Source organism: Endozoicomonas sp. Mp262, assembly GCF_025643335.1.
Classification (GTDB): domain Bacteria; phylum Pseudomonadota; class Gammaproteobacteria; order Pseudomonadales; family Endozoicomonadaceae; genus Endonucleibacter.
Window position 1 is genome coordinate 1,990,568 of record NZ_CP092489.1, and the last position, 57,671, is coordinate 2,048,238.

General features: G+C 47.0%; 53 protein-coding genes (1 of these 53 cut by a window edge). 26 read left to right on the forward strand and 27 right to left on the reverse strand.

Going from position 1 to position 57,671, the window contains the following annotated elements:
* Positions 1-219 precede the first annotated feature (219 nt).
* The 3 genes from tatA to tatC are packed head-to-tail and all read left to right on the forward strand — an operon-like array spanning position 220 to position 1,627.
* Positions 220-444, forward strand: a complete 225-nt coding sequence (tatA, locus tag MJ595_RS08710; RefSeq protein ID WP_263082067.1) for a twin-arginine translocase TatA/TatE family subunit — start codon at positions 220-222, stop codon at positions 442-444.
* 16 nt (positions 445-460) lie between these two features.
* Entirely contained in the window at positions 461-862 is a 402-nt protein-coding gene (tatB, locus tag MJ595_RS08715; RefSeq protein WP_263082068.1) for a Sec-independent protein translocase protein TatB, read from the forward strand.
* 6 nt (positions 863-868) lie between these two features.
* Positions 869-1,627, forward strand: a complete 759-nt coding sequence (tatC, locus tag MJ595_RS08720) for a twin-arginine translocase subunit TatC (protein ID WP_263082069.1) — start codon at positions 869-871, stop codon at positions 1,625-1,627.
* Between the two features lie 25 nt (positions 1,628-1,652).
* Here the strand turns inward: tatC and MJ595_RS08725 are convergent, their stop codons facing one another.
* Complete coding sequence (locus MJ595_RS08725) at positions 1,653-1,787, reverse strand: hypothetical protein (protein WP_263082070.1); 135 nt, start codon at positions 1,785-1,787, stop codon at positions 1,653-1,655.
* 141 nt (positions 1,788-1,928) lie between these two features.
* On the opposite strand from MJ595_RS08725, the gene MJ595_RS08730 reads away from it, so the two are divergent.
* Positions 1,929-2,210 carry a hypothetical protein gene (locus MJ595_RS08730; RefSeq protein ID WP_263082071.1) on the forward strand — a complete coding sequence of 94 codons (282 nt, stop codon included), beginning with the start codon at positions 1,929-1,931 and terminating at the stop codon, positions 2,208-2,210.
* Here MJ595_RS08730 and MJ595_RS08735 read toward each other — a convergent pair.
* A complete protein-coding gene (locus MJ595_RS08735) occupies positions 2,207-3,796 on the reverse strand; it encodes a hypothetical protein (protein WP_263082072.1) in 1,590 nt (529 codons plus the stop codon). The two genes, MJ595_RS08730 and MJ595_RS08735, sit on opposite strands and share 4 nt — an antisense overlap.
* A gap of 306 nt (positions 3,797-4,102) precedes the next feature.
* Positions 4,103-5,578: a hypothetical protein gene (locus MJ595_RS08740; protein WP_263078329.1), complete on the reverse strand. Its 1,476-nt coding sequence runs from the start codon at positions 5,576-5,578 to the stop codon at positions 4,103-4,105.
* Between the two features lie 564 nt (positions 5,579-6,142).
* Between MJ595_RS08740 and MJ595_RS08745 the strand changes: the two genes are divergently transcribed.
* Entirely contained in the window at positions 6,143-6,853 is a 711-nt protein-coding gene (locus tag MJ595_RS08745) for a 16S rRNA (uracil(1498)-N(3))-methyltransferase (RefSeq protein ID WP_263082074.1), read from the forward strand.
* A gap of 80 nt (positions 6,854-6,933) precedes the next feature.
* Positions 6,934-7,698, forward strand: coding sequence for a DUF2059 domain-containing protein (locus MJ595_RS08750; RefSeq protein ID WP_263082076.1), 765 nt, complete (start codon positions 6,934-6,936; stop codon positions 7,696-7,698).
* 4 nt (positions 7,699-7,702) lie between these two features.
* Here the strand turns inward: MJ595_RS08750 and MJ595_RS08755 are convergent, their stop codons facing one another.
* Positions 7,703-9,967 carry a primosomal protein N' gene (locus tag MJ595_RS08755; protein ID WP_263082077.1) on the reverse strand — a complete coding sequence of 755 codons (2,265 nt, stop codon included), beginning with the start codon at positions 9,965-9,967 and terminating at the stop codon, positions 7,703-7,705.
* A gap of 316 nt (positions 9,968-10,283) precedes the next feature.
* On the opposite strand from MJ595_RS08755, the gene rpmE reads away from it, so the two are divergent.
* Together rpmE and MJ595_RS08765 are read left to right on the forward strand one after the other, a co-directional pair.
* Positions 10,284-10,499: a 50S ribosomal protein L31 gene (gene rpmE / locus MJ595_RS08760; RefSeq protein ID WP_263082078.1), complete on the forward strand. Its 216-nt coding sequence runs from the start codon at positions 10,284-10,286 to the stop codon at positions 10,497-10,499.
* Positions 10,500-10,812: 313 nt separating this feature from the next.
* Entirely contained in the window at positions 10,813-12,075 is a 1,263-nt protein-coding gene (locus MJ595_RS08765) for a malate dehydrogenase (protein WP_263322478.1), read from the forward strand.
* 248 nt (positions 12,076-12,323) lie between these two features.
* Here the strand turns inward: MJ595_RS08765 and MJ595_RS08770 are convergent, their stop codons facing one another.
* From MJ595_RS08770 to MJ595_RS08790, 5 genes are all read right to left on the reverse strand, one after another.
* Positions 12,324-12,698 carry a hypothetical protein gene (locus MJ595_RS08770; RefSeq protein ID WP_263082080.1) on the reverse strand — a complete coding sequence of 125 codons (375 nt, stop codon included), beginning with the start codon at positions 12,696-12,698 and terminating at the stop codon, positions 12,324-12,326.
* Positions 12,699-12,894: 196 nt separating this feature from the next.
* Positions 12,895-13,296: a type II toxin-antitoxin system VapC family toxin gene (locus tag MJ595_RS08775; RefSeq protein ID WP_263322479.1), complete on the reverse strand. Its 402-nt coding sequence runs from the start codon at positions 13,294-13,296 to the stop codon at positions 12,895-12,897.
* Positions 13,297-13,340: 44 nt separating this feature from the next.
* A complete protein-coding gene (locus MJ595_RS08780; protein ID WP_263082081.1) occupies positions 13,341-13,760 on the reverse strand; it encodes a hypothetical protein in 420 nt (139 codons plus the stop codon).
* A gap of 402 nt (positions 13,761-14,162) precedes the next feature.
* Complete coding sequence (locus MJ595_RS08785) at positions 14,163-15,530, reverse strand: transposase (RefSeq protein ID WP_263082082.1); 1,368 nt, start codon at positions 15,528-15,530, stop codon at positions 14,163-14,165.
* 259 nt (positions 15,531-15,789) lie between these two features.
* Entirely contained in the window at positions 15,790-17,157 is a 1,368-nt protein-coding gene (locus MJ595_RS08790) for a transposase (RefSeq protein WP_263078002.1), read from the reverse strand.
* Positions 17,158-17,299: 142 nt separating this feature from the next.
* Here MJ595_RS08790 and MJ595_RS08795 point away from each other — a divergent pair, with 142 nt between their 5' ends.
* Positions 17,300-17,545 carry a HopJ type III effector protein gene (locus MJ595_RS08795; protein ID WP_263322480.1) on the forward strand — a complete coding sequence of 82 codons (246 nt, stop codon included), beginning with the start codon at positions 17,300-17,302 and terminating at the stop codon, positions 17,543-17,545.
* Positions 17,546-17,637: 92 nt separating this feature from the next.
* Here MJ595_RS08795 and MJ595_RS08800 read toward each other — a convergent pair whose 3' ends face one another.
* Positions 17,638-18,816: an MFS transporter gene (locus MJ595_RS08800; protein ID WP_263082084.1), complete on the reverse strand. Its 1,179-nt coding sequence runs from the start codon at positions 18,814-18,816 to the stop codon at positions 17,638-17,640.
* A gap of 410 nt (positions 18,817-19,226) precedes the next feature.
* Between MJ595_RS08800 and MJ595_RS08805 the strand changes: the two genes are divergently transcribed.
* The 3 genes from MJ595_RS08805 (at position 19,227) to MJ595_RS08815 (ending at position 24,309) form a co-directional block, all read left to right on the forward strand.
* The gene (locus MJ595_RS08805) at positions 19,227-20,900 is read left to right on the forward strand and encodes a transposase (RefSeq protein WP_263078486.1); all 1,674 of its coding nucleotides are present in this window, start codon (positions 19,227-19,229) and stop codon (positions 20,898-20,900) included.
* Positions 20,901-21,168: 268 nt separating this feature from the next.
* Positions 21,169-22,842 carry a transposase gene (locus MJ595_RS08810; protein ID WP_263078486.1) on the forward strand — a complete coding sequence of 558 codons (1,674 nt, stop codon included), beginning with the start codon at positions 21,169-21,171 and terminating at the stop codon, positions 22,840-22,842.
* 18 nt (positions 22,843-22,860) lie between these two features.
* The gene (locus tag MJ595_RS08815) at positions 22,861-24,309 is read left to right on the forward strand and encodes a YfcC family protein (protein WP_263322481.1); all 1,449 of its coding nucleotides are present in this window, start codon (positions 22,861-22,863) and stop codon (positions 24,307-24,309) included.
* Between the two features lie 98 nt (positions 24,310-24,407).
* Here MJ595_RS08815 and MJ595_RS08820 read toward each other — a convergent pair whose 3' ends face one another.
* Complete coding sequence (locus MJ595_RS08820; protein WP_263082085.1) at positions 24,408-26,870, reverse strand: penicillin-binding protein 1A; 2,463 nt, start codon at positions 26,868-26,870, stop codon at positions 24,408-24,410.
* A 443-nt stretch (positions 26,871-27,313) separates the two neighbouring features.
* Here MJ595_RS08820 and MJ595_RS08825 point away from each other — a divergent pair, with 443 nt between their 5' ends.
* The 12 genes from MJ595_RS08825 (at position 27,314) to MJ595_RS08880 (ending at position 42,216) form a co-directional block, all read left to right on the forward strand.
* A complete protein-coding gene (locus tag MJ595_RS08825; protein WP_263082086.1) occupies positions 27,314-28,378 on the forward strand; it encodes a pilus assembly protein PilM in 1,065 nt (354 codons plus the stop codon).
* Entirely contained in the window at positions 28,378-28,938 is a 561-nt protein-coding gene (locus MJ595_RS08830; RefSeq protein ID WP_263082087.1) for a PilN domain-containing protein, read from the forward strand. Before MJ595_RS08825 ends, MJ595_RS08830 begins: the two co-directional genes overlap by 1 nt.
* A complete protein-coding gene (gene pilO, locus MJ595_RS08835) occupies positions 28,935-29,552 on the forward strand; it encodes a type 4a pilus biogenesis protein PilO (protein WP_263082088.1) in 618 nt (205 codons plus the stop codon). The genes MJ595_RS08830 and pilO overlap by 4 nt, the downstream gene beginning before the upstream one ends.
* Positions 29,549-30,079: a pilus assembly protein PilP gene (locus MJ595_RS08840; protein ID WP_263082089.1), complete on the forward strand. Its 531-nt coding sequence runs from the start codon at positions 29,549-29,551 to the stop codon at positions 30,077-30,079. Before pilO ends, MJ595_RS08840 begins: the two co-directional genes overlap by 4 nt.
* Before the next feature lie 214 nt (positions 30,080-30,293).
* Positions 30,294-32,390 (forward strand): type IV pilus secretin PilQ family protein, encoded by a 2,097-nt coding sequence (locus tag MJ595_RS08845; protein WP_263082090.1) that lies wholly within the window; start codon positions 30,294-30,296, stop codon positions 32,388-32,390.
* A 205-nt stretch (positions 32,391-32,595) separates the two neighbouring features.
* Positions 32,596-33,126, forward strand: coding sequence for a shikimate kinase AroK (gene aroK, locus MJ595_RS08850; RefSeq protein ID WP_263082091.1), 531 nt, complete (start codon positions 32,596-32,598; stop codon positions 33,124-33,126).
* A complete protein-coding gene (gene aroB / locus MJ595_RS08855; RefSeq protein WP_263082092.1) occupies positions 33,119-34,213 on the forward strand; it encodes a 3-dehydroquinate synthase in 1,095 nt (364 codons plus the stop codon). Before aroK ends, aroB begins: the two co-directional genes overlap by 8 nt.
* 148 nt (positions 34,214-34,361) lie before the next feature.
* Positions 34,362-38,822, forward strand: coding sequence for a glutamate synthase large subunit (gene gltB, locus MJ595_RS08860; RefSeq protein WP_263082094.1), 4,461 nt, complete (start codon positions 34,362-34,364; stop codon positions 38,820-38,822).
* Positions 38,823-38,962: 140 nt separating this feature from the next.
* A complete protein-coding gene (locus tag MJ595_RS08865) occupies positions 38,963-40,405 on the forward strand; it encodes an FAD-dependent oxidoreductase (RefSeq protein WP_263082095.1) in 1,443 nt (480 codons plus the stop codon).
* A 20-nt stretch (positions 40,406-40,425) separates the two neighbouring features.
* Positions 40,426-41,109: an ATP-binding cassette domain-containing protein gene (locus MJ595_RS08870; RefSeq protein ID WP_263082096.1), complete on the forward strand. Its 684-nt coding sequence runs from the start codon at positions 40,426-40,428 to the stop codon at positions 41,107-41,109.
* 2 nt (positions 41,110-41,111) lie between these two features.
* A complete protein-coding gene (locus tag MJ595_RS08875; protein ID WP_263082097.1) occupies positions 41,112-41,906 on the forward strand; it encodes an ABC transporter permease in 795 nt (264 codons plus the stop codon).
* A 130-nt stretch (positions 41,907-42,036) separates the two neighbouring features.
* Positions 42,037-42,216 carry a hypothetical protein gene (locus MJ595_RS08880; protein ID WP_263082098.1) on the forward strand — a complete coding sequence of 60 codons (180 nt, stop codon included), beginning with the start codon at positions 42,037-42,039 and terminating at the stop codon, positions 42,214-42,216.
* Between the two features lie 6 nt (positions 42,217-42,222).
* Here MJ595_RS08880 and MJ595_RS08885 read toward each other — a convergent pair whose 3' ends face one another.
* A complete protein-coding gene (locus MJ595_RS08885; protein ID WP_263078329.1) occupies positions 42,223-43,698 on the reverse strand; it encodes a hypothetical protein in 1,476 nt (491 codons plus the stop codon).
* Between the two features lie 138 nt (positions 43,699-43,836).
* Here MJ595_RS08885 and MJ595_RS08890 point away from each other — a divergent pair, with 138 nt between their 5' ends.
* A complete protein-coding gene (locus MJ595_RS08890) occupies positions 43,837-44,217 on the forward strand; it encodes an HNH endonuclease (protein WP_263082099.1) in 381 nt (126 codons plus the stop codon).
* A 94-nt stretch (positions 44,218-44,311) separates the two neighbouring features.
* A complete protein-coding gene (gene hemE / locus MJ595_RS08895; RefSeq protein ID WP_263082100.1) occupies positions 44,312-45,373 on the forward strand; it encodes a uroporphyrinogen decarboxylase in 1,062 nt (353 codons plus the stop codon).
* Between the two features lie 281 nt (positions 45,374-45,654).
* On the opposite strand, the gene purD is transcribed toward hemE, so the two are convergent.
* From purD to MJ595_RS08970, 15 genes are all read right to left on the reverse strand, one after another.
* Positions 45,655-46,938: a phosphoribosylamine--glycine ligase gene (purD, locus tag MJ595_RS08900; RefSeq protein ID WP_263082101.1), complete on the reverse strand. Its 1,284-nt coding sequence runs from the start codon at positions 46,936-46,938 to the stop codon at positions 45,655-45,657.
* 106 nt (positions 46,939-47,044) lie between these two features.
* Positions 47,045-48,622 carry a bifunctional phosphoribosylaminoimidazolecarboxamide formyltransferase/IMP cyclohydrolase gene (purH, locus tag MJ595_RS08905; RefSeq protein ID WP_263082102.1) on the reverse strand — a complete coding sequence of 526 codons (1,578 nt, stop codon included), beginning with the start codon at positions 48,620-48,622 and terminating at the stop codon, positions 47,045-47,047.
* Positions 48,623-48,911: 289 nt separating this feature from the next.
* Positions 48,912-49,226, reverse strand: coding sequence for a DNA-binding transcriptional regulator Fis (gene fis / locus MJ595_RS08910; protein ID WP_263082103.1), 315 nt, complete (start codon positions 49,224-49,226; stop codon positions 48,912-48,914).
* 52 nt (positions 49,227-49,278) lie between these two features.
* Positions 49,279-50,304, reverse strand: coding sequence for a tRNA dihydrouridine synthase DusB (dusB, locus tag MJ595_RS08915; protein WP_263082104.1), 1,026 nt, complete (start codon positions 50,302-50,304; stop codon positions 49,279-49,281).
* 362 nt (positions 50,305-50,666) lie between these two features.
* Complete coding sequence (locus MJ595_RS08920) at positions 50,667-52,001, reverse strand: site-specific integrase (RefSeq protein ID WP_263082105.1); 1,335 nt, start codon at positions 51,999-52,001, stop codon at positions 50,667-50,669.
* Complete coding sequence (locus MJ595_RS08925) at positions 51,983-52,183, reverse strand: hypothetical protein (protein WP_263082106.1); 201 nt, start codon at positions 52,181-52,183, stop codon at positions 51,983-51,985. The genes MJ595_RS08920 and MJ595_RS08925 overlap by 19 nt, the downstream gene beginning before the upstream one ends.
* A 77-nt stretch (positions 52,184-52,260) precedes the next feature.
* On the reverse strand, positions 52,261-53,601 hold the full coding sequence (locus MJ595_RS08930; RefSeq protein ID WP_263082107.1) for a hypothetical protein: 1,341 nt from the start codon (positions 53,599-53,601) through the stop codon (positions 52,261-52,263).
* A 60-nt stretch (positions 53,602-53,661) separates the two neighbouring features.
* Entirely contained in the window at positions 53,662-53,952 is a 291-nt protein-coding gene (locus MJ595_RS08935) for a hypothetical protein (RefSeq protein ID WP_263082108.1), read from the reverse strand.
* A 37-nt stretch (positions 53,953-53,989) separates the two neighbouring features.
* A complete protein-coding gene (gene ssb, locus MJ595_RS08940) occupies positions 53,990-54,520 on the reverse strand; it encodes a single-stranded DNA-binding protein (protein ID WP_263082109.1) in 531 nt (176 codons plus the stop codon).
* Positions 54,521-54,561: 41 nt separating this feature from the next.
* Complete coding sequence (locus MJ595_RS08945; protein WP_263082110.1) at positions 54,562-54,771, reverse strand: hypothetical protein; 210 nt, start codon at positions 54,769-54,771, stop codon at positions 54,562-54,564.
* Between the two features lie 82 nt (positions 54,772-54,853).
* The gene (locus tag MJ595_RS08950) at positions 54,854-55,639 is read right to left on the reverse strand and encodes a recombinase RecT (RefSeq protein WP_263082111.1); all 786 of its coding nucleotides are present in this window, start codon (positions 55,637-55,639) and stop codon (positions 54,854-54,856) included.
* A 26-nt stretch (positions 55,640-55,665) separates the two neighbouring features.
* On the reverse strand, positions 55,666-55,977 hold the full coding sequence (locus MJ595_RS08955; protein ID WP_263082112.1) for a hypothetical protein: 312 nt from the start codon (positions 55,975-55,977) through the stop codon (positions 55,666-55,668).
* Between the two features lie 18 nt (positions 55,978-55,995).
* Positions 55,996-56,916: a PD-(D/E)XK nuclease-like domain-containing protein gene (locus MJ595_RS08960; protein ID WP_263082113.1), complete on the reverse strand. Its 921-nt coding sequence runs from the start codon at positions 56,914-56,916 to the stop codon at positions 55,996-55,998.
* Positions 56,917-56,940: 24 nt separating this feature from the next.
* A complete protein-coding gene (locus MJ595_RS08965; protein WP_263082114.1) occupies positions 56,941-57,267 on the reverse strand; it encodes a hypothetical protein in 327 nt (108 codons plus the stop codon).
* Between the two features lie 117 nt (positions 57,268-57,384).
* Positions 57,385-57,671, reverse strand: partial view of an XRE family transcriptional regulator gene (locus MJ595_RS08970; RefSeq protein ID WP_263082115.1) — the 3' end only. It continues 418 nt past the right edge of the window; only the last 287 of its 705 coding nucleotides appear in the window; its start codon lies beyond the right edge, outside the window; its stop codon occupies positions 57,385-57,387.

Below are 57,671 nucleotides of genomic sequence, written 5' to 3' on the forward strand. Positions count from 1 at the left end.
AGTACCCGGCTTGTAGTTGGGAGTGGGTATCCGGTTCTGGACAGGTCGCCTGTTTTACCATGGGTACTCATGCTGATCATCCTGCCAACTCTTATGGTGAGTGTTTACAAGGGATGATGTGCTGTATGCCTTGCCCTGATTTAATGGCGTGCCCATTCAGGGCAGAATAAAATTTACTTGCAGTATAGAGAACCTCCCCTGGAGGTATAGGAGCTATTCATGGGATTTGGCGGTATTGGTATCTGGCAACTGTTGATTATTTTGCTGATTGTCATTGTACTGTTCGGAACCAAAAAGCTAAAGACAATTGGCACCGATCTGGGCGGAGCTGTTAAAGGCTTTAAAAAAGCAATAGACACAGAAGAGAATGAAAACACCAGTAAGCCGGTAAAGCCTTTGGAGGCTGACTCAGTGAGTGTCTCAAAGGATAAATCTCAACTATAAAATTGAGTGAAATATCGTGCTTGATATCGGTTTTACAGAACTGCTGCTGGTTGCAGCCATTGCGCTTGTGGTGCTGGGGCCAGAGCGCCTGCCTCAGGCTATTAAAGTAACGGCCTACTGGGTTGGTAAGATTCGTCGCAGCTTTCAGTCGGTTAAGGAAGAACTTGAGCGGGAAATTGGAGCGGATGAAATCAAGCGCCAGCTTCATAACGAAGCTGTCATGGGTGAGCTGAATAAGGCGCGTAATAAGCTTCAGAGTGAACTCAGGGATTTGAAAGAGGCTGCACAGCTTAACACACCTGCCAAGGAAGCAGAGCGCGTAAGCCAGGCCACTGATTCAGCTGCGGAGCATGCAGAAATAGCCAGGCAGACAGATGCTGCAATGGAAACCAGTGCTCCTGGTAAAGGCAAGTTGTAAACTGATATGACCGACAAACAGAAAAAGACGGGGCTGGACAGAGATCAGCCGCTGGTTCAGCACCTTCTGGAACTAAGAAGCCGGGTACTAAAAAGCCTGGTTGCTGTACTGGTTGTCTTTGCAGGACTTTTTTATTTTTCCAATGATATTTACTTTTTGGTCTCAGAGCCTCTAAGAGCTCAGCTACCAGCGGGTAGCAGTATGATCGCCACTGAAGTAACTTCACCTTTTCTGGCACCCTTCAAACTGACCATTGTATTATCACTCTTTGTTGCCATCCCTTTTATTCTGCACCAGGCCTGGGCATTTATTTCACCGGGGTTATATCGCCATGAAAAGCGTCTGGCGATACCCCTGCTGATAGCCAGTGTTTTCTTATTCTATCTGGGGATCTCTTTTGCCTACTTTGTTGTTTTTCCCCTGATCTTTTCATTTTTTACAACAGTAGGGCCTGATTCAGTAACGGTTATGACGGATATTAATCGTTATCTGGATTTTATTTTGAAACTGTTTTTTGCATTCGGGGTGGCTTTTGAAATTCCTGTAGCCACGGTACTCCTGGTTTGGTCGGGAGTGACAACAGTGGATAAATTATCCAAGAAAAGACCTTATGTTGTGGTTGGCTGCTTTGTGGTTGGGATGTTTCTGACCCCCCCTGATGTTATTTCCCAATCCCTGTTAGCGGTTCCCATGTGGCTTCTTTTTGAGTCAGGTGTCTTTTTGTCCCGATTGATTAAAAAAAGAGATGAAGCTGAAGTGAGCTAGGGGTTATCAACGTTTGCTCGTGTGCTCAGCCAAAAGCCTGTAGTTTCATGGCTGGGCGCAAATGGCTTCGCTTAAGGAATACGTCAGGAATTTCCTCGGTTATTTTGCCGTAGCGGCTATTCCCAACGGTATAATTCCGAACGCACTCCACCAGTGTCATGCTATTTCCCTTTCAATATCTTGACTGCTTCACCCTTTACAAAGCCTGATTCAGGTTGAGCGACACTCTTTTGTCAGCTGGCGGTAACAGCGTCATAAGCTAAGTTTAATTAAGGGATAGCAAGCAATTCAGGGAGGGAGTATGTCTTATCCCCGTAACCACGGTAGCGTCAGCGAGTCTTCAGAAGCATCACCCTTTGATCCGCCTGTGGACGTTGTGCTAAGCAGCCTGTCGCTTTTACTGACTGATCCGGAATTCGCCAACCTTGAAGTTATTATGATGGAAACCTTCGAGGAAGTGGATGACTTAAGAGCTGAAATTCTGGTTAACAGCGACCGCTTTTCGAACCATGCATTAAATCGAATCCTTGAGGAAATCGACCGGGCTGTGGATGACTACCGCCGCGGTATTGCTCTGCTTTAGTAGGTATCAGCCGAGTTGTCACTGTCCTTGCTTTCCTTTCTTTTACTGGCAAATGAGAATGCTTGTTGGGATTGGGTTTCATGTAAAGTGAACATTTCTTCCAGTACTGACTCAGGTGTGCAGTCTCTGGTTTGAAGAATGGTTTCCAAATGGATGATAACGCCTGTTCCAACACTACAGCACTGGCCTATGACAGTTTCTTCCTGAAGTTTTCGTATGCAGGGCGACAGGGATTTCATTTTACATGTCATATGGGTTGTTATTTTTGATTGTTTCTGATCAGTTGCAGGTGTTGTTTTGGGAGTAGGTCGTATAGAATCAGTCTCTATGGAGCGAGAAGAAGCCATTCCATCAGCAACATTGTATCGATCTATATCATCCCAACGGCTATTTTGTATAGATGGCGTAGATTGTCCCTCCCGTGACGTAGTGAAACAGAAATTACCATGAGCTACAGGTCTACCTGAATCTGTTTGAATTCTGCTACCTATTCTATCAGGTGAAAATGTTGAAATCCTTTGTGCATAAGCGCCATGTACATAATTAGTATCATTTAGGCAGGGTATTTCATTTTGTCTTATAGCTATAATCGTTATAAAAAAGTGCACTGTGTTATGAATACTTTTTCGGGGAGCTGCTTGAAGAGCAAGTCCTATTTGTTGTTCCTGCTGGTGGGTGAGATGAGTGCTTTCAAGAATATGTCCTGCAGGATCCAGTTCAAGCTGAATTTTTTGTTGTTTAAGTGTGGTGGTTTCCGCCGCTTTAATTGTTTGATAGCTCGTATACTGTGTACCATCGGGCAGCTGAGCATGATAAGCCATAAGAAATCGTATGGGTTGGCAGGCCCTGTCAGATAAAGCAGTTATCAGTTCTTCATCTAGCACCACCTCTAGTGTATAAGGATCACTCATTTTCTGGTAGCTGACAAGGTGGTAGGTTTCTATACGTTGTCGATTTATGTCGGCGATAATGTGTTCCTCTTGTGTGGAACGGCCTAATGAGCGGGCGATAGCAGAGCCAAGATATTGGGCATCTTTGGGTGATAACGCAGGGTCTTTTCCGGTTGTGGGCATGGATGAGGAAAAAGTAAGGGGGCTTCCAGGTTTATAGGGCTGTGGGAAAGGGGTGACTTGCAGTGTAAATTGTATATTGGGAAGCCACTTATTTGTGCTGTTTTCAAGTTCATAACTAAAGCCAGCCATGCGCTCTTTTCCTGTACTGAGGTCTATGGCTTTTTGGCTGTGAGAGAGCATGCCCCAGTTATTTGCATTTTCTACATAAAGGCATATTCCTTGATATTTTTCTTCAGCAGCCTGAGGAGATAGCACTTCTTCCTGATCAGGCATGGAATAGGCAGTATCGTCCGACAGAGAGGTGAAGGCTTGTTCCTGCTGGGAGTTTTTTTGACTGTGAAGGGATAGTTGAGCAAGCGTGCTTGCAATTGACTCAGTCATTGCTTTTTGTTTTATTTCTTCCCTTTGTTCTGGTGTTAAATAGTCGTTGGTATGACTTTTTAAATGAGACTCCATATCTTCATCAGAAAAATTGCCATTACATAACGGACACTTGCCTGATGAAATAGCCACAGCATCTCGTAGAGCATAGTTGGGTGTTCGATCATCTACTCTATATCTTTTTCTGCATGTTGGGCATTCTTTTTTTCTTTGCTCTGCATCCTCTATACATTCCCGGCAAAACGAATGCCCGCAAGGGAGTACCTGTGGATCGTTAAAACTATCTTGGCATATTGAACAGGGATCAGCTTCGTTAAATTTAACTTCAAGATCTGGAGCAAGACCATCAATATTATAGTATTTGGTAATGACGGCATTGGTGTAAAAAGAAGAAAGGGTTAAAATAATAAATGGGTGAAAGTCTCATATTGACCACAACTAAACACTGCCACCTTTCTCAGGGAATGGTATGACATTGCTTGTAGCAGCCTTGGTGACTTTCTCGCAATAAGTTGCAGCAAATAACTTCCAGCCATTTTCAAACCAGTGGCTCTGAACTAATGACCGAAGCGTCAATATGCCCTGACCACCCGGATTTCTCCAGCGCATACCTGAGCACTTCATCCGCTGGGTAACCAAGGTTTTACAGGCTGCCTCTACCACACCAGAGCCGATCGGAAGGTTATTCGACAAGTGTTCAGCATAGCGCATACGCTGGCGATTTTTTCTGAAATACTCCAGCTCGGTCTTTAATTTTGAGCGGCGCGGATGCTTTTTATGCTGATAAGCCAGGGCTTTAATAATGCGCTCAACCCCATCAAGTTCCTCTTTGAGGACGTGTCGGTAAGTGACAAACTTTTCTTTGGACTTGATGCTGTTTTCTCCATAAGCCTGGTCAAATGCTTTCTTCAGGTGATCGGCTGCGTGGTAGTAATCAATAACCTCAACACCCGCTGGTAGTTCCCGGGAAAGGTATGACCAGTTGTCCTTGGCGCCATCAGCGACTTTGACCAGTGACAGCTGTGGCTTTTGTCGCAACGCTTCTTGCAATAGTGCTGACAAAGACTGCTTGAGTGTGAGTTTTTTAGTTTCTGGCATTCGTCCTATGCGGACTGTTGATAAACGCTCCCCCTGTTGATCGTAAAACGACAAAGTTCCGCAACTGGCCTCCTTGCAACCTGTTGGCCCTTGAGTCCGTTTGCCTTCAGAAGCGCTCCTGGCTCGCTTTTCTACTCGTTTGCCATCTTTCATGGGCAGCATAACGCCATCCAGGGAGGCGGCTACTGTGACCGCATTGGTGGGCACGTTAAGTTTCTCAATAAGCATCTCTTCAAAAGGCTCACGGTGCTGTTCCCACTGAGTATTAAATTGCCTGGGGAAACGAGCAAGACTGCTTTCTGAGGGAGACATACCTCCCATGAGATCAAGGAGGCTTTTTGCTTCACCGGGAGACATTTGAGCAACAACCCAGGCAGCTTGCTTTGCAGCCCGAGGCGTCCAGAAGCCTTCCACGATCCCGGCTTTCAACTCCATGGGCACGATACACGGCTCTTTGCCGTTACGGTAAAGTGTTCGCATAACCCGGACTGAACCAACCGCTGTCTGGTAGGTTTTATAACTGCGCAACACCTGCTTATAAGTGATCCCGCTGACCTCAATAGCTGGGGTATCAATATCAAGCTCAGCCAGCGCCTCTGCTAAAAAATCTTGCTGAGCTTGATTAAAGAGAGCATTAACGGTCTGCTCAAACTCTTCAAAGTGCCTGATAGGATTGCCAGACTCTCGCAGAGCCTGCAATTGGTGGCCTAACCGTTGAATCGCATCACAAGAAATGGTGGCGGCTTCAGTCCGTAGCTGACATACTTCCATGGGGCGGCCTCTCACTGGCAAGGTGTTGTGTGCTATCAACATCATACCTGTGATTGGCTGCCTTCTGTTTAAGCATTGAAAAAATAGCTGCCTACTACTTTCCCCGGTTGGCAAGCTGAAGAAGCTCGGTCAATTTGAGACTTTCACCCTAATAAATAAAGCAATGTTGTTTTTTGAATGAAATGCTATTGTTGAAATCATGTTTTTTCCTTTCTGTTATATTAACGTAATAAATGTTTTTATATTTTCAATTATTGTTAATATTGATTAGTAAATTTTTTGTTATTTCTTTTAACGAAATTACCGTTGGCGGTTGAATTAGTGAAACTTTCTATTAATTCCTATTCTGATTTTTCAGAGGAATGCTATGCAATCTAACCGTACGTATGATGCGAGTTGAGAAATTCACCTTCCCATGAATCTTATACAGTCCTTGTACAGGGTGGTGATGGAGAAAATATAAAATTTTAAGACAACCTCAGGGCGTTGGGAGCGGAATGAACTCCCCATCTCTATAAATTTTGTCCTTTATGGTTCCAATAGGTGAGAATATCCCCTTTTTTTACCTCTGGATGATGAGGGTGGTACTTTTCCACCTATGGCTATTGAATGAATCTACTGTTATTAACCCCGGATGATTTTATAGATGATACTACTGTCAGGCTTGATTGCCGGCGGTTTAAGCATATTCAGGAGGTGCACCGGGCTCAGGTTGGGGATAGCCTGAAGGTGGGACTGCTGGATGGAAACATGGGGAGTGGGGAAATCATCAGGCTTGGGGATAGTTCCCTGGAGCTGACTGTGTCCCTGGAAAGTTCCCCGCCGCCCGCTTTACCCCTGACCGTGCTGCTGGCCTTACCCCGGCCAAAAATGCTGAAGCGTTGTTTGCAGCATCTCACGGCATTAGGTGTTAAAAAAATTGTGTTGATGAATAGTTACCGGGTGGAGAAAAGCTTTTGGCAGTCTCCCTGGCTTGGGGATGAAAAAATCCATGAGCAACTACTGTTGGGCTTGGAGCAGGCGAGAGATACCGTACTCCCGGAGGTGATTCTTGAGAAGCGTTTCAAGCCCTTTGTAGAAGACCGGCTTCCTGAAATGGTAAAAGGAAAGAAAGCCTTGATTGCCCACCCTGTTGGTGGAAAAGAGTGTCCCAGACAGTTAGCTGAACCGGCTGTTCTGGCCATAGGGCCTGAGGGGGGCTTTATTCCCTATGAGGTGACTAAGCTTCAAGAAGCCGGATTTGAGGCGATTAATCTGGGGCCAAGAATACTCCGGGTGGAAACAGCAGTTACGGCTCTGGTGAGTAAACTTTACGATTGATGGCTGAAAGAGTATCTTGACTAAAAGATGTTCACACTTCGCCATTTAATTTGCCAAGGGCAAAGGTAGGCAATCACTCAATGATAGACAAAAAGGGATTTTTTGTCGTACTGGGAGTATTGCTGCTAGCGGCATCAGCAGCGCCGGCATCGGATAAGGGGGTGCTGCTTGATGAGTTGTATGAGCAAGCACAACTTGAGCGTCAGTTGAACTGGATAAAGTCCAGTATGACCTTGGACTATTCAGAATATACCTTGCCAGATAAAGTACTGGATACGGTTAACCAGGTGGTCAGGGTTCGCTATAGCCCGCTTTTTTTCAGGGTATCCATGATGAATACCCTGGATGAGGCGCTGACAGTGGATGAGTTGCTGGCACTGGTTGAGTGGTATAACTCGCCCCTTGGACAAAAAATCCTTAAGCTGGAAACCATCGCCAATAATCCTTTTAATGCGCCTCGTATCCAGGCCTATATTGAAGAGCGTTTATCCAGGCAGCTGCCCCGGTCAAGCCGGACAGCCCTTATCGAAGAACTCATGGTTGCCCTGGATGTTGTTGAACATGGCACTGAGCTGGCTGCCACAGCCTCTGTGGGTGCCCGGCGGATCTTACTGGAAGTGATGCCGGTGATAAATGAAGGGGCAAGGCGTCCTCCACAGGCACTTAAGGCCAGGGAAAAACCAGCCATCCGGCGAACCATGTCCGAGCGGATGAAAAGCATTTTCTTTTATACCTACCGTAGTCTTTCAGATCAGGAAATCCGCCGTTATCTGGAATTTGCCCGCAGTTCTGCCATGCAGAATTTTCAGAGGGGGCAGGTGCTGGCTATTGGCCGAATGCTTTAGGGGCTTAATTCATATCCTGCGGGTCAATATCAATACTCCATCGGACGGTTCGTGAGATTTTAGCCTGTTCTAAAAAGTACGAGGCATGATTAATGACCTTATGGAGCATGGAGCGCCGGGAGGATTGAATCATTAATTGCCAGCGAAACCGGCCCTGACGCTTTTCCATAGGGGCTGGGATAGGGCCTAGTAGTTTAATGGGTGGATCTGTGGGTACTTGCTCAAGCACCTGCCTTAGCTGTTGAAGTAACCGCTCGCAGTCATTGGTATGGGTGGCTTCTGTCCGAATCAGTGCCAGATAGGTCAGCGGGGGCAGGCTTAGCTTGGTTCTTTCCTTGAGTAGCATCTCTGCAAAATGGGTATAGTTATTATTTGCCAGTATTTGCAGCGCTGGGTGTTCAGGGTTGTAGCTTTGAATAATCACGTGACCGGGCTTGTTGCTACGGCCAGCACGTCCTGCCACCTGCACCGTGAGCTGTCCGGTTCTTTCCAATCCTCTAAAGTCAGCACTGAACAGTCCCGAGTCCGCATTAAGTATGGCCACCAGGGTGACGGAAGGAAAGTGGTGACCCTTAGCCAGCATTTGAGTGCCCAGCAGGATGCAGGGAGTGCCTGCGTTGATGGTTTTCAGCATTTCTGCCAGGGCATGCTTTTTACGTGTGGTGTCCCTATCCACCCTTATCACCGGGTAGCCGGGAAATAATTTTGTCAGTGCCTGTTCTGTGCGCTCGGTACCCTGTCCGGCAGGTTGGATATTAGGGCTTTGACAGGAAGGGCAGTGGGAGGGAATAGCGGTTTTATGGTCACAGTGGTGGCAATGCATATAGGGTGGCTGTCGGTGAATGGTCATATGGGCATCACAGTGAGGGCAGTCAATAACTGTACCGCACTCGTGGCAAATGACAGAAGGTGCATAACCCCGACGGTTAAGAAAGACCATAACCTGATTGCCCTTGTTAAGGTGCACAGTGATTTGTGCCAACAAGTCCCGGGACAGTCCATCTGTTAACGAATGCTGGCGAAGATCTATTAACTCCATATGGGGAGGGGCTGCCTGCCCTGCCCTTTTTTTCAGGAACAAGTGTCCAAATCGCCCACTAATGGCATTGTAATAGGTTTCAAGGGACGGGGTGGCAGAACCGAGAATAACCGGGCACTTAGCCTGGCTGGCCCGATAGATAGCAAGGTCTCTGGCGTTGTATCTCAGGGTATCCTGCTGTTTGTAGGAGGCATCATGTTCTTCATCAACAATGATTAACCCAAGGCTGGGAAGCGGTGTGAAAATCCCGGATCGGGTGGCAATAATAATACCGGCAGACTTACTGGCGGCCTGTTGCCAGCCTTCCAGTCTTTCGCCATCACTGAGTCCTGAGTGCAAACTGAATACCGGGGTATTAAAGCGCTTTTTGAAGCGGTTGACGGTTTGAGGGGTTAAGCCGATTTCCGGAATCAGGACCAGTGTTTGCTTTTTAATTTTCAGGCAGGCTTCAATGGCCTGAAGGTAGACCTCTGTCTTGCCACTGCCGGTGATGCCATCCAGTAATACCGGGTGAAATGCGTTCTGGTGAGTCAGGATATTATCCAGCGCAAATTGCTGTTCGTGGTTAAGGGTGAGGGAGGGCTCCCTGCAAATCGGGGTAAATTGGGTAAAGTGCCGGGCAGTAGTGATGGCTTCTGTACAGGCAATCAGTTGCTTGTCTGCCAGATTTCTTAAAATGGTTTTATTAATACCTGATTCCAGCAGATGACTTTCAGAAAGGCCTTCACCTTCGGCATTATCCAGAAGACATAGTGCTTCCAGTTGTCTGTGGCTACGCTTCAGGCTGGCTTTAATGGATTCTGTAACGGGTGCTGCCAGCTGCCAGAAAGTGGTTGTCTGGCTGGGGGTAGCTTTGCCCTGCCGCAAAGCCTTGGGCAGTGCCTGGGATAAGGTTTCCCCCAGACTGTAATGATAGTAATGGGCTGTCCAGCGACACAGAGCTAGTATGGGTTGCTGTATAACGGGTAGATCATCCAGCAGGGTGATGACTGATTTAAGCTTGTCTTCTGCAACTGGACAGTGACGGTCTATGGCAACGATCACGCCAACCACTTTTCTGCGGCCAAAGGGCACCTCCACCCTGACTCCCGGTATCAACTGACTGAGACAGCTTTCTTTTGGGGGCAGGTAGTGAAAGAGTGACCGTAATGGGGAAGGGATAGCAACCTGAACAAAAAAACGTGCAGTGGCAGTACCGGGTGAAATTGCTTCAGGTTCAGTGGTTGTCATGGGTCATCAGGCTCCAGGCTAGGGCTTTATTGTACCTGTAGACGATTCCCTGGGAACAGGTTCTGTTGATAGCGAGGTTATATACCCGGCTCGGCCAGGCACTATTACACGGGTGTATATCTTCCTCGTAACTGTAAGGGGACTTTGTTGACTTAAGCAGTTTGTTTGACTGGCTGACTCTGGTATGATTCGCCCTCTTTTTGTCAGCTTGAAAGGGATGCCTTAAATTTAAGGCCTCTGAATCTGCTGGTGAATTCAGCATACGGTGCCTTTGTTGGTAAGGTGGCGGTGTGCGTTATTGTATGAGGAATACTCAATGAAGCCGGAAATCCATCCAAACTACGAAGAAATCACTGTTTCCTGCAGCTGCGGAAACAAGATTCAGACTCGCTCTACTCTGTGCAAGGACCTGAGCATTGAAGTTTGCTCCAAGTGCCATCCTTTCTACACTGGTACTCAGAAGGTAATGGATACTGGCGGTCGTATCGAGCGCTTTAACAAGCGTTTTGGCAAGCTCAGCACCCGCAAGTAAGAGGGATGAGCTAGCAAAAAGGGTGCCTGCGATTTTCTCAGGCACCCTTTTTTTTATCTGATAAATACAGCGGCAGAATCCTGACTCTATAGACACTGGTAAAGTGGCAATAATAAGGCGGGTTAACCCAGATTTCCTGCCAGTATGAGTAGCTCAATGGCACTGGCTATCAATATAGCCTGGTTTTTTTAGACGTTATTATTGGGCTATACCTGTAAATATACTTTTACTATTACCATTTATACGCTTGTTCGCCTTTTCCGCATCGGATATTCTGCCTTTTTAACCCATTCAAATGTTTGCCGCCAAAAATATGTCCAAGGATATGAAACAGGCGGCTTTGGATTATCATTCAAGTCCAAAGCCGGGAAAAATTTCTATTGAATTGACCAAGCCCGCTGAAACCGCAAGGGATCTCTCCCTGGCTTACAGCCCGGGTGTTGCTGAACCCGTCAGGGAAATTGCAGCCGATCCCGAGAATGCCTACAAGTATACGGGCAAAGGCAACCTGGTTGCCGTGATCAGTAATGGCTCTGCGATCCTGGGCCTGGGTAATCTGGGTGCATTGGCCAGTAAGCCGGTTATGGAGGGCAAGGCCTTATTGTTCAAACGTTTTGCAGGCGTTGACTCCATCGATATTGAAGTTGAGTCAGAAACTCCCCAGGTCTTTATTGATACAGTCAAGCGTATTGCTGGCACTTTTGGCGGTATAAACCTTGAAGATATCAAGGCTCCAGAGTGTTTCGAGATTGAGCGCTGCCTGATCGAAGCCTGTAACATCCCTGTATTCCATGATGACCAGCATGGAACAGCCATTGTTACGGCTGCCGGTATGCTGAATGCCCTGGAAATAGCCGGTAAGAAGATTGAAGAGGCCAGGCTGGTTTGCCTGGGGGCTGGTTCAGCGGCTATATCCTGTGTGAAACTGCTGATCAGCTGTGGCTTCAAGCCTGAAAATATTTTGATGCTGGATAGCAAGGGCGTGATCCATAAGCAGCGAAATGACCTTAACCAGTATAAGGCGCTTTTTGCCGTGGATACCGAGTGCCGGACACTGGATGATGCCATTGTGGGTGCTGATGCCTTCCTGGGCGTTTCCGGGCCTAACCTGCTATCTGCCGATCAGCTCAAGACAATGGCTGAAAACCCCATTGTATTTGCCTGCGCTAACCCTGATCCGGAGATTCGTCCTGAACTTGCCAAGAGTGCTCGATCTGACCTTATTATGGCTACAGGTCGTTCTGACTATCCAAACCAGGTGAATAATGTTCTGGGCTTCCCGTTTATTTTCCGTGGTGCGCTTGATGTCAGGGCAAGCCGGATTAACGAGGCAATGAAGATTGCGGCCGTTAATGCAATCAGGGAACTGGCTAAAGAGCCAGTGCCTCAGGAAGTTCGTGATGCCTACGAAGGTATCGAAATGAACTTTGGTCCTGAATATATTATTCCAAAGCCCACTGACCCAAGACTACTGGGTGCTGTTTCATCTGCTGTGGCCAAGGCAGCTGTAGAATCCGGGGTGGCAAGGGCCGAGTATCCGGCGCACTACCCGCTGAAATCATTGGATGATATTTAAAACCTGTTCGTAGAACAGAAAAAAAGGGCCTGAAGGCCCTTTTTTGTTGCTTGGAATAGCTTCTTGGGCGAGAAGGTTTTTTCCAGGTTGCCATGCCCTTTATGGTATTGGTTAGAAGAATTGGTATTACAACAAAAATTTGTGGACTGTCCTGAAACTCCTTATTATATCCCCGCACCAACTTTAGAGCATCCCAAAAACTGTTGATCTGCTATGAACTTAGCCAATAACTCGTCCGCATTTTCAATTTATAGTTGAAGGTGGACGCGGTTGCACTGGTATGTAGTACATTTTTTGTATTTTAGATAATTTATGCAAATATTGTAGTATTTTAGTGTTCCTATAGCTTTATCCACTTTTTGGACATGATGATAAAACATAGGAGGAATAACAGGTTTGTTTTTATTTTGATTCCAAGGAATATAGGCTGTGCATGGGGTATCGTTTATATATACCTTCCTGGTAAGGCAATAAAAATAATTTATGGTTTCCATTTCTTCATCTGTATCGGGAATAAAGCCATAAGCATCTTTATGGATTTTAGGGAATTTATGAATCTTTAGTCCGTAGGAAGCAGGAATACAGCCTAATAAAATAACTAATAAAAGTAGTGAATTTTTCATGTTTAATAAATACCATATCAGAATCTAAAGTAACTATAGTTGACATATGAAATATTTATATTGTTTATTGTATGGGCATCCTGCCCAGCGCTTGCTTGTACGGTCTATTGAATAGTCTATGCCCCAATTGTTCATTGAGGTGTTTTTTAGTTAAAACTAACCAGCTGTAAAAATCTTGGGAATCTAAAAAAATGTATTACCAAATGGCCTTTACATGGGGATAAGCCTGTATTCTTTCATCAATGGTTAAAAGTGGAGCCGATAAAACTCGTGCTTGAGCCATTATCATTCGATCTGTAGGATCTTTATGGAAGTCTCCAGGTAGTCGTGTTGATTCAACCAAAATCTCATTGCCCAAAGGAAAGAACTCCAGGTTTTCAATCTGACCTGCAAGATTAAGCCATGAATCAACATCCATTGACAGCTTCAGCCTACCTTTTGAAACCAGTATAGAAATCTCCCATGCGGTAATTGATGGAATGACAGTTTGCTTACTTTTCCTGTATTTTTCAATGAGAGAGTTAGCGGTATCACTAAGCCGGCCACTTTTATTAACCCACCAAACCCTGGCTGACCAGAAAGAAGCCCGGGCAAGAATTCAGGTACACAGGAAAGGGCATTTTTACAAAATTATTTACAGGATTATTTTGAATCTAACATCGCTGCCATGTTCCTTGCCTTCATAGCTTCCTTGTCTCGTTTTTTCTTTTCATCATGAGTTTCACTCCACCAATCGTCCTCAGCTAAATCTTTTTCAAGACATTTTATTTTTTTTCCAAGTTCGCTTATTTTACGATTATAATCAGTTACTAAATGTTCTGTGCTTTTGTTTTGTGCTAATGCTTGGGCAAGCCTGGTTGCTTTCGCAATATCCCTTTCCTTTATTAGCTTGTCTTTCTGTTTATCAGCACTATCTATGTGACTCATCAAAGTATATATTTTTTCTGGAATGCCCCTTCTTTTATTGATAAGTTTATCTCTTTCCTGTTTACGTCTAATTTCCACGTCAACCCTCATTAAACTTGATGGGTTCCCCATTGAGGTATTTAATCTTTGCATCATAATTTCCTTAACTTATATGTAAGTTTTTCTTGACTAATTAAGTTTGCTGTCGAATAAGTAAAGTCAAAGTCCCCATTGTTATTGGTAGACTTTACTTGGACTAAGTATCCTAGAGCTTGGTTCATAACTAACCTGTTATTTTTACTAACGTAAAGTTTTTTGCTTTTACCTCGTTTTAGCATCTCGCTGGGAATGCATATGGGTGTTTCAGTATATTTAACCAGCTATGATATAAAGGGATTGCCCCAAAACAGCTATTCCCGCATGATGAACGTCGATGATCGTTGGTATTGACAATAAGGCAGCAAAAATAATGAAGCCGATCAAAACTGAGCCGCCAATTAACAAAGCGGAGCTTTAAAGAAAAAATGTCACCCCTGAACGTAGCTACGATATGGCCGGTTATGATGTATCGAATGGAATCACCCTTTTCTCTTCAATACCATGAGTTACTGTGTAAAAAAGCCCCTCCCACGTTTTTATCAGCCAATGCAAAAAATAGCCCTGTATCCATTTCCATAATGCTATACGGACTCCTTTTGAGCGGGTTCTTAAAGCTTCCTGAAACTGGGGACAGCACAGTTCCTGTATTTGATCTACGAGAAAAGCAAGCATCGTCAGATAGGCCAGATTTGTGGCTAAGTGCTTCTCACCGTGACCGTAGTTATGTTCGAGATCGTAGCCTTGATTTTTCAGGGTGTTAAACGTCTGGTTCTCAATATGCCATCGGCAGCGCCCTCCTTTCATGACGGGTTCTATGGTTTCTTCGTTAAGCGGAATATCAGTCACCCAGCACCAGATATGCTGTTTACCTTTTTTATCGGTTTCGACAAAATCAAGCACATTAACCTGTTCTGCATATTTTGCCTTGTTCAGCCTGACGTCATTGGCATAGCGAAACCACCACTTAATTCCAGTCTCTTCATTAACTTTTTCAGCACGGTGAACTTTTCCTTCTTTATCCAGCTCATCCATCGCTTCAACCAGCGAGGCATGGTTGCCATCTTTCGCGACAATGATGTAATGCCAGCCATAACTCTTAATCAGTTGGACAGTGGGGTTGTCAGCATAAAGACTGTCCAGAAGAATAACGAACTTTAGACGTGGGTGATGCTCTCGTATGGTGGCAAACAACCGTTTAATGGCATTTTTTTCACAGTCATTTTTGGTCGAACCGTCCTGGCAAACTATGGCTTCCGGTGCCAATGGCAAGACTGTTTTTTGATCCGGGTGAGCAATGCATGCTGCCATTAACTGGTGGTAGTGAGCTTCGTTGGCCTTTCCCTTATTTTTAGTACAGCACTCCTGACAAGGTTTTTTATTATTGCAGGAGTAAAATAGCCCAGTTCCATCGATCGGGAGCAAGTAGTGATTTTTCAAGTTCCCGCAGTGAAATTCGAATGCCTTCAGTAATCCGCCCCTTTGGACGTTAGACAGCAATGTCTTAAAAGGCTTTTTGAACTCTACGGGATCTATTGGATCCAGGATTTCCCGCATACTGGTATCACAGGGAGCACGTTTTTTTATCTGATACAGGTGCTCAAGGTTATGCCTTACTTCTTGCTCTGTTTTATCACGCTCAAACGAGAGGAGCGATGGGTACTTGAGATGCATCATGGCAAAAGCGGACATGGAGGCATCATGTATTGTTATTTTTCTGGAATCCTTGTTTGGTCGGACATCTGGAATTTGCTCATAACTTTCAGAAATCGTAGTAATTAAACTGTTTGCATAAAGATGCTTACGACTTTTTTGGAATGGATAAGCCATGAGAGACAGCCATTGATAAAGTATCCCTATCAAAAGTAGACGTTATTTTGTGCGAAATCACTCCATTTGGAATTTACTGTAAGCCTTGCTGTTGCAGTGATTTAATTGATGTCACGGGAATAGCTGGAACGTCGATGATCGTTGGTATTGACAATAAGGCAGCAAAAATAATGAAGCCGATCAAAACTGAGCCGCCAATTAACAAAGCGGAGCTTTAAAGAAAAAATGTCACCCCTGAACGTAGCTACGATATGGCCGGTTATGATGTATCGAATGGAATCACCCTTTTCTCTTCAATACCATGAGTTACTGTGTAAAAAAGCCCCTCCCACGTTTTTATCAGCCAATGCAAAAAATAGCCCTGTATCCATTTCCATAATGCTATACGGACTCCTTTTGAGCGGGTTCTTAAAGCTTCCTGAAACTGGGGACAGCACAGTTCCTGTATTTGATCTACGAGAAAAGCAAGCATCGTCAGATAGGCCAGATTTGTGGCTAAGTGCTTCTCACCGTGACCGTAGTTATGTTCGAGATCGTAGCCTTGATTTTTCAGGGTGTTAAACGTCTGGTTCTCAATATGCCATCGGCAGCGCCCTCCTTTCATGACGGGTTCTATGGTTTCTTCGTTAAGCGGAATATCAGTCACCCAGCACCAGATATGCTGTTTACCTTTTTTATCGGTTTCGACAAAATCAAGCACATTAACCTGTTCTGCATATTTTGCCTTGTTCAGCCTGACGTCATTGGCATAGCGAAACCACCACTTAATTCCAGTCTCTTCATTAACTTTTTCAGCACGGTGAACTTTTCCTTCTTTATCCAGCTCATCCATCGCTTCAACCAGCGAGGCATGGTTGCCATCTTTCGCGACAATGATGTAATGCCAGCCATAACTCTTAATCAGTTGGACAGTGGGGTTGTCAGCATAAAGACTGTCCAGAAGAATAACGAACTTTAGACGTGGGTGATGCTCTCGTATGGTGGCAAACAACCGTTTAATGGCATTTTTTTCACAGTCATTTTTGGTCGAACCGTCCTGGCAAACTATGGCTTCCGGTGCCAATGGCAAGACTGTTTTTTGATCCGGGTGAGCAATGCATGCTGCCATTAACTGGTGGTAGTGAGCTTCGTTGGCCTTTCCCTTATTTTTAGTACAGCACTCCTGACAAGGTTTTTTATTATTGCAGGAGTAAAATAGCCCAGTTCCATCGATCGGGAGCAAGTAGTGATTTTTCAAGTTCCCGCAGTGAAATTCGAATGCCTTCAGTAATCCGCCCCTTTGGACGTTAGACAGCAATGTCTTAAAAGGCTTTTTGAACTCTACGGGATCTATTGGATCCAGGATTTCCCGCATACTGGTATCACAGGGAGCACGTTTTTTTATCTGATACAGGTGCTCAAGGTTATGCCTTACTTCTTGCTCTGTTTTATCACGCTCAAACGAGAGGAGCGATGGGTACTTGAGATGCATCATGGCAAAAGCGGACATGGAGGCATCATGTATTGTTATTTTTCTGGAATCCTTGTTTGGTCGGACATCTGGAATTTGCTCATAACTTTCAGAAATCGTAGTAATTAAACTGTTTGCACAAAGATGCTTACGACTTTTTTGGAATGGATAAGCCATGAGAGACAGCCATTGATAAAGTATCCCTATCAAAAGTAGACGTTATTTTGTGCGAAATCACTCCATTTGGAATTTACTGTAAGCCTTGCTGTTGCAGTGATTTAATTGATGTCACGGGAATAGCTGCTTTCCGGTACGGTTTATTAATGGTCGGGATAAACTGAGACAGGTTAATGAAGCGGGTACTAATGAAGGCTCCTGTAAAATTTTTGCTTTTGGCAAAATTCACAATTTGACTCAGGAAGAAACCCTGGCTTGCTTTGGGCGTTTTTATCGGGAAGATGTTATTAATGATCATCACGGCCAGGGGCATGGCAATATTCGTGCATTTATAGTCTCTGGATGGGATGGTATTACCTTTGATCATCAAGCTTTAATAGAAAAATAAACCAGGTTGCTGATGATGTCGCTTTGCCGTCGCTACGGTGGCCTACCTTGAAGGATAAATCGGTTCAGCCACCGAAGTTAGATGCAGCAGAATCAGTTAGGAACTCCTTTTCCGGCTTTGAAGCTGATTTGTACGGCTACCTCTTTGCTAACCCTGTTCTTGGTGTTATGTGCATGTACGATAAACAGTTGAATGATGACTGCACAAATTCCCACTATTGCTGCTGCAAAAGGCATACTCTTTATGGGTAGGCTGTTGCTTAGCCATACCGCACCAAGTATGGTGCCTGCCGAACCTCCCAGGTAGTTGCAAGAACTATTGAGTGCCACCACTGCCGCACCTTGCTGAGGTTGGAGTTCAAGTAGGGTGTGCTGTTGAGGGGCCAGTGATGACCAGCCCGTTGCTCCCCAAAGCAAGAAGGGTAAAAACATTAATGGTGATGCAAGCAGTAATCCAAATGGGATAGCGCAGAGGGAAAGGGACATCACCGCTAAAATCACAACCAGCAGTACTCTTGGCTTTTTGCTCCAGTCGATTAAGTGACCCACGGTAAAGCTGCCAATCATCCCACCCAGACCCCAAGTCCACAGGTAAGGTGTCATCTGAGTAGTATCAGTAATACTGGAAATGATGGGTGCAAGGTATGAATAAAGTCCCAGACTTGCTACCGCTGTCAGAAAGGTGACTGCAATGGTTGCAGAAACCTGTTTGCTGGCCAGTAAGGTTACTCGCTCTTTTAAAGAAGGGGGCGGTGGTGCATTCACCTCGTGTACCCCTGCTATAACACCAATCAATCCCAGCAAGGCAATCAAAATAACCAGCCCAAAGATACCTTGCCAGCCTATATAGGATGACAGGGCAAGCCCTGTGGGAACGCCCACAACGGTACCCGCGCTCATTCCTCCCAGGATTAACCCAAGTGCCCGGCCTTTTTTCTCTTCTGGCACCAGAGAGGCTGCGCTTGCTGCTGCCAAGGGAGAGAAAATACCTGCTCCTATGCCTGCCAATGCTCTGCTGATCAACAGCATGGTTAAGTTAATGCTGAATATTGTGGCTAAGTTAGCAGCAATAAACAGCACCATGGACAGTATCAGGGTTTTTTTGGTGGGTACGTTTGATAATACCGTTGCTAAAATGGGGGCAGACAGTGCATAGCATAGAGTGAATGCAGTCACCATCTGGGCACTTTGAGCCTCGTTAATCTGAAAGAAACTCGATATTTCGGGAATAATGCCAGCTATGATGTAGGCATCCATTCCGAATGCAAACATAGCTATAGGTAAAAATATTATCTTTTTCATATTGTGATATCTCTTAATCTAATGTTTCCATATTTACACCTGCCATGAATTGATATCGCCAACTCTTTTCGGCGTGGAAAAAATATTTTTTTCTATTTCTTTATATGCTTACTTTTTTGAAGTGGTCAATATAATACGGATGTGGTTTTATAAAAAAGAGTAAAAGCTTGTTGTTTTTTTTAAATTGAAGGTATTTTCTGATTTGTGAAAAATTAGAGCGGTTTTTTTTGTTGAGGATTTTATCTTGATACAAATCAAAAAAATAAATATTGCAAAGTAGATACTGGGCTGCAATTTCTCATCAAGAATGGCTGTTTTTTGTAAGTTCTCAATAACTGCTGGATAGCTGCAAAATTCTGATATACATCTATCCTTCCCTCATGCAACCCCCAATCAATCAAGAGCAAGTGTACTCACCTGCGAGATTACTGAATCTTGTTGCTCAGCAGCAAGGGCAGATTACTCAGCAGCAAGAGCAGATAGCGAAGCTTCAAGCGCTTGTTGAGGCACTGCAAGCGCAGATTCGTCGTCTTAAAAAACTGCCGCCAAAGCCTGATATCAGACCCAATACAAAACCAAAAGATGATGGTAAAAAGGGTGATAATGGTCCCGGTGATGACAACGAACCGCCTGATAATTCAGGGAAACGTAAGGTTGAGAAGCCTGGCGAACGAACACGAAAAAATCGCCAACAGCCTGATAAGCCAGCAACAGAAAAAATCATCACCGTAGAAGTATCTGATGTCCCGTCTGGTTCGACACCAAACGGATTTAGCTCTTTTTCTGTACAAGAGCTGACTATTCAGGCGTTCACGGTCGAGTATCATTTGGAGCAATGGCAGACGCCCGACGGACAAACCATCACAGCAAAACCTCCCGAAAGCCTGCATGGACATCACTATGGACCACAACTCCAGTCCTATTTGTTGTACCAGCATCACGGTTGCTCGGTGACTCAGCCGCAGCTGTTGGACTGGTTGTGGGATATAGGAATCTCAATGTCCGCGGGAGAACTTCATCGGCTACTCACTGAAGGTCATACTGACTTTCATGAAGAAAAAGACGCTTTGCTGGCAACAGGGTTCAAATGCTCCCGCTACATCCAGACCGATGACACCGGAGCTAGGCATAAAGGACAAAATGGCTACTGTACCATTATCAACAATGAGCTATTTGCCTGGTTTGAGAGCACAGGCAGTAAGAGTAGGGAAAACTTCCTGAGCCTCTTGCATCGCCCCTGGAAGACTTATTCCGTCACGCAGGACGCCTTGGACTATCTGGAAAAATTTGATTACCCGGAGAAGTGGCTAAGCATCATCAGGCAATACATGGGCGTTACGTTTTTAAACCGGGAAGCCTGGGAAGCAGCCCTTAACGACCATGGGCTAACGGGAAAGACCCGGCGCAAGCAAGCAGCAGAAGCGCTTATTTACAGCAGCTTAATGGCTCATGGTATGGGACACCTGACCACATTCAGTGATGGTGCTCAGCAGTTCAACGTATTCAACCATGCTCAATGCTGGGTTCATGCGGAGCGGGGATTGGCTAAAGTCCACCCGGTCAATGAGCAGCAAGCCAGTGCACAGTACTGGTGTCGTACATGGTTCTGGGCTATCTACAACGATTTAAAAGTCTTCAAGGCCAGCCCCGATAAAAGTAAAGCTCAAAACATACGTCGCGATTTCAAGGCCCTGACTAATACCCAGGTAGACTTTCCTGATTTACAGGACGCACTGTCAGGGCTGGTCGTTATAGAGAAGGAATTGCTACAGGTACTCGATGCTCCAAGCCTTCCGCTCCATAACAACCTGAGCGAAAGCCAAATACGGGAATACGTGAAACGACGAAAAATCAGCGGCGGCACAAAAAGCAAAGCGGGAAGAAAGTGCCGGGATACGTTTGCCAGCCTGAAAAAAACTTGCCGGTTGTACGGTTTATCGTTTTGGCATTATCTGAAAGATCGAATCATGGGCAGTGGCAGTTTTCCCTGGTTGCCCGACCTGATAGAACAAGCATCCAGCGACTTTTCGTGTGGGTTAACCAGCAGTTATTGAGAACTTACTGTTTTTTTAACTATATTTTAAACAGCTTGATGATGTTATTTTCAATTTAATAGAATAGAACTTGAGTATATTAGTCTAGATCATTAATGATGTTATCAATACTATAAGGGGCCTTGCAATATGGAGCTGTGTGAAAATAAAAAGCGGAAAAGAAGTTTTCCTACAGCATTTACTATTTTATTTGTAATAACACTTATTGGTAAGTTCTCAATAACTGCTGGATAGCTGCAAAATTCTGATATACATCTATCCTTCCCTCATGCAACCCCCAATCAATCAAGAGCAAGTGTACTCACCTGCGAGATTACTGAATCTTGTTGCTCAGCAGCAAGGGCAGATTACTCAGCAGCAAGAGCAGATAGCGAAGCTTCAAGCGCTTGTTGAGGCACTGCAAGCGCAGATTCGTCGTCTTAAAAAACTGCCGCCAAAGCCTGATATCAGACCCAATACAAAACCAAAAGATGATGGTAAAAAGGGTGATAATGGTCCCGGTGATGACAACGAACCGCCTGATAATTCAGGGAAACGTAAGGTTGAGAAGCCTGGCGAACGAACACGAAAAAATCGCCAACAGCCTGATAAGCCAGCAACAGAAAAAATCATCACCGTAGAAGTATCTGATGTCCCGTCTGGTTCGACACCAAACGGATTTAGCTCTTTTTCTGTACAAGAGCTGACTATTCAGGCGTTCACGGTCGAGTATCATTTGGAGCAATGGCAGACGCCCGACGGACAAACCATCACAGCAAAACCTCCCGAAAGCCTGCATGGACATCACTATGGACCACAACTCCAGTCCTATTTGTTGTACCAGCATCACGGTTGCTCGGTGACTCAGCCGCAGCTGTTGGACTGGTTGTGGGATATAGGAATCTCAATGTCCGCGGGAGAACTTCATCGGCTACTCACTGAAGGTCATACTGACTTTCATGAAGAAAAAGACGCTTTGCTGGCAACAGGGTTCAAATGCTCCCGCTACATCCAGACCGATGACACCGGAGCTAGGCATAAAGGACAAAATGGCTACTGTACCATTATCAACAATGAGCTATTTGCCTGGTTTGAGAGCACAGGCAGTAAGAGTAGGGAAAACTTCCTGAGCCTCTTGCATCGCCCCTGGAAGACTTATTCCGTCACGCAGGACGCCTTGGACTATCTGGAAAAATTTGATTACCCGGAGAAGTGGCTAAGCATCATCAGGCAATACATGGGCGTTACGTTTTTAAACCGGGAAGCCTGGGAAGCAGCCCTTAACGACCATGGGCTAACGGGAAAGACCCGGCGCAAGCAAGCAGCAGAAGCGCTTATTTACAGCAGCTTAATGGCTCATGGTATGGGACACCTGACCACATTCAGTGATGGTGCTCAGCAGTTCAACGTATTCAACCATGCTCAATGCTGGGTTCATGCGGAGCGGGGATTGGCTAAAGTCCACCCGGTCAATGAGCAGCAAGCCAGTGCACAGTACTGGTGTCGTACATGGTTCTGGGCTATCTACAACGATTTAAAAGTCTTCAAGGCCAGCCCCGATAAAAGTAAAGCTCAAAACATACGTCGCGATTTCAAGGCCCTGACTAATACCCAGGTAGACTTTCCTGATTTACAGGACGCACTGTCAGGGCTGGTCGTTATAGAGAAGGAATTGCTACAGGTACTCGATGCTCCAAGCCTTCCGCTCCATAACAACCTGAGCGAAAGCCAAATACGGGAATACGTGAAACGACGAAAAATCAGCGGCGGCACAAAAAGCAAAGCGGGAAGAAAGTGCCGGGATACGTTTGCCAGCCTGAAAAAAACTTGCCGGTTGTACGGTTTATCGTTTTGGCATTATCTGAAAGATCGAATCATGGGCAGTGGCAGTTTTCCCTGGTTGCCCGACCTGATAGAACAAGCATCCAGCGACTTTTCGTGTGGGTTAACCAGCAGTTATTGAGAACTTACACTTATTGCCATTGGCTTAACATGGGTCGTTCCTGCTGGCTCATACTCCAAGTTGTTTTATGATTCGATGAGTCAGAAATTGCAAGTGACTGCACCAACAGGAGAAATTAATAAGTTACCTGCCGATCAGAAGTCTCTTGATGCCTTAGGCATCAATATAAATATTGGGCAATTTACAAATGGCAGCATTCGCAAGCCTATTTCAATTCCTGATACATACCAGCGGTTGCCTCAGGCACCTATGGGTATAGAGGATATTGCTGTCAGCATGGTTCATGGCACCATTGAAGGTGCAGATATTATTGTGTTTATCTTAGTGCTTGGTGGTTTAATTGGAGTCATAAAAAAAACAGGTGCATTCAATGCCGGGTTAATTGCATTATCCAAAAAAACCAGGGGAAAGGAATTTTTATTTGTTGCATTGGTTTCATTACTGATGGCCATTGGAGGAACCACCTGTGGCATTGAAGAGGAAGCTGTTGCCTTTTATCCGATTCTGGTGCCGGTTTTTCTGACATTGGGATATGATGCCATCGTTTGCGTGGGTGCTATTTTCCTGGCCTCTTCTATTGGTAGTGCCTTCTCCACCATAAACCCTTTTTCTGTGGTGGTTGCTTCTAATGCCGCAGGTATTTCATTTATGGAGGGTATGGGTGCCAGGATTTTTGGCCTTGTTGTGGGCATTATCTTTGTTATCGGCTATTTGTATTGGTATGCAAAGAAAATCAAGGCAGACCCTACTTTCTCCTATACCTACAGTGACCTTGAATCATTTAAAGCACGATACCTCAGTGATGACACCCATAATCACCACATCGACTTTACGCTTCGTCGTAAACTGATTTTGTTACTGTTTGCCCTGGCATTTCCTTTAATGATATGGGGTGTAACCATTGCAGGATGGTGGTTCCCACAAATGGCCGCTTCTTTTTTATCCATCGCAATCATTATTATTTTTATCTCTGGCCTTAATGAAAAGGATGCTTTAGAGGCTTTTACCCAGGGAGCTTCTGAGCTGGTTGCCGTTTCATTAATTATTGGCATGGCCCGGGGGGTTAATATTGTACTTGAGAGTGGCATGATTTCAGATACGATTCTGGCGTATGCCTCACAGTTGGTTTCTGGCATGGAAGGCAGTGTTTTTGCCGTTGCCCAGTTAATTGTCTTTTTCTTCCTCGGCCTTATCGTGCCTTCCTCTTCCGGTCTTGCGGTTTTGGCCATGCCAATTATGGCACCACTGGCCGATACCGTCATGATTCCAAGAGATATCGTTGTCTCTGCCTATAACTGGGGACAATATGCCATGTTATTCCTGGCACCTACCGGACTTGTACTTGTGACACTTCAAATGCTGGGCATTCAGTTTGACCGGTGGATTAAATTTGTCTGGCCGGTTGTTGTCTTTATGCTGCTGTTTGGCGCTGCACTGCTGGTAGGTCAGGTCATGATGTTAAGTTAGGTGTCATTCCTTTATTGTTAAGCCGCACCAGGCAAGATCTGTCAAAACATCAACAGCTCCTGGCCAGGTGCGGTTTAGGCTCATAACTTATTGGTCAACTAAAACAATTCCTTGGGTGAGAAGGATTGCTCCAGGTTATCCAAAATGGGGGTTTCCTCTTCACTGATTGTTTTCGGTGCATGCTCTTTTCTGAAAATTTCAAAAATGGCATTTGTATCACCTTGGCGGGCCAGCTTTCCTGTCTTGGGGTTTATTTTCAGGGTGACCAGTCCTTCAGGCTGGGGTAGCCGCTTCTCTTGCTTGTCTTTGAGGGCCGTTTGCATGTATTCCAGCCACACTGGCAAGGCTGCATTGGCACCATACTCCCATCGTCCGAGTGTTGAATAGTTATCCATACCAAGCCAGACACTGGTTAAAACGTCGGGATTAAAGCCAACAAACCAGGCATCCTTGTTGTCATTGGTGGTACCTGTTTTACCACCAATATCATGTCGGCCTAATGCCCGGGCCCGTTTGCCAGTACCGTGCCAGATAACATCATTCAGAATATCATTGACAATATAGTTGACCCTGGGATCCATAACCTGCTTGGCTTTAGCGGGAAAAGGCTGGGCAATCTCTTCCGGGGCCATTTCTGACGGAATAGAATAGGCGACCATTTCAGGATCTTCTGCCCCGGAATTATTACCCTGTAGCTCATCCTGCTGATCGCAGGCTTTGCACACTGTTTCAGGTTCTGCCTGATAGACGACATCATTCATCACCTCTACCCTGTCGATCAGATAAGGGGTAATTTGATAGCCGCCATTGGCCAGTACCGCGTAGCCACTGGCAAGTTCCATGGGTGTCATGGAAACGTTACCCAGGGCCAGGGACAGGTTTCTGCTAAGGGCTTCCTTAGGAAAGCCCAGCCGGGTTAAGTAGTTAATGGCCCTGTTAATGCCCACCTGTCGCAATACTCGAATGGAGACCAGGTTTCGGGAGCGATAGAGTCCTTCCCGCAAGCGCATTGGGCCATTGAATCGCATATTATCATTGTTGGGGCGCCAGGCACCTTCAAGCCCATTATCATCAAATACAATGGGGGCGTCGTTAATAATGGTTGCTGCCGTCAGTCCGTTGGCTATGGCGGAGGCATAAACAAAGGGTTTAAAGGATGAACCTGCCTGGCGAATGGCCTGGGTGGCCCTGTTATACATGCTGTCGTAAAAGTTAAACCCTCCCACCAGTGCCAGTATGGCACCATTTTCCGGGTGAATGGATACCAGTGATGACTGGGCAACGGGTTCTTCGCTCAGACGATAGCGGCCATCAGGCATTTTCCGAACCCATATCATGTCGCCCGCCTGCACAATGTCTGATGCCGATTTGGGGTTATAACCAAAGGCGTTGACATTAATATAGGGCTTGGCCCAGCGAAGGTTATCCCATTCTATTTGGTTATGTTGGCCATCCTTGAGAAGAATGCTGGCGGTTTTATCATCAACGTCTAATACCACTGCCGGTGTCAGCACGCTGACCGAGCGGACTTGGTTAAGTGCCTCTTGCCAGTCATTCTCTGTTGTGGCCCCGTGTTCAATGAGATTGCTCATGGGGCCTTGATAGCCATGGCGTTCGTTATAGGCCATTAACCCATTGATTACAGCGGTATTGGCAGCCTCCTGGAGTTCACTGTTGATGCTGGTGTATACCTTAAAGCCTTCCGTATAGGCGTCAGGGCCAAAGCGTTCAACCATTTCCTGTCGGGCCATTTCGGCCACATAGGGCGCATGAAGCTCTATTTTGGTGCCATGGTAGCTGGCCGTGACTGGTTGAATTACAGCGTCTTCATAGTCGCTTTCATTAATGTAGCCAAGCTCTTTCATCCGGCTCAGAATCCAGTCACGGCGGAGTATGGCCCGATCCGGATCATTAATGGGGTTGTAACGGGAGGGTGCCTTGGGCAGTCCTGCCAGCATGGCTATCTGAGCCAGGGTTAGCTCGCTGATGGGCTTGTCGTAGTAAACCTGTCCCGCCGCTGCTATGCCATAGGCCCGGTTGCCCAGATATATTTTATTGAGATAAAGCTCAAATATTTCGTCTTTGGTGAGTTCTTGCTCTATTTGCAGGGCTAGCAGAATTTCATTGAATTTCCGGGAAAAAACCCTTTCATGGCTTAAAAAGAAGTTTTTAGCCACCTGCATGGTAATGGTACTGCCACCGGACTGAATGCGACCTGTTGTGATCAACTGAACGGCAGCGCGCACAAGGCCAATAAAGTCGACTCCCGGATGGGAGTAAAAGCGGTCATCTTCAGCGGCCATAAAGGCATGAACCAGGTTTTTGGGAAGAGACTCAAATTGAACGGGTTGCCGACGCTTTTCTCCAAACTCAGCCATGAGCTTGTGGTCGCTGGTGTAAATCCGTAAGGGGGTCTGTAAATGGACATCTTTGAGAGATTCCACGGATGGCAGGGAGGGACTGAGGTACAGGAAGGCGCTGGCCGCTATGGCCACTATGCCACTGACTGAGGCCAGGCCGGCCCAGACCACAAATCTGAATAACTTTACCGAATGTTTCATGCAGAGTGAAGTTCCTACCAAAGCAGAGGCATTCAGCGGGTTAGGAGCTAGTACATCAAGTGACGTACCAGGTTGCATATGCCATCTTTGTCGATTCCAGGATGGCTATTATAAGGGGTATTAAGCCTGGTTGACACATACATGAAAACTCAACTAAGCAGAAGAGGGGCGGGTGCAGGTTTTATCCGCTTTAATGTCATTATAAAAGAATGCAGAATTGTCTTTCGGATATTTATCGGTAATTGCGTAAATTACAATCCTGATATTTAATGAAGTTAAGGGCTTTTTTAAATCATATGAACCAGGCTTGTATTATCCAGCAGTCCGGTGCCTGCCGTTAGTCATATTACTGTCATCAAGTGTTTAATCTGTTTTGCCCTGCCCGTGTCAGGCATCTTATTGGCAGTGCTGCCTAAAGGAATAATCAAGAAAAGGAATGTCCAGTGTTTGGGCTATTTAATAACAAGCCTAAGGCGCTTCTCGGAATTGATATCAGTTCAAACTCCATCAAAGTGATTCAGTTAAGCTGTGAAGGTGGCCAGTATCGTTTGGAGGCTTTTGGTTCTGATCGTCTTCCGGAAGGGGCTGTTGTAGAAAACACCATCCAGAATACTGAAGTGGTAGGTAATGCCATTAGCAAGGCTGTTGCCCGCTCACGTTCCAATTTGAACGATGTGGCTGTTGCAGTTACCGGTGCTGCCGTGATTACCAAGATGATTGAAATGGATGCATCCCTGAGTGATGGGGAGATGGAGTCACAGATTGCGGTAGAGGCTGATCAGTATATTCCTTATGCCCTTGATGAGGTGGCTATAGATTTTGAGGTGCAATCGCTCAATGCAGACAATCCGCAAAGGGCAGAGGTGCTTCTTGCAGCTTGCCGGAAGGACAGTGTTGAAAGCCTTGAGGAAGTTCTGGAGATTGCAGGACTAAATGCTGCCGTTGTTGATATTGAAGCCTTTGCCATGGAAAGGGCATTTGAATTACTGGAAGGGAATATAAGTCTATCTGTAGAAGAACCAGCGGTTGCTGTTGTTGATATTGGTTCTGATTCTACGTCCCTATATGTTTTGATTGATGGCAAGACGGTTTATACCAGAGAACAGCCTTTTGGTGGACAGCAGTTGATTGATGAGGTTCAGCGTCATTACGAATTTACACAGGATGAGGCTGTTCAGGCAGTTAAGCAGGGAACATTACCTGAGGATTATGAATCAGAGCTGCTGAGACCCTTCAGGGATGCAACAGTTCAGCAAATATCAAGATCCCTTCAATTTTTTTATTCCTCCAGCCAGCATAGTCAGGTAGATGCAATTGCTCTGGCAGGAGGAACCGCATTAATTTCAGGGTTGGTTCCACAGTTACAAAAGGAGTTGGGGGGTAATGTATTTTTGGCAAATCCTTTTGCTGATATGTCCTTTTCTGGGAAAATTAATACTAAGGAACTGACACTAATAGCACCATCGCTCATGGTTGCCTGTGGGTTGGCTATGAGGAGCTTTGATTAATGGCAAAAATTAACCTGCTGCCCTGGAGGGAGGAACTCCGGGAACAACGGAAAAAGATCTTTATTGCAGGTTGGGGGGGCGTTATCTTTTTTGCTGTGCTGATTATTGTTGTTTCTGATTTTATGATAAGTGATGCCATTAGCATTCAGCAGGGGCGTAATCGGTATCTACAAAACGAGATCGGCAGTTTGGATAGAAAAATAACTGAAATAAAAAATATCAAGAAAGAGAAGGCACAATTAGTGGAAAGAATGGTAGTCATTAACGGCCTTCAAGGAAATAGGCCTGTTATTGTCAGGGTTTTTGATGAGCTGGCGCGTATTGCTCCGGATGGGGTGTATTTTAAAAAGCTTTCAGTTAGAGAGTTTCAATTGAGCCTGGTTGGAGTGGCTGAATCAAATAACCGGGTTTCTGAATTAATGAGAAAAATTAATTCTTCATCATGGTTTGAAGATCCAAACTTAACGGCAGTGAGAAAGGTTGTTGAAGATGGGGAACGTCTTAATGAATTTGATTTGACCTTTGCCAAAGCCAGTCCTGAAGGTGAGGAGTCATTATGAGTATTTCAGAATCAGTAAAAAAACTATCTGAAATTGATTTTAATGAGCTGGACTTGGAAAATATTGGTGATTGGCCTAATGTACTAAAAATTGTTATTTGTATGGTTAGTTTTATAGTTGTTATTGCCCTCGGTTATCAATTTCACCTCACTGACCTACGAAGTACTTATGAGCGTAATTGTTCAAGAGAGGAAGAATTAAAAGACCAGTTCAAAGTGAAGGCTTTTCAAGCAGGAAATCTTGAGGCCTATAAAAAACAATTGGCGGAGATGACAAAGCAGTTTGGTGAACTGGTGCGACAACTTCCGGAAGATACAGAGGTTCCGGGTTTGCTTGATGATATTACCCTAACGGCTCGGGGAGCCGGGCTGCAAGTAGAATATATTAAACTTCAGACTGAACAGGTGAATGAATTTTATATAGAACTGCCTATTAAAATTCTGGTTAAGGGTAGCTACCATGATTTCGGTAATTTCGTCAGTGGTACGGCAGCACTACCCAGAATAGTGACTCTTCATGACTTGTCCATTAAGCCTGATGGCAATGCGGACAAACTGGCCATGGAAATTATCGCCAAAACATACCGGTACAATGACAGGGGTGTTCCACAATGAACAGGTACTGGTATCTCTGGGCTTTTAGCCTGCCTGTGCTGACAGGGTGTTCAGGTCACTCAAGCAAAACAGATCTCGATCAGTACATGGCTGAAATCAGGTCTCGTCCAGCGGGAAAGGTTGAACCCGTTCCTGTCTTTGAGTCTTATGAATACTTTTCTTATGGCGCTTCAGGTATGCGGAGTCCTTTTGAACCGCCTAAAAGGGCGTTGGAGAGGAAAAGAATAGATAATGGCGTAAAGCCTGACCCCAATCGGGTTAAGGAATATCTGGAGCAGTTTGATATTGCATCATTCAGTATGGTGGGAACCATTAGCAATCATTTGGGGTTGTGGGGACTGGTCAGGGGAGAGGATGGTATTCATCGAGTGAAGGCAGGTGATTATCTTGGCAGGAATCATGGCCGGATCACATTTATTGATGACCAGGAAATTCAGTTGATAGAAATCATGCCGATCAATCAGGGACACTGGGTTGAAAGGCAAAGACGAATTCCTCTAACAGAAAGCAGTGCCAGCAAAAAGTAGCTTCAGGAACGGAAATCCATAAACCTTCAAGCAACCATTCAATTAGCAATCGCCCTTCGACAACGCCCTGATTTTATAAAGCGCGCTTGATTTTTTTCGGTTGGTGCCGATTAAGATCACCAGTCCTTTATCGGTTTATGGGTAAGCAAAAATGAATAATAAGCCCAGGCTGCATTCAGGCGCATTGGGTGTGCTTGTATATGGCATATTGAGTGTGAAACCACTGCTTACCCATGCCGGTGTCCTGATTGACATGGATGCCACCTCCAGACCCGATGGCCGGGTTGAACTGCGTCTGGCCTTTGATGGTCCTGCCCCCAATATTAAAGGGTATAGTATTGAGCAGCCTCCCAGGGTTTCGATTGACTTGCCAGACACCAGTAGTGGCTTGCCCAAGTATAATGAGCTGGGTTTTGATGTTGCTCAAAGTGTCACCGTACTTGAGGCAGGCAAAAGAACAAGGCTTGTGGTTAATCAGAAAACTCCCACAGGATTTTCCAGTAAAGTGGATGGCAACCTGCTTTATATCGCCCTGGGTGATAACAGCAAGCCTGCTGCCGCACCAGTTACCTCAATGCCACCGCAGGAAATGTACACTCCGGGTATAGGGGCCGCCTATGGTTTATCGCCTTCTGTAGAAAAATCCGTGGCGGGTTCAGTGACCCAAATTGATTTTCATAGAGGTGATGCCGGTGAGGGGAATGTTGTCGTCTCTTTATCAAGCTCGGGCGTACCTGTTGACATTAATGAAGTCTCTGGCCGCATCAGGTTACAGTTTCAGGGGGAGATCATTCCCGAAAAATTGCAAAACCGACTGGATGTTATCGATTTTGCCACACCGGTTAAATACATTGATGCAAAGGTTGAGAGTGGAAATGCCATCATAGTTATCGAGCCCAAGGCAGGGTATGACTATCTGGTTTATCAGGCGGATAATAAATTGACGGTTAGTGTAAAACCTCTCACAGGCAAAAGCCTGGCTAAAAAAAGGAAAGGGCTGACTTATAAGGGAGAGAAGTTATCCCTTAACTTCCAGAATATTGAAGTGAGAGCTGTGTTACAGCTTATTGCTGACTTTACCAGTTTGAACCTGGTGGCCTCGGACACAGTGACAGGTAATGTCACCTTAAGATTACAAAACGTACCCTGGGACCAGGCCCTTGATATTGTGCTCAAGGCAAAAGGTTTAGACAAACGCCTTGAGGGGAATGTTTTAACGGTGGCCCCTGCCGATGAGATCGCTGCGAGAGAAAGGCAGTTACTGGAAAATGAAAAGCAAATCAGGGAGCTGGCTCCGGTTTATACGGATCTGATTCCCATCAATTATGCGGATGCCGCTGAAATCGCCGCGGTGCTGGCCGGAAGTGGAGAGGAAAGTGAAACCCTTCTTACCGAGCAAGGATCGGTACAGGTGGTTGAAAGAACCAATAGCCTCCTGATTAAGGACACCCAGGCCAAGCTTGATGAGCTGAGAGAGTTACTGGAGCAGCTGGATATTCCGGTGAGGCAAGTATTGATAGAAGCCCGGGTGGTGACATTAAGTACCAGCTATAGAAAAGAGCTGGGTGTGAAATGGACCGGAGGAGTGAGTAATTCCAGCAACAATCGCTATATTCTTGGGGGAGGACGAGGAACCAATATCAAGTTTGAAGAGGGAACGGCTATCTATGATGCCAATAATAACTTTGATATGTCGGCCCTTAAGACCGGGTTTACCGGAGAAAATATATTTACCGACCTGGGTGTGACTGGAGATACCGCCGCTGCCCTGGGCATTGGCTTTGCCACCAATGGTACTCTCCTGAATTTGGAGCTTTCTGCCCTGCTAAGCGATGGTGGTGGTGAGGTTATTTCGCAGCCAAAAGTGATTACGGCAGATAAGCAAACGGCCACCATCAAGGCGGGTAAGCAGATTCCCTATACAGAGGCATCATCCAGTGGGGCAGCTACCGTATCCTTTCAGGATGCTGTATTGTCGCTGGAGGTGACTCCCCAGATTACCCCTGAGGGGCGGGTGATCATGGATATCAAGATCACTAATGATGACTCAACAGAAACCGCTCCCAATGGCGTTCCCATTATTGATAAAAATGAGATTACAACCCAGGTGCTGGTGGATGATGGAGAGACGGTTGTTCTGGGAGGGGTGTTCAAACAGACTAAAAGTAACCGGGTTGATAAAGTGCCCGTACTGGGCGATATCCCTTATGTAGGAAACCTGTTCCGGCGCAAGGCCAACAGGGATGAAAAAAGTGAGTTAATGGTTTTTATTACCCCCCGAGTGGTTTCAGAAGGTGTTAACCTGCCATAAAGAGGGCGTCTAACGACAGCCCCGGGCAGGCATTTTTCCGGCCTAGCCTTTCCCTCGCCAAATAAGAAATTCATATATTTACAGGCGATTTCCTGAAATTTTCAGCTATTTTTCAAGCAATCTTGATTGATCTCTCTGTTGTCAGACGACCTAGCTATGCGCTACGCTCGGTGCACCAGGGTTGGAGGTCGGGCTGATAGCGCAAATGCAGTTGAGAAATATCTATCTTATAGGGCCTATGGGTGCAGGTAAGACAACCATAGGTCGATTGTTAGCCAAAGACTTGAACTTGCCATTTCTGGACTCTGACCATGAGGTTGAGGCGCGCAGTGGTGCAGATATTCCGTGGATCTTTGACATGGAAGGCGAGAGTGGTTTTCGGCTTAGGGAAATGCAGGTTGTAACGGAGCTGTGTTCCATAAAAGGCGTTGTGATGGCAACAGGGGGCGGCGTAGTAAAAGCGGAGGCAAACCGAAGGGCTCTTTGTGCCAATGGCTTTGTGGTCTATTTATATGCACCGGTCAGTGTTCAGCTGGAAAGAACCGCCAGGGATAAAAGGCGTCCGCTGCTACAAAGGCCAGACCGTGAACAGGTGCTAAGGTCTTTGCTGAAAGAGAGAGACCCCCTTTATCGAGGGATTGCAGATCTTGTATTAGATACCCAGAAAATGTCACCGAAAACGGTGATTGCTGAAATTATCAAGTCAGTGGGTTCTGAGGGAGTGTGTAATGCATAAGCTAAACGTGGATCTTGGTGAACGCAGTTATCCCATTTTTATTGGTGAGGCGTTGCTGACGCACCCTGAGTACCTGACGTCCTATATTTCAGGAAATCAGGTAGCTATTGTAACCAATGATGTGGTTGCCCCACTCTATCTGGATCTGCTGAAGAAGTCACTGGCTGGCTATAATGTCATCACAGAGGTTTTACCTGATGGCGAGGTTTTTAAGTCCCTGGCTACTGTGGAGCGTATCTTTGACCGACTGTTGTCGGCCCGGTTTACCAGAAAGGCAACATTGATAGCCCTTGGCGGTGGCGTAGTGGGTGATATGACAGGGTTTGCCGCTGCCTGCTACCAGCGCGGAATTGATTTTATCCAGGTGCCCACCACCCTGCTGTCACAGGTGGATTCTTCGGTGGGGGGGAAAACCGGGGTGAATCACACCTTGGGCAAGAATATGATTGGGGCTTTCCATCAGCCTAATGTGGTAGTGATTGATACTGAAACCCTGTCAACCCTGCCCGATAGAGAGTTGTCGGCAGGTCTTGCTGAAGTGATCAAGTATGGCCTGATTCATGATGAACCCTTTTATCGCTGGCTTCAGGAACATATGGACGGTTTAAGGGAAAGAGTCCCGGATCTGCTGGCCTATGCCATACGGCAGTCCTGCCTGGATAAAGCCAAGGTGGTTGCTGCTGATGAAAAAGAGTCGGGCATCAGGGCTATCCTTAATCTGGGACACACCTTTGGTCATGCCATAGAAACCCATATGGGATATGGGAACTGGCTCCATGGCGAGGCTGTAGCGGCAGGAATGGTGATGGCCATCAACCTGTCTGCCCGATTGGGACTGTGTTCACCCCATGAACAAACGACTCTTGTTGCCCTTTTAAAAAGGGCTGGGTTACCGGTTGCCCCTCCTGCTGAAATGACCCCTGATGACTTTCTTGAGTTGATGCTGGTGGATAAAAAAGTCATTGATGGCCGTTTACGCCTCGTGCTTCTTAAAGGGGTTGGCAATGCGGTTGTAACCGAAGACTTTGAGCAAACACAGCTGGTTCATTGTCTGGATGAAATGTGTGGAATGGAAAGCGTTGTTTAGGTTCTTATTGCCTTAAGGTTGGGAGGGCAGTACATCATTTCAATGGGTTTACCTGTCAATTTCATTGAAATATCCAGGCTGGCCCTGGCGTTGCATCAACCACTGTACAAACAGGCCATAACAAAAACTATTTGATGAGAGAGTGCCTATGAAAGCAGGTCTATACCGCCCTCAGGAGTTCAGGGATAATTGCGGTTTTGGGCTGATAGCCCACATGGAAGGAAAAAAGAGCCATCACCTTCTTCAGGCTGCAATAGAGGCGCTGACCTGTATGACCCATCGTGGCGGTATTGCTGCCGATGGAAAAACAGGGGACGGTTGTGGCTTGCTTGTTCAGATTCCCGATGAATTCTTTCGCTCAGTGGTCAAAGAGCAGTTGGGTACGATTTTACCCAGGCGCTATGCCATTGGCATGGTTTTTCTGGGCAGTGATCAGCGTGCGGCAACTGTCGCCAGAAACAAGCTTGAAAGTGAACTGACCAGGCAGTCCTTGCAGATCATTGGCTGGAGACCGGTGCCGGTTAATAGTGATTGTCTTGGACCGCTTGCCAGGGAGCAGCTGCCAGTGATAGAACAGCTGTTTGTCACTGCCGCTGATGGCCTTGATGACAAACACTTTGCTGCACGGCTGTATATGGGGCGGCGCTATGCCAATATGGCACTGGAACAGGATAAGGACTTTTATATCTGCTCCCTGTCAACGCGGGTCATTTGCTATAAAGGGCTAATGATGCCGGTTGATCTTCCCATATTCTATGAGGATCTGGGCGATGACCGTTTTAAAACGGCCATTTGCGTATTCCATCAAAGATTCTCCACCAACACCCTTCCCCGATGGCCACTGGCCCAGCCTTTCAGAATGCTGGCCCATAACGGTGAGATCAATACCATCATGGGTAACCGCAATTGGGCAGAGGCTCGGCGGCATAAATACAAATCAGAATTACTGGAGGGCCTTGAAACCGTATTCCCTCTGGTGAACCAGACCGGTTCCGATTCATCTTCCCTGGATAATATGCTGGAAATGCTGGTCACCGGAGGCGTGGATATTTATCGGGCAATTCGTATGCTGATTCCGCCAGCCTGGCAGAATGTTGATACCATGGATCCGGACCTTCGGGCTTTCTACGAATATAATTCCATGCATATGGAACCCTGGGACGGGCCTGCCGGGCTGGTAATGACCGATGGCTGTAACGCAGTGTGTGCCCTTGACCGCAATGGACTGCGCCCGTCCCGTTGGGTGATTACCAGAAATGGTTATCTTACCGTGGCCTCGGAGGTGGGGGTATACGGTTATCAGCCGGAAGATGTTATTGCAAAGGGGCGGGTGGGACCCGGAGAGATTCTGGCCATTAACACGGAGTCGGGTGAGTTACTGAAAGCCCATGATATCGATGAAAGGCTTAAGCTTCGTCAGCCCTATAAAAAATGGCTGAAACAACACGCCTATCGAATGCGGGCTCAATTCAGGGAAGACGACCATACCATTGAGCACTTATCTCCTGAAACCCTCTCGGCCTACCAAAAAATGTTTATGGTGAGTTTTGAAGAGAGGGATCAGGTTATCCGGCCATTGGTTGAAAATGGCCAGGAGGCGGTGGGTTCAATGGGGGATGATACTCCTATGGCTGTACTGTCCCGGCAAACCCGCTCGCTTTATGACTATTTTCGCCAGCAGTTTGCCCAGGTGACCAACCCGCCCATTGATCCCCTTCGTGAAGCCATTGTGATGTCTCTGGAGACCTGCCTTGGCCGTGAGCAGAACCCCTTTGGTGAAACACCGGAACATGGCGCCAGGGTTATTTTAAAGTCCCCGGTATTATCGGCAACCAAGTTTTTGAATCTGATTAACGGGCATCATAAACATCAGGATCTACAGGTTGAAACCATTGATCTGAATTATGACCCTCAGCATGGGTTAAAAGCCGCCATAGAACGTGTGTGTGACCAGGCAGAGCTGGCCGTCAGCCAGGGCAAGGTTTTGATTCATCTGACTGATCGAAATATCAGGCAACACCGGTTACCTGTTCACGCTGCCCTGGCTACCGGTGCAGTACACCACCGGCTGATTAAAAAAGGGCTTCGCTCTGATGCCAATATTATTGTGGAAACCTGTACGGCCAGGGACTCTCATCACTTTGCGGTATTAATCGGATTTGGCGCTACTGCGGTATACCCTTATCTGGCTTACGAAGTTATCAATGATCAGGTTCGTAACGGAGAGGTGCTGGCTGATCCCCTGGATGCGTATAAGTCTTATCGTAATGGCATCGGTAAGGGGTTGCTCAAGATTCTCTCAAAAATGGGGATTTCCACCATCGCCTCTTATCGGGGGGCACAGTTATTTGAAGCTGTTGGCCTTTCAGATGAAATCATTGATCTGTGCTTTAAAGGCGTTCAAAGCCGAATTGCCGGAGCGCGTTTTGAGGATTTGCAACATGATCAGTCTTTACTGGCAATGACCGCCTGGAAACCCCGTAAGGCGATGGATCAGGGGGGACTGCTTAAATACGTTCATGGTCGTGAATATCACGCCTTTAACCCCGATGTGGTTCAGTTTTTACAGCAAGCCGTACAAACGGGTAGCTATGATACCTACAGCCAATATGCCGGTTTGGTAAACGACAGGCCGGTGGCTAACCTGCGTGATTTATTTGCTCTTAAAATGCCCCAAAAGGCGCTGCCCATCGATAAAGTAGAGCCGGTATCGGATATTGTTCGGCGGTTTGACTCGGCGGCAATGAGCCTGGGAGCCTTATCACCTGAGGCCCATGAAGCCTTGGCTGAAGCCATGAATCGTCTGGGAGGGCGTTCTAACTCGGGAGAGGGTGGGGAAGATCCGGCACGTTTTGGCACTGGGCGGGTATCGAAAATCAAGCAAATTGCTTCCGGACGCTTTGGTGTCACTCCTCACTATCTGGTCAATGCGGAAGTGCTACAGATTAAGGTGGCCCAGGGAGCTAAGCCCGGGGAAGGCGGACAGCTTCCGGGGGGGAAGGTAAACCAGCTAATTGCCAGGCTTCGCTATGCGGTTCCCGGTGTTACCTTGATTTCACCGCCTCCCCACCACGATATCTACTCCATTGAGGATCTTGCCCAGCTTATATATGACCTGAAACAGGTCAATCCCTCTGCCCTGGTATCCGTCAAGCTGGTCTCTGAACCCGGGGTGGGAACCATTGCCGCAGGTGTTGCCAAAGCCTATGCGGACTTGATTACAATTTCCGGGTATGACGGTGGTACGGCTGCCAGTCCGCTGACGTCTATACGTTATGCCGGTTCACCCTGGGAGCTGGGATTGGCTGAAGCCCATCAAACACTGCGTGGTAATGGCTTGAGAAGCAAGGTTAGGTTGCAAACCGATGGAGGTATAAAAACCGGGCTGGATGTGGTCAAAGCCGCTATTTTTGGCGCCGAGAGTTTTGGCTTTGGCACTGCGCCAATGGTGGCTATGGGCTGCAAATATTTGCGGATATGTCATCTAAATAATTGTGCGACGGGGGTAGCCACTCAAAACCGGCATCTCAGGGAGAATCACTTTAAGGGTTCAGTGGAGATGATTATGAACTTTTTCTCCTTTGTGGCAGAAGAAGTTCGTGAATGGCTGGCATTGCTTGGTGTCCGCAGCCTGGAAGAGGTGATTGGTCGCACGGAACTGCTGGAATGTTTGCCCGGGCAGACGGAAAAGCAAAAACACCTTGATCTCGAACCTCTGCTATATAACTCGCTGAATGTTGCTGATGGCAGCGCACACACATGCCAGGTGGATCGCAACCAGCCTTTTGACCAGGGAACCCTGGCAGAAAAAATGGTGGCGGATTGTTTATTGGTTATTGAAAAGGAATGCGGTGGTCAGTTCAGTTATCCCGTGAGTAACTGCGACCGGTCAATCGGGGCTCGTCTGTCTGGAGAAATAGCCCGGCGTTACGGTAATACAGGGATGTCGGGGAAACCGATAACACTCAGGCTAACTGGCAGTGCGGGACAAAGCTTTGGTGTCTGGAATGCCGGTGGTCTGGATATGTATCTGGAGGGCGATGCCAATGATTATGTAGGGAAAGGCATGACCGGGGGCAAGCTGGTTATCCGGCCTCCTGAAGGTAGCCAGTTCCTTTCCAGGGATACGTCTATTATTGGTAATACCTGTCTGTATGGAGCTACTGGTGGCAAGCTGTTTGCCTCCGGTTGTGCAGGTGAGCGCCTGGGGGTTCGTAACTCCGGTGCCACCGCAGTGGTGGAGGGCGCCGGTGATCACTGTTGTGAGTATATGACCGGCGGTCTGATAGTGGTGTTGGGTAAAACCGGTTATAACTTTGGTGCGGGAATGACTGGCGGCTTCGCTTACGTACTGGATCTTGAACGGCATTTTGTAGACCGTTACAACCATGAGCTAGTGGATATTCACCGTATCGATATAGAAAATATGGAGGCTTATCAGTCCCACCTGATGAGTGTTCTTGAAGAGTATATTGACGAAACTGCCAGTGAGTGGGGGCAGGAAATTTTTGAGGACTTTTACGATTACCGAGGGCGTTTCTGGTTGGTCAAGCCCAAGGCTGCCAGTCTTGACTCACTGTTAACCAGCACCCGGGCAGGGGCTGAATAGCCTTCGCCATGTTTATGAAATATCCGGGCTAAACCAAAACCCGTTTGAAGACCGGATATTCCTGAGTCCCATCAAATTACGGTTCTCTGGTTGGGCGCGGTTAAGCATAAGAATAATGAGTTTGATAAGAGGTCAAGTGTATGGCGCGATATTTTGATCAGTCGCTTCACAATTATTTTCAGTTTGTTGAAGTGACCCGGATAGAACCCGATAAAAAGCCTCTGCGTAATCGAAGAAAGGATTTTGTAGAAATTTACCAACCGTATGAGGAGCAGCAGGTTAAAAGTCAGGCCCATCGCTGCCTGTCCTGTGGCAATCCTTATTGTGAGTGGAAATGCCCTGTTCACAACTATATCCCTGACTGGCTTAAGTTGATTTCGGAGGGAAAACTCTTTGAGGCGGCAGAGCTATCCCATCAAACCAACAGTTTGCCCGAGGTGTGCGGCAGGGTTTGTCCCCAGGACCGCCTTTGTGAAGGAGCCTGCACTTTAAACGACGGTTTCGGTGCTGTCACCATTGGTGCCACTGAGAAATACATTACTGACACAGCCCTGGCTCTGGGCTGGCGACCGGATATGTCCAGGGTGGAGTGGACCGATAAACGGGTTGCTGTCATTGGTGCGGGGCCTGCGGGACTGGCCTGTGCTGATGTTCTGGTGAGAAATGGCGTAAAGCCGGTGGTTTTTGACCGCCATCCTGAAATTGGTGGTTTGCTGACCTTTGGTATCCCGGAATTCAAGCTGGAAAAGACGGTTATCAGCCGTCGTCGGCAAGTCTTTAGTGAGATGGGGGTGGAGTTCAAACTCAATAAAGAAGTTGGCAAGGATGTATCCATACAACAACTGCTGGATGACTATGATGCGGTATTTTTAGGAATGGGTACTTACTCTGCCATGAAAGGTGGTTTTCCTGGCGAGGGAATGTCCGGTGTTTATGAGGCTCTGCCTTATCTGATCTCCAGTGTGAACAGAAATATGGGGTTTGAAAAGGATGCCGATGAGTTTATCAACCTGAAAGGTAAGAACGTGATTGTGCTGGGGGGCGGAGATACGGCCATGGATTGTAATCGCACGGCCATAAGACAGGGGGCTGCCAGTGTGCATTGTGTGTACCGCCGTGATGAGGAAAATATGCCGGGTTCCCACCGGGAAGTAGAAAACGCCCGTCAGGAAGGGGTGGACTTCCTGTTTAATCGTCAACCTGTTGAAATCCTGGGTAGTGATTCGGTGGAAGGAATCCGGGTGGTCACTACCAGGATGGGGGAGCCTGATGAAAACGGCAGGCGACGTCCAGAGATGGTAAAAGGCAGTGAAGAGGTGTTGAAGGCTGATGCTGTTCTGGTGGCATTTGGTTTCCAGCCCAGCCCGCCGAAGTGGTTTGAAGAGCACCATATTGAAACCGATGAATCGGGTCGGGTGGTTGCTTCTGAAGAAAATCTATCTGTAAACCGTTACCTTTTCCAAACCTCAAATCCAAAAGTATTTGCCGGTGGGGATATGGTCAGGGGCTCTGATCTGGTGGTGACCGCCATATGGGAAGGTCGTCAGGCCGCAGAGGGTATTCTTGACTATCTGGATGTTTGATTTTTCGATATTAGGGAAGAATGATGTCAATAATCAGGCTGGAGCAGGTTTCTGTCAGTATCCATTCTGCGAGGTTGCTCCATTGTGTATCACTGACCATCAAAGAAAAAGAAAGCGTTGTATTTCATGGCCCGTCGGGAGGCGGGAAAAGCTCACTGCTGAAGGTGTTGTTAGGTGGTGTTCGTTGGACTGAAGGTGTCTATTATTTTGAGCAACAGCCGGTGACAGAGCAAACAATTGCCAAAGTGCGTCAGGCAATGGCATATATCCCGCAGCAACCGGAACCGGGCCGTGGCTTGGTTGAAGAGTGGTTACAGGAACCCTTTCGCTGGCGCAGTTTTAAACGTATCGAGTTTGAACAGGATCAGGTGCTGGATTTATTCCGGCAGCTTAAGCTGAACCATGCACTTTTGAAAAAACACTGTTCGGCACTGTCTGGAGGCCAGCGACAGCAGTTAGCTATTATCAGGGCGCTGATATCGGGGCGTAAACTGATTGTTGCCGATGAACCAACCTCTGCCCTTGATAAGGAGAGTAGCAAGGCTGTCAGGGAACTGCTGTTATCCGGGCAGTTTACGGTTATTTCTGCCTCCCATGACCCCCAGTGGATTAGTGCCTGCAACCGGCAGGTTGAGGTGGGCAGTGGACAGGTTTGTGGTGATGTTTCTGTTCCGGTAGCGCCTAATCAGTCCCTGGAGTATTGATAATGAATACCCATAATATTTCCCTGCTTCAGCTTCTGTTATTTTATTGCTTGCTGGTTATTCCTTTTGCTTTCTTATTCTTTTTCAGGTTGGGTAGCACCATCAGGGAACTGCTGCTGAGTATGGTGCGGATGACCGTTCAACTGGCTTTGATTGCCCTGTATCTGGAATTTCTTTTTCAACTGAATAATATCTGGGTCAATCTTGGCTGGCTGTTATTAATGGTCTCTGTGGCAAGCTCTCATGTTCTTGGCAAGTCAGGCCTGTCGCGCAAACATGTATTCTGGGTAACTCAGTTGAGCCTGAGCATTTCCACTGTCTTGGTACTGTCGGCTATGCTGGCGCTGTTGATGCCATTCCCCTGGTATGATGCCCGTTACCTTATTCCTTTGGCGGGCATGTTACTGGGGAATAGCCTGACGGCCAATACCCTGGTACTGGAGCGTTTTTACAGTTCAATAACCACCGGGCATGATCGCTATTTGGCGGATTTACTGATGGGGGCCAGCACCTATGAGGCAGCCAGCCCATTTTTGAAAGAGGCTTTGAAAGCCGCCTTAAGTCCCATGATTGCCTCTATGGCTACAGTGGGTGTGGTGTACTTGCCCGGTATGATGACAGGGCAGATTCTTGGGGGGGCAGAACCCCTGAAGGCGGTTACCTACCAGGCCCTGATTATGGTGGGCATTGCCATTGCCACCATGCTATCGGTGATGCTGAATAGTTTCCTGAGCCTGAAGGTGGGCTTCGATGGTTTTGGTCTTATCCGACAGGGGATTATTGTTCAAGAGCGTTAAAGCTAAGTGATAATATTTGTAGTGGGGAACAGTATCTCTCACTATCCACTTGTGCTTTATTATTAACCTATATAATACCAATGTTCTTTAGGTTAGTTGTATCAACCTTAATTAATGTAAAAGAAATCAAATGAAGAAAGCAGTAAAGCAAGCATTCATCGAATACGATAAAGGGGTGCGCCCAGATAGATATAGAACTCCAAAAAGTTGGTATGTCCTAAATGAAAATGGTCAGTCATATCCAGCAAAGGCAATCTGGTCTTTAGCAACCAATATTAAACTTTCTGATTGGGTGAAAGTCTCATATTGACCACAACTAAACACTGCCACCTTTCTCAGGGAATGGTATGACATTGCTTGTAGCAGCCTTGGTGACTTTCTCGCAATAAGTTGCAGCAAATAACTTCCAGCCATTTTCAAACCAGTGGCTCTGAACTAATGACCGAAGCGTCAATATGCCCTGACCACCCGGATTTCTCCAGCGCATACCTGAGCACTTCATCCGCTGGGTAACCAAGGTTTTACAGGCTGCCTCTACCACACCAGAGCCGATCGGAAGGTTATTCGACAAGTGTTCAGCATAGCGCATACGCTGGCGATTTTTTCTGAAATACTCCAGCTCGGTCTTTAATTTTGAGCGGCGCGGATGCTTTTTATGCTGATAAGCCAGGGCTTTAATAATGCGCTCAACCCCATCAAGTTCCTCTTTGAGGACGTGTCGGTAAGTGACAAACTTTTCTTTGGACTTGATGCTGTTTTCTCCATAAGCCTGGTCAAATGCTTTCTTCAGGTGATCGGCTGCGTGGTAGTAATCAATAACCTCAACACCCGCTGGTAGTTCCCGGGAAAGGTATGACCAGTTGTCCTTGGCGCCATCAGCGACTTTGACCAGTGACAGCTGTGGCTTTTGTCGCAACGCTTCTTGCAATAGTGCTGACAAAGACTGCTTGAGTGTGAGTTTTTTAGTTTCTGGCATTCGTCCTATGCGGACTGTTGATAAACGCTCCCCCTGTTGATCGTAAAACGACAAAGTTCCGCAACTGGCCTCCTTGCAACCTGTTGGCCCTTGAGTCCGTTTGCCTTCAGAAGCGCTCCTGGCTCGCTTTTCTACTCGTTTGCCATCTTTCATGGGCAGCATAACGCCATCCAGGGAGGCGGCTACTGTGACCGCATTGGTGGGCACGTTAAGTTTCTCAATAAGCATCTCTTCAAAAGGCTCACGGTGCTGTTCCCACTGAGTATTAAATTGCCTGGGGAAACGAGCAAGACTGCTTTCTGAGGGAGACATACCTCCCATGAGATCAAGGAGGCTTTTTGCTTCACCGGGAGACATTTGAGCAACAACCCAGGCAGCTTGCTTTGCAGCCCGAGGCGTCCAGAAGCCTTCCACGATCCCGGCTTTCAACTCCATGGGCACGATACACGGCTCTTTGCCGTTACGGTAAAGTGTTCGCATAACCCGGACTGAACCAACCGCTGTCTGGTAGGTTTTATAACTGCGCAACACCTGCTTATAAGTGATCCCGCTGACCTCAATAGCTGGGGTATCAATATCAAGCTCAGCCAGCGCCTCTGCTAAAAAATCTTGCTGAGCTTGATTAAAGAGAGCATTAACGGTCTGCTCAAACTCTTCAAAGTGCCTGATAGGATTGCCAGACTCTCGCAGAGCCTGCAATTGGTGGCCTAACCGTTGAATCGCATCACAAGAAATGGTGGCGGCTTCAGTCCGTAGCTGACATACTTCCATGGGGCGGCCTCTCACTGGCAAGGTGTTGTGTGCTATCAACATCATACCTGTGATTGGCTGCCTTCTGTTTAAGCATTGAAAAAATAGCTGCCTACTACTTTCCCCGGTTGGCAAGCTGAAGAAGCTCGGTCAATTTGAGACTTTCACCCTTCTGATTTCAATACAAAAGATGCAAGAAATGGTTTGTCAGAGCTTGATTTCTCACTAGTAAATACTAGAAATATTGGTTCTGAAGCAGAGTTGCGTCAAAAAATAGTGGCTTCACTGAAGCTGAGCTCAAAAGAAAGGGAAAATAGATTAAAGAGAGCAAAGTCAAAACCTGATACCCGTTACACTTTAGTCAAGTCATTTAATAGAAATCCTGATGTTGTTGCGCACGTTTTATTACGTTCTAGTGGAAAGTGTGAAAAGTGTAAGTGTGAAGCTCCATTTAAAAGAAAAACGGACATGACACCATATTTAGAGGTTCATCATATAAAACCTTTGGCTGAAGGCGGGGAAGATACAGCCAAAAATGCTTTAGCTCTATGCCCGAATTGCCACAGGGAAGCACACTACGGCTAATGGAAGATTTATAGACAGCTTACGACAGCGGCTGAATTTGGCGTTAGAATTATCAGCTGTAATGGAATGATCCGGACGTTGGAGTTGACTCCCCATGACAGAACTCAAGAATGACCGCTTCCTGCGTGCTTTGCTGAAAGAGCCTGTAGATATCACGCCTGTTTGGATGATGCGGCAGGCCGGGCGCTATTTGCCTGAGTACCGGGAGACGCGAGCCAGGGCCGGGGATTTTATGGCCTTGTGTCAGAACCCTCAGCTGGCCTGTGAAGTGACCTTGCAGCCGCTGGAGCGTTATCCGCTGGATGCGGCCATTCTTTTCTCCGATATTTTAACCATTCCTGATGCCATGGGGTTGGGTCTGTACTTTGAGCAGGGAGAGGGGCCACGCTTCCATAAACCGGTGAGGACGGTTGAGGATGTTGAGCGTCTTCAGGTGCCCAATCCTGAAAAAGACCTGGGCTATGTGATGGCCGCAGTGAGCACTATACGTAAGGAACTTGATGGCAGGGTGCCCTTGATTGGGTTCTCTGGCAGTCCATGGACCCTGGCCACCTATATGATTGAGGGAGGGAGTAGTAAAGACTTCCGTCGTATAAAGGCGATGATGTTTGATACACCTGAGCTATTGCACCAACTGTTAATGGTTTTGGCGGAGTCGGTTACGGCTTATTTGAACGGACAGATAAGGGCTGGGGCGCAGGCAGTCCAGATTTTTGATACCTGGGGCGGTGTGCTTTCACCGGCTTGCTATAAAGCGTTTTCACTTAAGTATATGGCAAAAATTGTGTCTGGCCTGGTTCGTGAGCATGAAGGCAGGAGGGTTCCCGTTATTCTATTTACCAAGAATGGTGGGCAATGGCTGGAGGCTATAGCCGGTGCCGGTGCTGATGCGCTGGGTATAGACTGGACCACCGATATGGGTGAGGCAAGGGCGAGGGTTGGTAATCAGGTTGCATTACAGGGCAATATGGACCCATCGGTACTTTATGCCTCACCCCAGAGAATTCGGGAAGAAGTGGGAATCATTCTTGATAGTTATGGTTCCGGAAGTGGCCATGTATTTAATCTTGGCCATGGTATTCACCAGTTTGTAGCCCCGAATAAAGCTAAAGTCTTTGTGGAGGCGGTGCATGAGTTATCAGCGAAGTATCACTGAGTAATCATCTCTCCATAACATCCAGGATATGTTGTGGGTATAACATTAAGCACGGTGCCTGTTGGGAGCACCCGTATGCATTCCCAGCGGGACGCTGGGAACGAGAAAAGACTGATTCTCTTTTTTTAACCACGGAGACACGGAGGCACAGAGTTTTTATATTTCTAAACTATACATCTCCGTGTCTTTGTGTCTCCGTGGTTAATAAAAATAACTTTTCCGACAACTTCGGGACGCTGGGAACGAGAATGATTTTAATGCATGGGAGAAAAGGGTTCGCGTCAGTCCTGTTCCCGGGCTATGGCGCGGTGACCGATATCGGTGCGGTAGTAGGCGTTATTCCACTGAATGGTTTTAACCGTTTGGTACGCCTGTTTTTGAGCTTCACTGACGGTTTTACCTAAAGCGGTAACACACAATACCCGACCGCCGTTGGTTATCACATGGTCGCCTTTTAATTGAGTGCCGGCATGGAATATGCAGGTGTCTGGCTGGCTGGATTCAATGCCTGTGATCAAGTCCCCTTTCTGATAGCTTTCCGGATAGCCTCCGGCAGCCATTACCACACCCAATGCAGGGCGTTTATCCCATTGAGCCTGTGTGTCTGCCAGTTCGCCCTTGGCACCTTTCAGGCAAAGTTCGGCCAAACTGGATTGTAGCCGCATAAGAATAGGCTGGGTTTCCGGGTCGCCAAAACGGCAGTTGTATTCGAGAACCTTGGGTGTTCCCTGTTCATCAATCATAATGCCAGCATAGAGAAACCCTTGGTAAGGCATGCCCTCTTTAGCCATTCCCTTTACCGTGGGGTAAATGACTTCGTTCATGATGCGGTCATAGATGACAGGTGTCACCACGGGCGCCGGTGAGTAAGCGCCCATACCTCCGGTGTTAGGACCCTTATCGCCATTATCCCGGGCCTTGTGATCCTGGCTGGTGGCTAATGGCAAGACATGTTCACCATCCACCATAACAATAAAGCTGGCTTCCTCCCCGTGAAGAAACTCTTCCACCACAACGCGATGCCCTGCGTCACCAAAGGCGTTGCCTGCCAGCATATCCTCAATGGCTGAGTATGCCTGCCCTTTGGTTTCCGCCAGAATAACGCCTTTGCCAGCTGCCAGGCCATCGGCTTTAACAACAATAGGCGCGCCTTTTTTTTCAACATAGGCTTTGGCCTGATCGATATCGGTAAAGCTTTGGTATTCGGCGGTGGGGATATTGTGTCGGGCCAGAAAATCCTTGCTGAAGGCCTTGGAGCCTTCCAGTTGTGCCGCTTTTTGGCAGGGGCCAAAAATAGTTAAGCCCGCTTGCTTAAACTGGTTCACTACACCGGCAACTAGCGGTGCTTCCGGCCCGACAATGGTTAAGTCAATGTGCTCTTGCTGAGCGAATTGGGTCAGGCCATCAAGGTCAAGGGCATCAATGGCAATGTTACTGACTTTTTTTTCCAGGGCTGTGCCGGCATTACCGGGTGCAACATAGATTTTATCAACCGATGGGTCCTGGGCTACTTTCCAGGCCAGGGCATGTTCACGTCCACCACTGCCAATAATCAGCACTTTCATAGTTTGCCTGTCCTTTTTCAGGTGATGATTGCGATCTTTTTTTTAATCAGGCATGTCGGGAACCATGCCTGATGATTTATTAGTTATGTCAACAGAATCTTTGGCCTTAATGCCGGAAATGACGAACGCCGGTGAAGACCATGGCAATACCCGCTTCATTGGCGGCATTAATGACCTCTTGATCCCTCATGGAGCCCCCCGGCTGAATAACGGCGGTGATGCCAGCGCTGGCGGCTGCATCAATACCATCCCTAAAAGGGAAAAAGGCATCAGAGGCCATCACCGCACCCTTCACTTCCAGGTTTTCATCGGCAGCCTTGATGCCGGCAATTCGTGCGCTATAGACCCGGCTCATCTGGCCAGCACCTATGCCTATGGTCTGGCGGTCACGGGCATAGACAATGGCATTGGACTTAACGTATTTGCATACCTTCCAGGCAAACTGCAGATCCAATAGCTCCTGTTCTGATGGAACCCTGTCGGTAACAACCTTGAGTTCTTCCATGGATACTGTCCGAATATCTGCATCCTGTACCAACAGGCCACCATTAACCCGCTTGAAATCGTAGTACGGAGTGGGCTGGTGAGGCGATTCTCCACAGCTGAGCAGCCGAATGTTTTGCTTGCTTTGTAAGGCTTCGGCTACCTCAGGGGCAATGTCCGGAGCAATAATCACCTCAACAAACTGGCGGTCAATGATAGCGCGTGCAGTTCTGGCATCCAGCTTGCGGTTAAAGGCAATAATACCGCCAAAGGCGGAGGTGGGGTCTGTGGCATAGGCCCGGTTATAAGCCTCCATAAGGTCGGCCCCGGTGGCTACACCGCAGGGATTGGCATGCTTGACGATAACACAGGCCGGTTGTTCAAAAGCCTTGACGCATTCCAGGGCGGCATCGGTATCGGCAATATTATTGTAAGAAAGTGCTTTTCCCTGGTGCTGCCTGGCGGTGGCGACAGTACCTGATGGCGCATGGGCTTCTGTATAAAACGCGGCTTTCTGGTGAGGATTCTCACCATAGCGCATATCCTGAACCTTGGTCAGGCTTTGGCTGAATGTCTTGGGGAATTCGGTGGTGGAAGGCGTTTGTTTGTTGAAGTAACTGGCGATGGCACTGTCATAACGGGCGGTATGTTCAAAGGCTTTTACGGCCTGCTGGAATCGGGTGGCATCGCTGATGCATCCTTCCTGAGTCTCAAGCTCAGATAGGATGCGTGGGTAATCTTCGGGGTCAACCACAACGGTTGTATTTTTATGGTTTTTAGCGGCCGCCCTGATCATGGTTGGCCCACCGATATCAATATTTTCTATGGCAGTATCAAGGTGGCAACCCGGTGTGGCAATGGTTTGTTCAAAGGGGTAAAGATTGACAACCACCAGGTCAATGGGTTGGATCTGGTGTTCAGCCATGATGGCCTGATCCTGGCCTGTTCGCCCAAGAATGCCACCGTGAACTTTGGGGTGAAGGGTTTTTACCCTGCCATCCATAATTTCCGGGAAACCGGTGTATTCTGAAATTTCAGTGGCTGGAATATCATTTTCCACCAGTAGCCTGAAAGTTCCCCCGGTTGAAATAATTTCTATGGATTGTTTGTATAGAAACCTGGCAAACTCGACGATACCGCTTTTGTCGGAAACACTGATCAGAACCCTGCGGATTGGGCTGTTATGAAAAGCTTCTGCCATTGTTCCTCACTCGCTGTAATTGGTGTCCAGTACTGGATAGAGCAGCAAGATTCTAGCTCTATTTTCAGAGGATTGGCAGTCTTGATATAAAACAGGAGGAAAAATTTCAGTTATTGATGCATTGAATATAGAAGGAGGGGCATGACAAGGGGGCCAATGGCATGGGCTTGCCTGCAAAAACTCCGGGCCAATGTACTGCTTAATCAGGCCGTAGAAATTACCGTTTTTTCCGGTGAATGAAGGCAAACCCCCGGAACCATATAAATGGGATGGTTCCACTGGTTGAAACTTAAAGCAGGCCGTATTGCTTTAGCTTTTTACGCAAGGTGCCGCGGTTAAGCCCCAGTAGAACGGCAGCCTTGGTCTGGTTGCCCTTGACATGGTTCATCACAGTTTCCAGCAGGGGCGCTTCCACTTCAGATAGCACCATCTGGTATACGTTGGTAACATCCTGCCCATCAAGGTGAGCAAAATAGTTATGCATTGCTTTCTCAACGCTATCCCTAAGCGTTTGTGACTCACTTTCCTGATGACTCACAAAGCGTTGTCCGCCATGGCCATTTTTCAGTGGATATTCCTCAGTCATAACCTGGGTTGCAGTCATGCTGCTAACTCCTCTCCGTTATCTCAATAGCTTTGAGCAAAAACGGTTTTTATCATGGTCTGGAACTTCTACTTATTTCTGTCACAGGCGTTGATAAAAACGGCATTTTCACCGATAAAACGCTGAAAAAATCTTTAATACAGTCTTCCTGGGTCCGAGTGGTTTCCAGGGCATTGAACTGCCTCCTGAAATCCTTGCCGGATGGCTGCTCTTGCATATACCATCCCACATGCTTCCGGGCGATCCTTATTCCCTGATACTCACCGTAAAACTGGTACAGTGCCCGCACATGACCTAATAATATGTCTTGAACTTCCTGGGTAGAGGGGCCCGGGAGTTTCTCGTTGTGTTTCAGGTAGTGACTGATCTCACGAAATATCCAGGGGCGTCCCTGTGCTGCACGGCCGATCATTACAGCCTGGGCTCCCGTTATATCCAGTACTTCCCGGGCTTTTTCCGGGGAGGTGATATCACCATTGGCAATCACTGGAATGCTCACTGACTCGCATATTTTGGCAATGGTTTCATATTCGGCGTCCCCTCGATACATGCATGCCCGGGTACGACCATGTACGGCCAGCGCTTTAATACCTGAAGCTTCAGCCAGTTGAGCAATTTCTACACCATTTCTATTCTCTGTGTTCCAGCCCGTTCTGATTTTTAAGGTGACCGGAATATCAACAGCTGCGATAACAGCCTGTAAAATACGTTCAACAAGGGCAGGCTCTTTTAGAAGTGCGGAACCGGCAGCCTTATTACAGACTTTTTTGGCCGGGCAGCCCATATTGATATCAATAATCTGAGCCCCTCGCTCCTGGTTGAGCCTGGCAGCCAGTGCCATCTCGTCAGGTTCACTACCAGCGATTTGAACAGAACGGGGTTCGTGTTCGTCAGAGTGGTCGAGGCGTAAACGGGATTTTCGAGTATTCCATAGCTTCGGATTACTGATGACCATCTCCGAGACGGCCATTCCCGCACCCATTTCCAGGCAGAGACGCCTGAAAGGTAAATCTGTAACACCTGCCATTGGTGCAAGAATGACAGGGTTGGTAATTCTGTAAGGGCCTATATTCAACAAACAACGCGTCTCTTAATATGATTAGACAATCAGCTTTGGCCAGTGCTGGAAGTCAGCAGCATCGGATAAATAGGAACCGCCGCCAATAAATTCCTGCAACAACAGGCTGATCAATAATCATACTCTCTACAACGCAGGCAATAAAGCAAGCCAGCAGCTTGTTATAGTTAAGCCTCTTTTCTGGTGGAGGTTATGGTATCTCATTCGGAAGAAATGTCAGTGAGTAATTTATCAAAAGGCTATTTATTGAACATTTTTTTGATTAGAATCAAAAAGTTATAAACTGTTGACGACATTTGTCGTTGGATTTTCAATTATAAAATAATAATCTTTGCCAGCAGTAATTCATCACTAACACATTCCTAAAGAGCTTCAGCGATAAAACCTGACTGCTTGAGCAACTTTTCAGTCACTTCAGCCTGCCTGCTTTTAGCACTATCTATCCACTTGGCATAATACGTTTCAAGTACGGTAACAGAACTATGCCCCATATGATCTCGTAGATCAGTTAATTCAACCGTGGATGATAATGACCAGCAGGCAAAGGTATGCCTTGTTTGCCGTGGCGCACGATAGGTAACATTTGCTCGTCTTAAAATAGCAGTCCAGATCCTCCGCCAGCTTTGATGGGATAGCCATAGTTTTTCGTATTCAATTCCCTCTCTTGATGGATGTTCTTTCTCGTCCTTCCGCCTGAAAACGGGGCGGATATAGTCTACTTGGTAGTCTTCAGTCCGGTTGCTGGAGCGCGGGTAAACCCTAACTTTAATTCGTTGTGAGGCCTGGGTTAGCCTCCGCATTTTCTTCAAGGCATTTACTGCGGCAGAATTAATATATATTTCACGGATTTTGTCATGTTTCGGAAGTTTAAACAGTGGGTATCCATCAATTCTTTTGACTTCCATGCTACGACAAACAGTAACTGTTTTACGATCCAGGTCTATGTCTTCCCAAGCCAGAGCATATAACTCGCCAACTCTTAATCCACTATAGATTGCAAACTGAATGAAATACTGGTGCCATTCTTGCTGGCAGGCATGAGTGATTTTGTCGATTTCATCTAGGCTAAATGGGTCGATTTTTTCCTGTCGCTGGTGATTAGGTATTTTGACCCCAGGTAGACAATGAGCCAAGCAGTCGGTCAAATAACCATAATTATATGCATACCTGAATAGTGCGCGGACTGACTTTAAGTAGCTATTTGCTGTACCTATTGCAACACAGTCAAAGAGGTAGCTTCTGAAGTCATCCATGTCCTTTTTTGTAAAAGATTTGACACGATAACTTTCTCTAAAATAATCCTTTAATTTATTAAATGCGCTGTTATAGGCGTATGCTGTTTGTGTTTGGTTGTTTGGTTTTTTATGAATCAGGAATAACTTGATCAAGCTGTCAAGGGTTGCTTCTTCAATCCTGCGCTCTTTAATTCTGCCGTACTCTGGAGCTAGTCGGTGGCTTGGAAAATATTTAGCAAAATCTCCATCATGATTTTTTAGGATATCCAGGGTTTTTGCAATCCATTTTCCTGCTTGTTTTACATCATCTGGATCATCTGCTTTAAGGTGCTTAATTGCTTCAGCACAATATTTTTGATGAATCAAAAAGGGGCGTTTCTGGTATCGGAAATTGAAATATATAGCTCCCTTTTTGGCTTCTATATTTTTAGGGTATTCATTATTTAATCGCTTTCTACCCATTTCTCATACTCCACCATGTTGATTTGACGGCGACCATCTGGAGAGTTACGCCAGATTTTTCCATAGGGCCACTTGCCTGAATTTATTTTTTGCTCTACTGCTTTAGGTGTATATCCAGTTTCTTGAGCAAATTTGAGAATAAGAAGCCACTTAGCTCCTTTCCAAGTGGTTTGGTGTGTCATTTTAGACCTTCCTGGTTATAGATGGTTCGGATGGCTGTAATGTTAAGAGCCGGGGCTTGCGCCCCTCTTAATTACGGCTACTTCTTTTTGGTGATCCGGCTAAACAGCCTTGGGTGTCTCTCCAAAAGCCGTTCCAGGCAGTAGACCGGCTGGCAGTGAATGCTGGCACTGGCATCAACGTGGATGAACCGGCGCAGCCTGGGCGAGAAATAACGGCCTATGCCATCTGCATTGGGGCCGAGCCGGGATCGAGTGTGGCAGCTCTTGGTCTTGTTGGTGATCAGTAACCGCTTTTTAACCAGGCGTTTCTCCAGTGCTAACCGGCTGCATCCCGCATGGTTGGCCAACTCAATAATGGAGTAGTAACCGGTGAGGCCATACCATCCTTTCAGGCCCGATAGCCGACCGGGACAAACCGGTTCTGGTGTTAGTTGGCCTTTATTGTTTTTGTGTCGGATCTCCGGCAGCATTTCCGCCATTGTCAGGCCGTCCGGGATCGGAGTATTCAGCATTTGCTCCGTTGTGGGTTCAGGCTCAACCTCTGGCTCCACCAGAAATGCACTGGCTTCGGCGTGTTCCTTGGCCGGTGGGGGTTCCTGTTCAGTGACAGGATCACTCTCGGGAAAATACAGGTAATCAACCACACGGGCATACCACTTCACCTGCTTTATGGGTGTGCTGGTATGCTTATGGTCTTTGCCCGTATCCAGCACTTCACAAAACTCTTTTCCTTTTTCTGTCGGTTCCCAGATTTTCCCCACACGGGTTTGCACCCCTGCCGCTTCCAGTAGCTTATTGAATGCCCGTGCGGACAGTGGCGGCTCCTGGCTTTCACCGAGTTGGGTCGGAGTGAATGTCAGTGCCTTCACTGGGGATACCAGCGCAGTCTGCTCCATTGCCTCCAAAGGGGAAAACTGCACCATGTTGCGGGTGGCCTTATCCGCCGACAGCAAGGCTTGGCTGCCTTCAAAGCCATAGGCTTTTGCCATTTTTAGGGCGTGGATGGCGACCTTTGCATTGTCGATGGCTGTGTTGGCGGGTGCCACCTGAAGCAGATCCGGGGCCTGGGTTTTCAGGTCAATGGCTTCCTGTCGGGCTTGCTTGCCTTCGGGGGTCATGGAGGCCAGCAGGATATGGTTGGCGGCATTGACGGAAAAATGATAGAAGGTTTTTTTTCCTCTATTTCCCGCTCTCCCATTAATGGGGGATTGGGAAACTGCAAAATCTACCCCTTCTTTAAAATTATGTCTTTGAATCTGGCGGTTTAATTTATCCCCCCAGTTTTTATCGGTATAGCTGTATCCACAGATATCCAGCAATGCCTTGCCTTCTACCTGCTCATTGTTCACAACCTGGCTGCGACGCAGTAACAATTCAGCCTGTTCCAGTGTGGCAATGGTGTTTTGAGCCGTGTTCATGTATTCAATCCCATTTGTTATTGTTTAGATTGGGTGAACGGTCATTCTTTAAAGAGCCGGTTAGTGACTGGTAGCCAGATGTTTTACCAGGCCACGGTCTTGTACTTGACGGACAGCACTGGCCATAAGATGGATAGCCATCAAGTCAACCTTGTCAACGTCCTCTGCCGTCTCCGGTTCTTCTTTTTGGGTTTCTGACCTGAATAGGCCGAGAGCCAATGAGGTAGCCAGAAGTCTAAGGGCTAAAAAATCGGTTTCAGGAGAACTGGATTTCAAAATCCGGTCGTTTTCCTTGAAACTGTTTTCAGTAAGGGCGTCAAATGTAGGTAGCTCAAATTTCATGGGTTTCACTTCAAGTGTTGTTTTTAAACCAGAGTAAAGTCCCGTCTCAAAACGGGATGTCATCATCAAAGTCCGGTTGCGGTGGTGTTCCCTGTGCTGGCTGCTGGTTGCGTCCCTGCCGGGCGTTGGCATAGCCATTTTGTTGAGGCTGCCTGACCGGTGGGTTTTGCTGCCGCTGGGCGGGTGCGCCCTGCTGTTGAGCCGGTGGCTGGCCGGAGTTATCACGGCTACTCAGGTATTGGATGACACCGTTGAAGGGGTCCACAATAACAGAGGTGGTATAGCGGTCATTGCCATTATTATCCTGCCACTTTCGGGTTTCCAGCTTGCCCTCGATATAGACCTTTGAGCCTTTAAACAGGTATTGCTGGGCATTCTCCGCGTTCCTGCCAAACAGCATGACCCGGTGCCATTCAGTTTTTTCCTGAACTTTTCCCGTGGTTTTATCTTTCCAGCTCTCGCTGGTAGCGATAGACAGGTTGGCAATGGCTGCACCCTGTGGGGTGTAGCGTATATCAGGGTCATCTCCCAGGTTGCCGATCAGGATCACTTTATTGACGCCTTTGCTGTAAGCCATAGTGTTACTCCTCTGTTAAGGGGCAGTAACGCCCCGGTTGATCAGGCGGCAAACCGCCCAATATAGGTTTTCATAAAGCCCTTGATTTCCTGGTCTACCTGGTACTTATTAATTTCAATTAAAGTGGGCTGTTCCGTGATGGCTTCAATGGCTGAACGATCCATTATTTTTGCTCCGTAATTGCGCCTGACTTTGTTTTCAAAAACCCCGGCATCCAGGTCAGAAAGAAATATGGAGACATCGGTAGACATAAAGGGTCATTCCTTTGTTATTTTTTTTGGTTGTTGTTAATGCAGCTTTGGTGTCTGGTTAGCACCTGCCGCTGCCGGGCAATTAAAGCGCTTTGTTCAGGTCATTGACGGTTAATACTTGTTGTTTTTGGGAGTGATCGGACATATTCACCACCTCCCCGGTACTTTCAATGATGTCCGGATCGCTGACACCCAGCTCATCCTGCTCTTCTTTTTGAGCCGCCTTCTGTTCGGCATCCCCCACCGGCAGGTACTTGAACATACGACGGACAACGGTTTTCTTGGCCATTTCCTCGTAGTCGGTTTGCCAGGGACCATCATTGGATGACTTGGAGCGGGTTCGTATCTCCTCTATTTTTTGCAGGGGCATCCACTCCATGTAGTATTCGCCGGAGGTGAGTTTTGCCAGTCCGTAAACGCCTTTAATAAGGCCGGGGTCGCCATCCAGACAAGGTTGGTGATCAATACGGGATTCGGTGCCATAGCAGATATCAAAGCGGTCATTTTCATAGACCACACGGGCTTCGATATTAGCAATTTCACCGCTTTGCCTGGCCAGCTTGATCATGCCGCGATAGCCTAGTAGAAACTGACATTCCAGCGATTGCCGTTTGTGATTCCAGTACGGCACCAGATAGCAATGCCCCAGTACCCCGCCGGGTTCCAGTCCCACGGTAGCCGCCTGAATAACTGCGCCCAATATGGATTCCGGGGAGCATTGACCCAGCTTTGGGTTTTTCCGCATATCAGTGGATACCACCCTGATGAGTTTGTCTGCGTTGAGGCTGGCGTGGTTGCCCAGGGCTTCCTCAATTTTGTTTTTCCGGCTTTCGATCAGTTGCAGCATGGTGTTTTTTTTCTTGTTCATCGGTACATCCTCATCCGCTTCAGGGGTTAGTTTTTATGGAGTTCGATCATTTTGTTAAATAGTTCATCCGGGCTGGGAATCTTCTGTCGGATTGCAACCGTCCATGCCAGCAGGCTGAGGTAAGTACAAACATACAGTGAATCCTTTAGCTTGCCTTTTGGCTCATCCAGATAACCAGGGAGATTGCCCAGAATATCTATGAGCAATTCCCTGCGACCATCGTCGTCATAATCATCCAGTTGATTCAGTTGAGTTCTGTAGGTTTCAGCAAACTTGTTATGGTGAAGACGCATGGCATCTTTAAATTCAGCAATGAATGGATCATGGTCAGTGTTCATGCTTATTACTCCTGTCGTTCAGGCCGCATAGCCGGGCAGCTCAATGGTTTGAAATTCGCTGGCATAGCCTGGCCAGATCCCGGATTGCTGGCACTGGTGGTATTGGTCCAGCCATGTGCGAAACTGTATAAAGCCTTGCTCCATCATGGCGGGGCTGGCCATATAAAGACCGATGGCATAAGGCGGTTCTTTTTCCACAAATAACCAGGCAAAGCTCGTGGCGGGAAGTCCAGCAGCCTGCGCCCCTGCAAGGTACATGGCGGCAGATATGTGGTAGCCGTATTTATGGATATCCCGCTGGGCAGCCCACTGGCGGGCGTCCTGACAGGTTTTCAGGTCGAAGATAATGCCCAGGTCTTCACGGTAGTAGTCGAACCTGGCCTTACATTTTTCCTGGGTGATTGAATCAGTCCAAACCACGGAGCGTTCGGCAATTCCGCCGCTGAGTGCTTTGCTGGCTTTGTCATGGAGCCTGACGGATTGAATAACACCCTGGCACAGTTGCCAGTCGCTATCGGAGATAATGGTTTTACCGGCACTTTGTTCAGCGCTCAGATCGTCAAAGAACAGCGCGGTTTTATCCGCCTCTTTAATGCGATCTTTCAGGTCGGCTTTGCTGCCGGAGAGTTTTAGCCCCAGCTTGCTAGCTATAGCCTTGTAATCGTCATGGGATACCAGGGCATCCGGGTAGCCGTCGGTGGTTGGCTTTTTACAATAAGCCGTATTGAATAGGTCTGGCTCAAGCACTGCCGTATGTAGCAGGGTGCCAGTGGATAATGCCGTGCTGGATTTGATGCGCTTACCGTCCATTAAGGCTTTGCAGTGTGCTGGCGAGCGTCCCATTTCCTTCAGGGTGCTGGATGAGACGCCATCAGCACGGTGATAGTGCTCCGCCGGTAGCTGGTCATGGATGCCTATGGTTAGTTTTTCTTTGCTCATTGCTTGCTCCATTTTTTTTATCGGTTAGTCGATATACCCAAGGTGCTGACAGGTTTGTTCCAGGTCATAGCGAAGGCTGTCATCCTCACAGGTGTCGATAAGATGGTGGGCAGCAATGCGTTCAAATGCTTTTTCGGGGGAGAGATCCAGTTCGAATAAAGTGACCAGGAAGCTAAAAGGGGTATAGAGATCACCGCATAACTCGAAGTTCTTGCCCTGGCTCAGTAACTCCCAAGGCTCATCGGTTAGCTCTTTTATCTGGTCATGGATGAAATCTTGCAGATTGGCCGCTATGCCCTGTTCACGGGCGTACTGCCTTTCGTCCCTGTCAACGGGGCATGGTTGAGTCATAATTTGTCCTGCCTATATATTAATTGTTATCTGTATAATATATATAGGCAGACTAATTTATAAAATCAAGCAATATTTGAAATTAGTTTAAAAAATAATTTTTTATAAGAATTTAAGCTAGAAGGAAACACTATAACCTATAGGGGTTCCAGCCCAAATTTCCCAAATAGAGCCATGATGTCGAATCGCTGAACCTTCGGCATAAGCTGGGTTTAACAAGGTTAGATGCTGGACGCCATCAACCTCTGCCCAACGCCGGAAGCACAAACGGTTCTCAACAACCGCCATAATGCATTGCCCCTGCTTTGGCTCCTCTCTGGGATCAAAGATCACTTGTGAGCCGTTAGGGTAAGAACGCTCTGCTGTAACAGAGGTCATGCCATCATTTTTCACTGACCAGGCAT

What these genes read in the sequence shown, in the direction of transcription:
- tatA (WP_263082067.1), top strand. Translation starts at nt 220, where the DNA reads ATGGGATTTGGCGGTATTGGTATCTGGCAACTGTTGATTATTTTGCTG.
- tatC (WP_263082069.1), top strand. Translation starts at nt 869, where the DNA reads ATGACCGACAAACAGAAAAAGACGGGGCTGGACAGAGATCAGCCGCTG.
- MJ595_RS08725 (WP_263082070.1), bottom strand. Translation starts at nt 1,787, where the DNA reads ATGACACTGGTGGAGTGCGTTCGGAATTATACCGTTGGGAATAGCCGC.
- MJ595_RS08730 (WP_263082071.1), top strand. Translation starts at nt 1,929, where the DNA reads ATGTCTTATCCCCGTAACCACGGTAGCGTCAGCGAGTCTTCAGAAGCA.
- MJ595_RS08740 (WP_263078329.1), bottom strand. Translation starts at nt 5,578, where the DNA reads ATGATGTTGATAGCACACAACACCTTGCCAGTGAGAGGCCGCCCCATG.
- MJ595_RS08745 (WP_263082074.1), top strand. Translation starts at nt 6,143, where the DNA reads ATGAATCTACTGTTATTAACCCCGGATGATTTTATAGATGATACTACT.
- MJ595_RS08750 (WP_263082076.1), top strand. Translation starts at nt 6,934, where the DNA reads ATGATAGACAAAAAGGGATTTTTTGTCGTACTGGGAGTATTGCTGCTA.
- MJ595_RS08755 (WP_263082077.1), bottom strand. Translation starts at nt 9,967, where the DNA reads ATGACAACCACTGAACCTGAAGCAATTTCACCCGGTACTGCCACTGCA.
- rpmE (WP_263082078.1), top strand. Translation starts at nt 10,284, where the DNA reads ATGAAGCCGGAAATCCATCCAAACTACGAAGAAATCACTGTTTCCTGC.
- MJ595_RS08765 (WP_263322478.1), top strand. Translation starts at nt 10,813, where the DNA reads ATGTCCAAGGATATGAAACAGGCGGCTTTGGATTATCATTCAAGTCCA.
- MJ595_RS08770 (WP_263082080.1), bottom strand. Translation starts at nt 12,698, where the DNA reads ATGAAAAATTCACTACTTTTATTAGTTATTTTATTAGGCTGTATTCCT.
- MJ595_RS08780 (WP_263082081.1), bottom strand. Translation starts at nt 13,760, where the DNA reads ATGATGCAAAGATTAAATACCTCAATGGGGAACCCATCAAGTTTAATG.
- MJ595_RS08785 (WP_263082082.1), bottom strand. Translation starts at nt 15,530, where the DNA reads ATGGCTTATCCATTCCAAAAAAGTCGTAAGCATCTTTATGCAAACAGT.
- MJ595_RS08790 (WP_263078002.1), bottom strand. Translation starts at nt 17,157, where the DNA reads ATGGCTTATCCATTCCAAAAAAGTCGTAAGCATCTTTGTGCAAACAGT.
- MJ595_RS08800 (WP_263082084.1), bottom strand. Translation starts at nt 18,816, where the DNA reads ATGTTTGCATTCGGAATGGATGCCTACATCATAGCTGGCATTATTCCC.
- MJ595_RS08805 (WP_263078486.1), top strand. Translation starts at nt 19,227, where the DNA reads ATGCAACCCCCAATCAATCAAGAGCAAGTGTACTCACCTGCGAGATTA.
- MJ595_RS08810 (WP_263078486.1), top strand. Translation starts at nt 21,169, where the DNA reads ATGCAACCCCCAATCAATCAAGAGCAAGTGTACTCACCTGCGAGATTA.
- MJ595_RS08820 (WP_263082085.1), bottom strand. Translation starts at nt 26,870, where the DNA reads ATGAAACATTCGGTAAAGTTATTCAGATTTGTGGTCTGGGCCGGCCTG.
- MJ595_RS08830 (WP_263082087.1), top strand. Translation starts at nt 28,378, where the DNA reads ATGGCAAAAATTAACCTGCTGCCCTGGAGGGAGGAACTCCGGGAACAA.
- pilO (WP_263082088.1), top strand. Translation starts at nt 28,935, where the DNA reads ATGAGTATTTCAGAATCAGTAAAAAAACTATCTGAAATTGATTTTAAT.
- MJ595_RS08840 (WP_263082089.1), top strand. Translation starts at nt 29,549, where the DNA reads ATGAACAGGTACTGGTATCTCTGGGCTTTTAGCCTGCCTGTGCTGACA.
- aroK (WP_263082091.1), top strand. Translation starts at nt 32,596, where the DNA reads ATGCAGTTGAGAAATATCTATCTTATAGGGCCTATGGGTGCAGGTAAG.
- aroB (WP_263082092.1), top strand. Translation starts at nt 33,119, where the DNA reads ATGCATAAGCTAAACGTGGATCTTGGTGAACGCAGTTATCCCATTTTT.
- gltB (WP_263082094.1), top strand. Translation starts at nt 34,362, where the DNA reads ATGAAAGCAGGTCTATACCGCCCTCAGGAGTTCAGGGATAATTGCGGT.
- MJ595_RS08865 (WP_263082095.1), top strand. Translation starts at nt 38,963, where the DNA reads ATGGCGCGATATTTTGATCAGTCGCTTCACAATTATTTTCAGTTTGTT.
- MJ595_RS08870 (WP_263082096.1), top strand. Translation starts at nt 40,426, where the DNA reads ATGATGTCAATAATCAGGCTGGAGCAGGTTTCTGTCAGTATCCATTCT.
- MJ595_RS08875 (WP_263082097.1), top strand. Translation starts at nt 41,112, where the DNA reads ATGAATACCCATAATATTTCCCTGCTTCAGCTTCTGTTATTTTATTGC.
- MJ595_RS08880 (WP_263082098.1), top strand. Translation starts at nt 42,037, where the DNA reads ATGAAGAAAGCAGTAAAGCAAGCATTCATCGAATACGATAAAGGGGTG.
- MJ595_RS08885 (WP_263078329.1), bottom strand. Translation starts at nt 43,698, where the DNA reads ATGATGTTGATAGCACACAACACCTTGCCAGTGAGAGGCCGCCCCATG.
- hemE (WP_263082100.1), top strand. Translation starts at nt 44,312, where the DNA reads ATGACAGAACTCAAGAATGACCGCTTCCTGCGTGCTTTGCTGAAAGAG.
- purD (WP_263082101.1), bottom strand. Translation starts at nt 46,938, where the DNA reads ATGAAAGTGCTGATTATTGGCAGTGGTGGACGTGAACATGCCCTGGCC.
- purH (WP_263082102.1), bottom strand. Translation starts at nt 48,622, where the DNA reads ATGGCAGAAGCTTTTCATAACAGCCCAATCCGCAGGGTTCTGATCAGT.
- fis (WP_263082103.1), bottom strand. Translation starts at nt 49,226, where the DNA reads ATGACTGCAACCCAGGTTATGACTGAGGAATATCCACTGAAAAATGGC.
- MJ595_RS08920 (WP_263082105.1), bottom strand. Translation starts at nt 52,001, where the DNA reads ATGGGTAGAAAGCGATTAAATAATGAATACCCTAAAAATATAGAAGCC.
- MJ595_RS08925 (WP_263082106.1), bottom strand. Translation starts at nt 52,183, where the DNA reads ATGACACACCAAACCACTTGGAAAGGAGCTAAGTGGCTTCTTATTCTC.
- MJ595_RS08930 (WP_263082107.1), bottom strand. Translation starts at nt 53,601, where the DNA reads ATGAACACGGCTCAAAACACCATTGCCACACTGGAACAGGCTGAATTG.
- ssb (WP_263082109.1), bottom strand. Translation starts at nt 54,520, where the DNA reads ATGGCTTACAGCAAAGGCGTCAATAAAGTGATCCTGATCGGCAACCTG.
- MJ595_RS08945 (WP_263082110.1), bottom strand. Translation starts at nt 54,771, where the DNA reads ATGTCTACCGATGTCTCCATATTTCTTTCTGACCTGGATGCCGGGGTT.
- MJ595_RS08950 (WP_263082111.1), bottom strand. Translation starts at nt 55,639, where the DNA reads ATGAACAAGAAAAAAAACACCATGCTGCAACTGATCGAAAGCCGGAAA.
- MJ595_RS08955 (WP_263082112.1), bottom strand. Translation starts at nt 55,977, where the DNA reads ATGAACACTGACCATGATCCATTCATTGCTGAATTTAAAGATGCCATG.
- MJ595_RS08960 (WP_263082113.1), bottom strand. Translation starts at nt 56,916, where the DNA reads ATGAGCAAAGAAAAACTAACCATAGGCATCCATGACCAGCTACCGGCG.
- MJ595_RS08965 (WP_263082114.1), bottom strand. Translation starts at nt 57,267, where the DNA reads ATGACTCAACCATGCCCCGTTGACAGGGACGAAAGGCAGTACGCCCGT.